This window comes from Mesorhizobium sp. M0139, from assembly GCF_040322455.1.
Taxonomy (GTDB): Bacteria; Pseudomonadota; Alphaproteobacteria; order Rhizobiales; family Rhizobiaceae; genus Mesorhizobium.
On sequence record NZ_JAMYTN010000009.1, the window covers coordinates 227,414 to 284,450 of the forward strand.

The following is a 57,037-nucleotide window of genomic DNA, read 5'->3' on the forward strand; positions in this document are numbered from 1 at the left end:
GCCTATTTCCCGCGCGGCCTGTTCGACACGCCGTTCGACTACGAAGAGTTCGCGAAGCGCGACGGACTGATCGGTCATGCCGGCATCACCGTGTTCGACGACACGGCCGACATGCTGAAGCAGGCGCGCTTTGCCATGGAGTTCTGCGCCATCGAAAGCTGCGGCAAGTGCACGCCCTGCCGCATCGGCTCGATACGCGGGGTGGAGACCATCGACCGGCTTGCCGCCGGCATCGAGCCGGAGAAGAACCTGGCACTGGTCACCGATCTCTGCAACACGATGAAGTTCGGATCGCTCTGCGCGCTGGGCGGCTTCACGCCCTATCCGGTGATGAGCTCGATCACCCATTTCCCCGAAGATTTCAAGCCCGCGCCGGCGCGCGTGGCTGCTGAATAGGTGCTGGCAGATGAATATCAAGGCCGACTTCCCGACACTCATCGAAGAACTCGATTACGGAACCCCGGAATCGAAGGCGCAAAAGCAGGTTACGCTGATCGTCGACGGCCGCAGCATCAGCGTGCCGGAGGGTACGTCGATCATGCGCGCGGCGATGGAAGGCGGGGTCGAGATCCCAAAACTCTGTGCCACGGACATGCTGGACTCGTTCGGCTCCTGCCGCGTCTGCCTGGTCGAGATCGACGGGCGCGGCGGCACGCCGGCATCCTGCACGACGCCCGTCGGCGAAGGCATGGTGGTGCGCACGCAATCCGAGCGGCTCGACGCCATCCGCCGCGGTGTCATGGAGCTTTACGTCTCCGACCACCCGACCGGCTGGAACGAGAAGGCCGGTACCGGGGCCAGCGAGTTCGACGTTGTGGCGAAGTCTGTCGGCCTGACCGAGAACCGCTTCGGCATCGAGGGCCGCAACCACGTCAAGCAGGAAAACGGCGTCGCGCCCGGCCATGGCTCGCTGGCGGTCGACTACATCGCCCGCGATGAGTCCAACCCCTATTTCACCTATGATCCGGCGCAATGTATCGTGTGCTCGCGCTGCGTGCGGGCCTGCGAAGAGGTGCAAGGCACCTTCGCGCTGACGATCGAGGGCCGCGGTTTCGAATCGCGCATGGTCGCCGGCATGCACGAGGATTTTATCGCCTCCGAATGCGTATCCTGCGGCGCCTGCGTGCAGGCCTGTCCGACCGATGCGCTGCGTGAAAAGACCGTGCTTGAGAAAGGCATGCCCGAGCGTTCCGCTGTCACCACCTGCGCCTATTGCGGCGTCGGCTGCTCGTTCAAGGCAGAAGTGAAGGACGACGAAGTCATTCGCATGATGCCCTACAAGGACGGCAAGGCGAACCACGGCCACTCCTGCGTGAAGGGCCGTTTCGCCTATGGCTATGCCACCCACAAGGACCGCATCCTGTCGCCTATGATCCGGGAAAAGGTCAGCGATCCCTGGCGCGAAGTGAGTTGGGAAGAGGCCATCGCCCATACGGCCAAGGAATTCCGCCGTATCCAGTATCAATACGGCCGCACCTCGATCGGCGGTATCACGTCCTCGCGCTGCACGAATGAAGAGACCTATCTGGTGCAGAAGCTGGTGCGCCAAGGCTTCCGCAACAACAATGTCGACACCTGCGCCCGCGTCTGCCACTCGCCGACCGGCTACGGCCTCGGCCAGACCTATGGCACCTCGGCCGGCACGCAGGATTTCGATTCCGTCGACTTCACCGATGTCGCCGTCATCATCGGCGCCAATCCGGCTTCCGCCCACCCGGTGTTCGCCTCGCGGCTGAAGAAGCGGCTGCGCCAGGGCGCCAAGCTGATCGTGCTCGATCCGCGCCGCACCGAAATGGTCAAGTCGGCGCATATCGAGGCCGACTATCACCTGCCGCTGAAGCCGGGCACCAACGTGGCGGTGCTGACGGCGCTGGCGCATGTCATCGTTACCGAAGGGCTTTTCGACGAAGCCTTCATCCGCGATCGCTGCGACTGGGCGGAGTTCCAGGATTGGGCTTCTTTCGTCGCCTTGCCGGAAAACAGCCCCGAAATCGTGGGCAAGCTGTCCGGCGTCGATCCCGAACTGATCCGAGGTGCTGCACGGCTCTATGCCAAGGGCGGCAATGGCGCGATTTATTACGGCCTCGGCGTGACCGAACACAGCCAGGGTTCGACCACGGTTATGGCTATCGCCAACCTTGCCATGGCGACCGGCAATATCGGCCGCCCGGGCGTCGGGGTGAATCCGCTGCGCGGCCAGAACAACGTGCAGGGTTCCTGCGACATGGGCTCGTTCCCGCATGAACTGCCGGGCTACCGCCACATCTCCGGCGAGGCGGTGCGCGACATCTATGAGACGTTGTGGGGGGTGAAGCTCGACGACGAACCGGGCCTGCGCATCCCAAACATGCTGGATGCCGCCGTCGACGGATCCTTCAAGGGCATCTACATCCAGGGCGAGGACATCCTGCAATCCGACCCTGATACCAAGCATGTCGCGGCCGGCCTGGCGGCGATGGAATGCGTCGTCGTGCACGACCTGTTCCTCAACGAGACAGCTAACTACGCGCATGTCTTCCTGCCGGGCTCGACCTTCCTGGAAAAGGACGGCACCTTCACCAATGCCGAGCGCCGCATCAACATGGTGCGCAAGGTGCTGGAGCCGAAGGCGCGCTATGCCGACTGGGAAGCGACACAGGAGCTTGCCCGTGCGATCGGGCTGGACTGGAACTATCAGCATCCCTCCGAGATCATGGACGAGGTTGCAAAAACGACGCCGAGCTTCGCCGGCGTGTCCTTCGAGCTGCTCGACCGTGTCGGATCCGTGCAATGGCCCTGCAACGAGAAGGCGCCGCTCGGCACACCGATCATGCATATGGATGGCTTCGTGCGTGGCAAGGGCAAGTTCATCCGCACTGAATATGTCGCGACCGACGAGCGGACCGGGCCGCGTTTCCCGTTGCTGCTGACCACCGGCCGCATTCTCAGCCAGTACAATGTCGGTGCACAGACAAGGCGCACCGAAAACGTCATGTGGCACTCGGAAGATCGGTTGGAGATCCATCCGCACGACGCCGAGAACCGCGGCCTGCGCGATGGCGACTGGGTGCGGCTGACCAGCCGTTCGGGCGAGACGACGCTGCGTGCGCTGATCACCGACCGGGTGGCGCCGGGCGTGGTCTACACCACCTTCCACCATCCGGACACGCAGGCCAACGTCATCACCACCGACTTCTCCGACTGGGCGACCAATTGTCCGGAGTACAAGGTGACCGCAGTGCAGGTCGGCGCGTCGAACGGACCTTCGGACTGGCAGCGCGACTATAACGAGCAGGCCGAGCAGAGCCGCCGCATCGCAAAGCTGGAAGCGGCGGAGTAGTCTTGCCACGTCGTTCGACAATAAGAGCTTCAATCTTGACGGTTGGTCGACCCCTACTCCGTCAGGAAGGACGCGAGCTTATGCCGCCGGGCGCCTTTCTTCTCCCTCCGGAGGGGGGAGAGGTGGCGCCGCGAAGCGGCGACGGAGTGGGGGAAGCCGGCCCCGCAACACGCAGCCGTCGAAAGTCGCGCACAACCCAAAGAGCAGGCAAACCGGCCTATCTGGCGAGCAGTCGACCCCCACTCCGTCAAGCTTCGCTTGACACCTCTCCCCCGGTCGACGGGGGAGAGGAAAGGCGCGAGCCTCCACAGCTACTGCTAAGGACGGACGCAGAGGGGCGCGCCTCGTGACCCGAAAACGCCAAGCCACCACCCAAATCTCTCGCCTTGCCCACCGCGCCAGCGGCACGACATCGGCCAACCGCATGGTGCCGGAGGAGACGCCGGTGGCGTTCTCCTTTGCCGGCACCACCCATGCGGTGATGATGGCGAGCCCGGCCGATTTCGAGGATTTCGCGCTCGGCTTCTCTCTGACCGAAGGCATCATAGCCTTGCCTGACGAAATCGATGCGATCGAGGTCGGGGACCATGGCGCCGGCATCGATATCCAGATCCGGCTGAAGGACCAGGCCAATACGCGCTTCGAGACGCGGCGCCGGCGCTTGGCCGGGCCGGTTGGCTGCGGGCTGTGCGGCATCGAATCGATCGAGGAAGCGATGCGCTCGGTCGACAAGGTTGGTGCGTCCAAGCTTACGCTTGAAGCCGACGATATCACCCGTTCGGTAAAGCTTTTGTCCAAGGTGCAGCCTCTGCATTCAGAAACCGGCGCCGTGCACGCAGCGGGCTTCTACATTCCCGGCAAAGGCATCGTCATGGCGCGCGAGGATGTCGGCCGGCACAATGCGCTGGACAAACTGGCCGGCGCGCTGGCCAAGGCCGGCATTGACGGTGCATCGGGCGCGGTGGTGGTGACATCACGCGTCTCAGTGGAGATGGTGCAGAAAACGGCGGCGATCGGCTCCGCCTTCATCATCGCCGTGTCGGCGCCGACAGCCCTTGCCATCCGCACCGCCGAAGAGGCCGGCATGACGCTGGTGGCGCTGGTGCGCGGCGACGATTTCGATGTTTTCACCCACCCGGAACGGGTGGTCTTGGGAGTTGCCCAGCATGTCACATGACGAAGAACACATCACGAGCACCGGGGAAAAGCTGGTGCGCATGGCCAACCAGATCGCCGCCTTCTTCCATTCAAGGCCCCGCGAGGAAGGTGTGGCGGGCGTGGCCGAGCACATCAACAAGTTCTGGGAGCCCAGGATGCGCCGGCAGTTCTTCGAGATGCTGGACAGCGGCGGCGAAGGTTTTGACGAACTCGTCGTCGTGGCCTCGGCCAGAATCAAGCGGCCGAAGACCGAGGAGCAGGCCGATGTGAGCATCGGCTACGTCCAACCCACGGGTGCAGAGAGCGCCGCTCCCCAGAAATAGCCTCCCCCAGAAATGGCGGGCGAACACGGCTCGCCGCGGGCTATATTCCTGTCTTCTAAAGTTTGGCTGCCGCATCCGCCGGGCGTCTGCTATGGTCGGCGATCAGAAATCGTCTGGCCGGGCGGGATAGCAACGTGAGGCCGATCGAGACGCGATATGCCCTCAGCGGCGACGTGCGGATCGCCTATCAGGTGGTCGGCCAGGGATCGTTCGACCTGGTTTTCGTGCCCGGCTTCATCTCCAATCTCGACCTGCATTGGGAAGACGAGGGCTACGCCAGGCTCTTGAAACGGCTCTCGGCGTTCTCGCGGCTGATCCTGTTCGACAAGCGCGGCACCGGCCTCTCCGACCGCGTCGACCCACGCCACCTGCCCAGCCTCGAAACCCGCATGGACGATGTGCGCGCGGTGATGGATGCCACCGGCAGCGGCCGCGCGGCCTTGCTCGGCGCTTCGGAAGGCGCGCCGATGGCAATGTTGTTTGCCGCCACCTATCCGGAACGGACACGAGCGCTGGCGCTCTATGGCGGTTATGCGCATTTCCACAAATGGGTGATGTCGCCGGAGCGCCTCGAGGCCTTCATCGCGACGGCCGGCACGGAATGGGGCACGGGCGCCACACTGCCCAACTTCGCTCCCGGCCGGGTAGATGATGCGCATTTCACCCAGTGGTGGGCACGCTTCGAACGGCTGTCGGCCAGTCCGACGGCAGCGGCCGCACTTGCCCGGATGAATGCCGGCATCGACGTGCGCGGCGTGCTTTCGGCGATCAGCGCACCGACGCTGCTCATCCATCGCCGCGACGACGCGCGCGTCGACCCCGACGCCAGCCGCTTCCTGGCGAAAAACATCTCGAATGCGCGATTGGTCGAGGTCCCCGGGCGCGACCACCCGATCTGGACCGGCGATGTCGACCGGGTGGCCGACCTGATCGAGGAATTCCTGACTGGCGAGCGTGCCGTGGCCGAAGCGGAGCGCGTGCTTGCCGCTCTTCTGGCGACACGCATCTACGACACGGCGCGGGTTGGCGACCGCATGTGGAGCGAACGTAGCGAGCGCTTCCAGGAGAGCTGGCGGCAGCTGGTCGGCCGTCATGGCGGACGCGTCGCCGGCATCCATGGCGAATTGATGATCTCGCGCTTCGACGGGCCGGCGCGGGCCATACGCTGCGCGGCGGCACTGCGCGATGCGGCGCAACATATGGGCATTGCAAGCGCCCAGGGCGCCCATGTCGGTGAGGTCGAAATGCGCGGGCCGCCGGTGGGGCTGATGGCACGGGTGACGATGCAGATCGCCGCCCATGCCGGGCGCGGCGATATTCTGGCGTCGCGGCTGGCCGCCGATCTGGCGGCGGGGTCCGGCTTGCGTTTCATCGATGCCGGGCGTGTCACGGTGGATGAGCTGGACGAGCCGCTGGCGCTGGTCCAGGCGACGTCGGAACAGCACCTGGAGCCGGCCTGCCGCCCCAAGGCGAAACCCGCCGAGCCGGCTCAACTGACGGCGCGCGAAAGCGAGGTGGTGATCCTGATCGCCGACGGCAAGAGCAATGCCGCGATCGCCGCCGAGCTGAGGCTCAGCGAGCATACGGTCAAGCGTCATGTCGCCAACATATTGCTGAAGCTCGATTTGCCGTCACGGGCGGCGGCAGCGGCATTTTCCGCCAGGCAGGCTGGCCCGGACGGGCCATAGGGACCATGGCGCTTTCGGGCGAAGCGGCCAGGTGGGGTCGAGGTGTACCAATTCTCTCCATGCAGGCCAGGCGGATGTCGCCGGGAAAGGCACTGCGGATGGAGGATGCAATGCTGAAGTCAAACAGGTCGATCAAATCGCTGGTGATAGCGGCAGGCGTTGGCGCGCTGTTCACGATCGCTCCCGCCAAGGCCGAGGATGCCTCGGCGGCCGCCGCCTACAAGGACATCGAGGCGACGCTCGGCTCGGTGCCGGACATGTTCAAGACGCTGCCGGATGTCGCGGTTGCCGGCGCCTGGGCCGAGATCAAGGGCGTGCAGCTCAACCCCAAGACCGCGCTCGACGGCAAGACCAAGGAACTGCTGGGGCTGGCCGTCGCCTCGCAGATCCCCTGCCAGTACTGCATCTATTTCCATACCGAGGCCGCCAAGCTCAATGACGCGACCGACGAGGAGATCAAGGAGGCGATCGCGATGGCGGCCATCGTGCGCCACTGGTCGACGATGCTCAACGGCAGCCAGGTCGATTTCGCGACCTTCAAACAGCAGACCGACGGCGTGTTCGCAGCCGTCAAAGCCAAGTCGCAGTGAAAGAAAATGCCCGGCGGTGCGCCGGGCAGTGCTTGTGATCATCAACCGCCCGATCGACGGGCCATGGAGGAAAAAATGCTGACCAAGGCGCAAAACGTGGACGGCGCGGCGATCAAGAAAGCGATCGAAGGACGGGACGGCAGGATGCTGGCGAGTTTTTACGCCGACGACGCGCTGGTGCGGGTGATCGACCGCAACAATCCGCCGAGCAAGCCGCGCGAGATCCGCGGCCGGGCGGCGATCAGCACGTTCTGGGACGACATCTGCAGCCGGGCAATGACCCACAAGGTCGACACCACCATCGCCGATGGCGACAATCTCGCCTTCACCCAGGCCTGCGCCTATCCGGACGGAACGAAAGTGTTCTGCGCGGCGATGCTGGAGCTGAAGAATGGGCGGATTGCACGACAGACCGTCGTGCAGGCCTGGGACGAGTAGTTCCACCGCGGAAAGATCAACCGCGGTTTGGGCCGCAAAACTGGAGGAGACAAAAATGTTCAGCGCCAGATGGCAGATCGACGCCAAGTTCGGGCACAAGCAGACCGTGCTCGACTTGTTGAAGAAATGGGAACGCGAGATCGGCTCTCAGGTCGGCATTGCCGATCTCGAGTTCCAGATCATGACCGGTTCGGTCGGAGCTCGGGAAGCGACGGTCGAATCGCATCATCAGGTCGAAAGCCTTGCCCAGCTGGAGGGATTCTTCGCCAGGATCGGCAAGATCGACGCGCACGCCAAATGGGGCAAGGAGATGGAGCCCTACGTCGTTTCAGGCACCAGCCTTTGGAACATCTACCGCATCGTGGAGTAGCGGTGGCAGGTGCAGCAGTTTTCGGCCATCAGTTGCGGCGGCCGAAACTCGTCCGCTGCCCGGAAAACCGCCCTTCCCTGGCCAATCCGGCAGCCGCGACACGTGCCGGCTGATTGGGCAATGTGGCCTGCTTGGCCAGGGCCGCCGCTATCAAGGCGTCGGCCTGGCGCGCGCGCTGGTCCGCGCCGGCATCTCCGGCAGGGTTGCCCGCCACGGCGGAGGTCGACATCCGCCGGCGGGGTTTGAAAGCAAGATAGAGAAGCAACGCGCCGAGCAGTCCAGCCCCAATGACGATCGTCAAACGCGTGCCGGTCATGCCGGTGCGTTCGATCTGGGTGGGGTTGGCGGGGTTCTGGACGACGGTGAGCTTGTCGCCGACCTGCGGTTCGCGGGCACCGTTCTTGTTCAGCTCCATCGTGGCCTCGACGGCGTCGGCGCCGGTGCCGACGCGCAAGGTGCCGGTGAATTTCTGGGTCACCTTCCACTCTTTGTCAGCATGAACCGTCTTGAACGCATCCACCAGTTCGCACGGGATCGTGGCGGTGCTGACGGTCTTGTAGACAATCTTGTGGGCGGTCGATTCCATGTCGCATTCGACATTGACCGCGAGGATTTCAGCAGGCGCCTCGGGCCAGCCGCTCTTCTTGATCATGTCCTTGCCGCCGAACACAGCGATCAGCAGACAGAAGCCGCCAATGAGTACCAGCTTGATCTTGGTCGTGTTCATGCGCAAACCCCTCGCCGCGCGGTTTCCCGGCAAGAGGCTGCTCGTTCAGGTTGAATATTCAGTAAATCGTGAACTCCCGCCGTACCGCAAAACTAACTCTCGCTTAATGTACAGAAAACGGGTTGGCGAATATTTTAGAGATATTGGCGGCCTCTACCCATGCGCCACCATCACATGACGAACGGCGGTATAATCCTCCAGCGCATAGAGAGACATGTCCTTGCCGTAGCCAGACTGCTTCAGCCCGCCATGCGGCATCTCGTTGGTCAGCATGAAATGGGTGTTGATCCAGGTGCAGCCATATTGCAGACGGGCGGCCGTCGCCATGGCGCGCGAGACGTTCTTGGTCCACACCGAGGATGCCAGGCCGTAGTCGCTGTCATTGGCCCAGTTCACGGCTTCATCGACTTCGGAGAAGCGGGTGATGGAGACGACCGGACCGAACACTTCGCGGCGCACGATCTCGTCTTCCTGCAGCGCGCCGGCAACCACCGTCGGCTGGTAATAGAAGCCGGAGCCTTCGCCCGGCTTGCCGCCGGTGGTGATCTCGATGTGCTTCAGTTCCGAAGCGCGCTCGACGAAGCTCGAGACGCGATCGCGCTGGCGGCGCGAGATCAGCGGCCCGATCTCATTTTCGGTGTCGTCGGGCTGGTTGTATTTGATGGTCGAGACGGCAGATGAGAGATCGGCGACGAGCTTGTCGTAGATCTTCTTGCCGGCATAGATGCGGCAAGCGGCTGTACAATCCTGCCCGGCATTGTAGTAGCCGAAACCGCGCAGGCCGTTGACCACGGCGCCGAGGTCGGCGTCGTCGAAAACGATGACCGGCGCCTTGCCGCCGAGTTCCAGATGCGTGCGCTTGACCGACTTGGCGGCGGCCTGCAGCACCTTCTTGCCCGTCGCGACGTCGCCGGTGATCGAAATCATGTTGACCTTGGCGTGATTAATCAGCGTGTTGCCGACGCTGTCGCCGCGGCCGAGCACGACATTGACGACGCCCTCGGGCAGCACCTCGGCCAGGATCCTGGCCAGCTTCAACGCCGTCAGCGGCGTCTGCTCCGACGGCTTGAAGACGACAGTGTTGCCGCCGGCAATGGCCGGCGCCAGCTTCCAGGCCATCATCATCAGTGGATAGTTCCACGGCGCGATGGAAGCGACAATGCCGATCGGATCGCGCCGCACCATCGAGGTGTGGCCGGGAATGTATTCGCCGGCGACCACGCCCGGCATCGAACGCACAGCGCCGGCAAAGAAACGATAGCAGTCGACGATCGCCGGGATCTCGTCATTGAGCACGGCGTTGATCGGCTTGCCGCAATTCAGCGCCTCGAGCGCCGCGAACTCCCGCGCGTTGGCCTCGATGCGGTCGGCGATCTTGAGAAGATAGCCGGAGCGCTGCGCCGGCGTTGTGCGTGACCACAAGACGAATGCTCGCCCGGCGGCAGTAACAGCCGCCTCGATCTGCGCCTGGTTTGCTTCAGGCAGGTTGAGAATGGTCGCCCCGGTCTTTGGATTCAGAATCGGCTCCTCGGTCTCGGTGCCGTTCTCGAATTTCGAGCCGATCAGCATCTGGGTGTCCATGCAGGTTCTCCTCGGTCAGGAGCGAGTAGCGAATAGCGGGTAGCGAATAGGGCTGGTCGTGCAATCTCCCCTATTCGCTATTCGCTACTCCCTATTCGCTGTTCTTCATTTGCCCGAACCGGCGATCTGGTCGCCGTCGCGGGTCAGGTAATAGGCGGCAAGGATGGGCAGCAGCGTCACCAGCACCACGACCATGGCGACGACATTGGTGACCGGACGCTGGCGTGGGCGGATCAGCTCTTCCAGCATCCAGATCGGCACGGTCTGCTGCTGGCCGGCGGTGAAGGTGGTGACGATGACCTCGTCGAAGGAGAGCGCGAAGGCGAGCATCCCCCCGGCAAGCAGAGCGGTGGCGATGTTGGGCAGCACGACGTGCCGGAAGGTCTGGAAGCCGTCGGCGCCGAGATCCATCGAGGCCTCGATCATTGAGCCGGAAGTGCGGCGGAAACGGGCGACCGCATTGTTGTAGACGACGACAACGCAGAAGGTGGCGTGGCCGAGCACGATCGTCCAGAACGAGAACGGGATGTCGGCTAGCGAGAAGGCCGAGCGCAACGCGATGCCGGTGATGATGCCGGGCAGCGCGATCGGCAGGATGACGAGCAGCGAGATCGTCTCGCGGCCGAAGAATTTCGTCCGTGACACGGCGGCGGCGCACAGCGTGCCCAGCATCAAGGCAATCGCGGTCGAGATGGCGGCGACACGGACCGAAAGCGACAGCGCCTGCCAGACATCCGGCCGGTTCCAGGTGACGGCGAACCATTGTGTGGTCAGCCCCGGCGGCGGCCAGACGAAGCTCTTCTCTTCCGTGGTGAAGGCGTAGACGAAGATCAACAAGATCGGCAGATGCAGGAACAGCAGGCCGCAGGCGGCAGCGATCTTGAGGCCGAGCGGAGCGGATTGCGAACCGTCAGAGCGCATCGAAGGCCCCCATGCGCTTGGCGCCCCAGAGATAGAAACCCATGATGACGATGGGCACGACGGTGAAGGCTGCGGCGAGCGGGATGTTGCCGGCTGTGCCTTGCTGCGAATAGACGGCCTGCCCGATGAACAGCCGCGATGTGCCGATGATCTGTGGGATGATGTAGTCGCCCAGCGTCAGCGAGAAGGTGAAGATCGAGCCGGCGACGATGCCGGGCAGCGCCAGCGGGAACAGCACGTTGCGGAAGGTCTGGCCCGGCGATGCGCCGAGATCGGAGGACGCCTCGACCAGATTGCCGGGCACGCGCTCCAATGCCGCCTGCACCGGCAGGATCATGAACGGCAGCCAGACATAGACGAAAGCGATGAAGGTGCCGGTGGCGGAGACCGACAAAGAGTTGCCGCCGACGACCGGCAGCGACAGCCAGCCATCGAGCACCCAGAGCAGATGCAATTTGGCTAGCAGCCAGGTCAAAATGCCTTCCTTGGCGAGGATCAGCTTCCAGGCGTAGATCTTGACGAGGTAACTCGACCATAGCGGCAGCATGATTCCGAGATAAAACAGCGCCTTCCACCGGCCGCGGGCATAGCGCGCCGCGTAATAGGCAATGGGGAAGGCGATGACGGCGGAGGCCAGCGTGACCAGAACCGCCATCGTCACCGTGCGCAGTATGATGTCGAGATTGGCGGGCTGGAACAGGTCGCCATAGGTCTTCAGCGTGAATTCGTGGTTGATGAGGCCGGAGAACTCGTCGATCGAAAAAAAGCTCTGCGCCAGAAGTGCGAACAACGAGCCGATATAGACAACGCCGAGCCATAGAACCGGCGGCAGCAGCATGAGGAACAGCAGCAGTTGCGGCTTGCGCCAGAAAAGGTCCGACAGTGCGCCGCGCATGCCACCGCTGCCGGGCAGGATGGCGGGGGCGGAGGTTGAGTTGAGCGCGGCGATGGTCATGGGGCGACCGCGTGCTGAAGGAACCCTGAGAAGCCGCGTTCCTTCACACCCCCCTCTGTCCTGCCGGACATCTCCCCCTCAAGGGGGGAGATCAGCAGTTTCGCTGCCTCGCCAAATCCCCAACGTTGAAGATTGGCGAAACCGGGAAGAACAGCCAATCTCCCCGCTTGAGGGGGAGATGTCCGGCAGGACAGAGGGGGGTGCTTGGCGCAAACCTCAATCATGCCGGCTCGTCCATCAAATGCAAATGCTCGCGGTTGAACATCAGCACCACCGCTTCGCCTTCCGCCGGCAGCTTTGTCCCGGCCGGCACGATGGCGTGCAGCCTCAACCCGTCGGCGTCGAGCGCCAGCTTGGTCGTAGCGCCGAGATAGTTGGTTCCGACCAGGCGCGCGGCGACGCCCTCGCCTTTGGCGGCGCGGCCGATGCGGATGGATTCGGGACGCAGGCTGCCCCAGCGGTGCTGGCCGGAATAGCGCTGGACGAAGTCCGGCGGCAGTACGTTGGAGGAGCCGACGAAATCGGCGACGAAGCGGGTCTTCGGCCGCTGGTAGATGTCTTCCGGCGTGCCGATCTGCATGATCTTGCCGTCATTGAAGACGGCAACGCGGTCGGCCATCGACAGCGCTTCGCCCTGATCATGGGTGACGAAGACGAAGGTGATGCCGAGCGCCTTCTGCAGCGACTTCAGCTCTTCCTGCATGTTCTCGCGCAGCTTGAGGTCGAGCGCGCCGAGCGGCTCGTCGAGCAAAAGCACCTTGGGCTGGTTGACCAGCGCACGGGCCAGCGCGACGCGCTGGCGTTGGCCGCCGGAGAGCTGGCCGGGACGGCGGGCGCCATAGCCCGGCAGGCGCACCAGCGACAGCGCTTCTTCCGCCGCCTTCTGTCGTTGCGGCTTGGCGATGCCCTTGACCATCAGCCCGTAGCCGACATTGTCGAGCACGTTCAAATGCGGAAACAGCGCGTAGTCCTGGAACACGGTGTTGACGTTGCGGCGATAGGGCGGCACGCCCTCGGCGCGTTCGCCGAAGATCGAGATCGAGCCCGATGTCGGCTGCTCGAAGCCGGCGATGAGGCGCAGGCAGGTCGTCTTGCCTGACCCCGACGGACCGAGCATGGCGAAGAACTCGCCGGGCACGATGTCGAGATCGACCGCATCGACGGCGCGCACGCTGCCGAAATGGCGAGAGACTTTCTGGAAGGAAACGGCCGATGTCATGGGCTGTCCGTCTGTTGCCGGTTTGTGGTTCGTCGAAATAGCTCTTGCCGCCACCAATCAGGCCAGCGGGCACGGCACTTCACCTCCCCCTCGATGGGGGAGGTCGCGGCGAAGCCGCGGGTGGGGGTGACTAGCACCGGACGTCAGCGCTGCCCCCACCCCGACGCTGCGCTCGACCCTCCCCACAAGGGGGGAGGGTTAAGGGAGCTCACCGCCCGCCGATGACGCCGATATAGTCGGACACCCAGCGGTAGTAAGGCACGCACTGGTCGTTCTGGGTGGCGCACTTCGAGACCGGCGTCTTCCAGAACTTGATCTTGTCGAAGTTCTCGTAGCCGTTGGTCTTGCAGCCTTCCTCGCCGAGCAGCTCGTTGCCCTTGCAGGCAGCGGGCACGACCGGGAGCGAGCCGAACCAGGCCGAGACGTCGCCCTGGACCTTGGGCGACAGCGAATGCTCAAGCCACATATAGGCGCAGTTGGGATGCGCGGCGTCGGCCTCCATCATGGTGGTGTCGGCCCAGCCGGTGACGCCTTCTTCCGGCACGGTCGAGGCGACCGGCTTCTTGGCGGCAACCAGCGTGTTGACCTGGTAAGGCCACGAACCGGAAGCGACGACGCCTTCGTTCTGGAAGTCGTCGACCTGGATGGCGGCGTCATGCCAGTAGCGGCCGACCAGCGTCCGCTGAACACGCAGCAGCTCGAGCGCTGCCTTGTACTGGTCTTCGTTCAGTTCGTACGGGTCCTTGATGCCGAGTTCCGGCTTGTGGAACATCAAATAGTTGGCGGCGTCGGCGATGTGGATCGGCCCGTCATAGGCCTGGACGCGGCCCTTGTTGGACTTGCCGTCCGGCAGGTTCATTTCCTCGAAGACGACGTTCCAGCTCTTGGGCGCTTCCTTGAAGACATCGGTGTTGTACATCAGGATGTTCGGGCCCCACTGATAGGGAACGCCGTAATGCACCTTGTCGACGGTGAACCAGGGCGCATCCTTCAGACGGTCGTCTACCGCCTTCCAGCTCGGGATGAGATCGGTGTTGATCGGCTGCACGCGCTTGCCGGCAACGAGGCGCAGCGATGCGTCACCCGAAGCGGTGACTAGATCGAACCCACCCTCATTCATCAGCGAGACCATCTCGTCGGAGGTGTTCGCGGTCTTGACGTTGACCTTGCAGCCGCTCTCCTTCTCGAAGGAGGTCACCCAGTCATAGCCCTTGTCGGTTTCGCCGCGCTCGATGTACCCCGGCCAGGCAACGATGCTGACCTCCCCTTCGCCCTTGCCAAGTTCCTTGACCTGGGCGACGGCCTGACCGGAAAAGGTCAGCGCGACCGTCAAGGCGGTGCACGTCTTCAGGAATGAATTCATCGTCAATCTCCCATTTTGGCGCCTGACTGCGAAGCGAGTCGCCGCCGCGGTCAGCCGCAGGCTGAAAAGCGTCAGTTCATCCGATGGCACGTTGCCGCTCTGATGGCGGCTTTCGTCCCTGACATGAAAAGTGCTCGGAAAATTCCGGTTTCGCAAATTCATTTATCAGAAACGCGATATCGGTTTTTCCGATAGATAACCACGCACCCTATCAACGCTGCTGGCGTACCATACGCTGCGACTGGGCAAGGCCGATGAAGTCGCGCGACGCCTGCGGCAGACCGGAGCCGCGGCGCCAGACCATGCCGACCTGGACGACCGGCAGGGAACCCGAAATGTCGCGCGATTCGATGCGGTCGCCTTCCAGCGACCACGGCCGGTAGACTAGGTCGGGCAGCAACGCCACGCCCGCACCTGTGGCGACGAGGCTGCGAACGGCTTCGACCGAGCGGGTGCGAAAGGCGACATGCGGCCTGGCGCCGATCGCCGCCAGAAGCTTGCCGGTGTTCTCCTCGATCTCGTCGACGGTCAGCATGATCAGCGGCTCGCCGGCAATGTCGCCTATGCCGATAATGTCGGCGCTGGCCAGCTTGTGGCCGAGCGGGACCCACAGCCGGTAGGCCGAGACCTCGAGGATTTCCGACTGCAGCGCGGTGCGGTCGCGCAAATTGGAGGTGACCATGACGGCAATGTCGAGCTTGCCGCCGATCAGCAGATGTTCGAGATAGTCGCCATTGTCCTCGATGGCCGAGACATCGACGCCGGGATAGGCGCGGCGGTAGCGCGCCAGCAGATCGGACAGCACATAGCCCGCGACCAGCGAGGTGACGCCGAGCTGCAGGCGCCCGCCGGCCACCACCTGGTCGTCGGAGAAAGCGCGGCGCGCATCGGAGACGTCGGCCAGGATCTTGGTCGCATGGCGCAGGAACTGGTGGCCTTTGTGAGTAATGTTGAGGCCACGTGGGTGGCGCTCGAACAATTCGACGCCGAGATCGCTCTCCAGCTCCTTGATCGCCTCGGTGACCGAGGATTGCGAGATGGAGAGGTTTTGTGCGGCGCCCGACACCGTGCCTTGCTCGGCGACGGCAATGAAGAACTGCAGCTGACGGATGGTGAAAGCCATGGCCGGACTAAACACCGGCGCGACGGAGAAGGAAAGCCGAAGGCGGGCCTTTTACCCGTAGGGCTTGAGGCGCCTCCTGTCAGCCGAAGCCGAGGCGCCGCCGGCAGGCAGGACCGTAGCGAAGCGCGAGCATAAAAGCCGTCTCCAGCGCCAAAACGATGACGATGATGCGAAAGCCGATGGCATAGGAATCCCGGCCGCTGCCGCGCATAAGGTAGCCGGTGACGAGGAAGCCGGTGTTCCATAGCGTGGCGCCGAGCAGCGTCGCCGCCGCGAAGGGCAAGAGTGGCAGACGGAGCGCGCCGGCCGCGATCGGCAGATAGTTGCGAACCGTCGGGATGAACTGCGCCAGCAAGGAGACCCGGACATGATGGCGGCGATAGGCCTGACCAAGCTTGCTGTAGGTCGCATAGCGCAAGCAGACATATTTGCCGAAACGCTCGACCAGCCTGTCGGCACGATCCAATCCAATCCTACGGCCCACACTATACCAGGCAAGGCAGCCTGTGATGGCGGACAGCGTCGTCACCAGGAGCAGAATCGCCAGCGCCAGGAGATCGGAGGCTGCCGTCATGCCGAGGAACAGCAGCAGCACATGCGAGGGCGGCAGCGGCAGGATCTTTTCTGTGAAGGCGAGGCAGGCGACGCCGAGCAGGCCGAAGCCCAGGATCGCCGACAGTGGATCAGTCATGCGAAGCGCCAGTCATAGGTTTTGAGGTTCTTGATCCTGGACACCTTATACACCGTCATACACCGTCGCCGGCGGAAAGTTGCGGAATGTCCGGCCAAGCCGGGTCCGCTTCCAGGTCGGAGCGCGCAAGCGTCCAGGCCATGAGGAAAGACAAGGCATCGTTTGCAGCATGGTGACCTCATTGCTGATGCGGGCAATTCGCCCGGCCCGCATTTCGACGAGGCGCTGTTTGCGGCTGCCAAGTTGCATGGACATTGCGAAGAGCCGGATGATTAAAAAACAATTTTTCACCAGAACGACATCTTATGCGGCCGGCGACGCGGACGCATGATGCACAACATCGCCTTCGTGGTATCGGGTAGCGGCATGGGCCGGGATCGCGGCGCGCCAGTCGCTGGTGTTTGGCTAGGCCGCAGCGATGCTGAGGCGCGCTCCAGCCTCGGCAAGTGCCGAGGCAATGTCGCGCGGCGGCGGCTGGTCGGTGGCGAGTTCGGAAAAACCGTCGAAGCCGCAGACCTGGACCAGACCCTGGCGACCGAACTTGGTGTGGTCGGTGATGACCAGCGAGCGCTGGCCGCGCGACAGCACCATGCGGGCGAACTCCGCCTCTTCCAGATCGTAGTCGGCAAGGCCTGCGGCGGCATCGACGGCGCCGATCGAAATCACCGCATGGCTGACCGAGAAGCGGCTGACGAAATCGATCGCCGAGGCGCCGAAGGCGGCTCCGGAATCGCTGCGCAATTCGCCGCCGGCCATATAGACCTTGTTGCCGTTGACGGTGGCCAGCGTGCGGGCGATGTCGGATGAATTGGTGACCACGGTCAGCCGCCGGTGGCCGAGCAGTTCGCGGGCCAGGAACGAGGTCGTGGTGCCGGTGTCCAGCATGACCGATTCACCGTCGCGAATGGTGGCAGCGACCATGCGGGCGATCAGCCGCTTGGCCTCCGCATTGTCGCGCATGCGCCGCTCGAAGGGCGCTTCGCCGGCCATCGACGGCAGGCCGATGGCGCCATGCATCTTGAGCACCGAGCCATTGCCGGTCAGTGGCTTGACATCCCGGCGCACCGTTTCAAGCGAAACCCCCAGCCGGTCGGCGAGGCTGGCAATGGTGACGGTGCCCTCTTCCTTGAGGAGGCGGAGGATTTCGCCATGCCGTTTCGAATGGATCATCTGGCTTCCTCAATTTGCGGCCTGCCCGGTTTTAGGGCAATGCCGCCGTTTTTAAAGGAATTGCTCGTGGTTTCGGGCAAAACACCCAAAAAAAGTCACAACATTTCATTGACAGCTAGGCAGCACTGGCGTGACATTGACGGCGTGACAGCTTCGGAACTGCCACGGGAGGGTGATGGCAGAGCCGCAATTCACGGACCGGACCGTTTGGCCAGACCGTCTGGGTTTGAACTGGCACAAAAGTTTCTCAAATCCGCGGGGGCGGAGACCGGGTATCAAAACCTGGCCAGAGGGGCTCGTCGGTGCGGCGCGGGATAGGAGTTCCTGCGTCCCGCACCGACGAGATTTTTTGCGTTTCCCAACGCTCGTTGCGCGGCGCATGGCGCCCAAGAAAGCTCCGCAAAAGTCAGGGATGGCCCCGTGACTGCTGAAGACCGCATCCGGGCCTTGCCTTGCTGGAATGGCAGCATCGACATTGCGCCGCTGCCGGGCGGCCTCAGCAACGCCAACTATCTGGTCAAGGACGCGGCCGGGCGGCATGTCGTGCGCTTCGGCCAGGACTATCCGTTCCACCATGTCTTTCGCGACCGTGAAGTGATGACGGCCCGCGCGGCGCACGCCGCTGGCTTCGCGCCGGCGGTCCACCATTCCGAACCCGGCATCATGGTCACGGAATTTCTCGGCGCGAAAACCTATGTTGCCGAGGACGTGCGCGCCAATATTGGTCGCGTCGCAGCCCTTATGCGCGGATTCCATCGCGAGATGCCCAATCACATCTCCGGCGCCGGCTTCATGTTCTGGGTCTTCCACGTCATCCGCGACTATGCGCGAACGCTGAGCGAAGGCGGCAGCCGCAAGCGCGACGACCTGCCCAGGCTGCTGGCGCTGGCCGACGAACTGGAGCGGGCGCAGAAGCTGCTGCCGATCGTATTCGGCCACAACGATCTTCTGCCGGCAAATATCCTCGACGATGGCGACAGGTTGTGGCTCATCGATTTCGAATATGCAGGTTTCAACACCGCGATGTTCGATCTTGCCGGCGTTGCCTCCAACGCCGAGATGAGCGACGCGGAGTCCTTCACTTTCCTCACGGCGTATTTCATGCGCGAGCCGGATGAGGCGATCCGCCGCTCGCACGCCGCCATGCAATGCGCCTCGCTGCTGCGCGAGGCGATGTGGAGCATGGTTTCCGAACTTTACCTCGACGCGCCCGGCATCGACTACGTCGCCTACACCGCGGAGAACCTGACGCGGCTTGACGCGGCGCTGGACAATTACCGCACGAAATACGGGACACAGTCATGAGCTTGCCCACGCATGCCGATATCGTCGTCATCGGCGGCGGCATTATCGGCTGTTCGACGGCCTACCACCTGGCGCGCGACCACAAGGCCGATGTCGTGCTGCTGGAACAGGGCAAGCTGACCTCGGGCTCGACCTGGCATGCGGCCGGGCTGGTCGGCCAGTTGCGCTCGTCGGCCTCGATCACCCGCGTGCTCAAATATTCGGTCGAGCTCTACAAGGGACTGGAGACTGAGACCGGGCTCGCTACCGGCTGGAAGATGACCGGGTGCCTCAGGCTTGCGACCAATGCCGACCGCTGGACCGAATATAAACGGCTGGCGACGACGGCCAGGAGCTTCGGCATGGACATGCAGTTGCTGTCGCCGGGGGAGGTCAAAAAGATGTGGCCGCTGCTGGAGACCAGCGACCTCGTCGGCGCCTCCTGGCTGCCGACCGATGGGCAGGCCAGCCCCTCCGACATCACGCAGTCGCTGGCCAAGGGCGCGCGCATGCATGGCGCCAAGCTGTTCGAGGACGTCCGCGTTACCGGCTTTGACATGACGGACGGGCACATCACCGCGGTGAAGACCAACAAGGGCGACATTGCTTGCGACAAGGTGGTGAACTGCGCCGGGCAATGGGCACGCCAGGTCGGCGCGATGGCCGGCATTTGCGTGCCGCTGCAACCGGTCAAGCACCAGTACATCATCACCGAGAAGATCGACGGGCTGGCGACCGACGCGCCGACAATCCGCGATCCCGACCGCCGCACCTATTTCAAGGAAGAGGTCGGCGGGCTGGTGATGGGCGGCTATGAGCCGAACCCGCAGGCCTGGGCGACCGGCCTGCCCGGCGGCGATGTCCCCGATGACTGGGAGTTCCGCCTGTTCGACGACGACTACGATCATTTCGAACAGCATATGAGCCAGGCGATCGCGCGCGTGCCGGCGCTGGAGACGGTCGGCGTCAAGCAGATGATCAACGGGCCGGAGAGTTTTACGCCGGACGGCAATTTCATCCTCGGTGTCGCGCCCGAATGCGCCAACATGTTCGTCGGCGCCGGCTTCAACGCCTTCGGCATCGCCTCCGGCGGCGGCGCCGGCTGGGTGCTGGCGCAATGGGTTGTCGACGGCGAGGCGCCGCTCGACCTTTGGGTGGTCGACATCAGGCGCTTTTCCGGCCTGCACCGCGACCGGCAATGGGTCAGCGACCGCACGCAGGAGGCCTATGGCAAGCATTACACGATCGGCTTTCCGCATGAGGAGTATTTGTCGGGCCGGCCGCGCATCGTCTCGCCGCTCTACGAGCGGCTGAAAGCGCACCGCGCGGTGTTCGGCTCCAAGCTCGGCTGGGAACGGCCGAACTGGTTCGCGCCGCAGGGCGCCACATCCGAAGACATTTATTCCATGGGCCGGCAGAACTGGTTTGGCCCGGTCGGCGAGGAGCATCGCCATGTGCGCGAGAAAGTCGGCATCTTCGACCAGTCGTCCTTCGCCAAATACGAAATGACGGGTTCGGATGCGGCCAAGGCGCTGGACTGGATCTGCGCCAACGATGTCGCCAAGCCGGTGGGACGGCTGACGTACACGCAGCTGCTCAACACGCGCGGCGGCATCGAGGCCGACCTGACTGTGGGCAGGCTCGCCGAGGAGAAATTCTACATCGTCACCGGCACCGGCTTCCGCTCGCATGATCTCTCCTGGATCGGCGACCATGTCGGCAAGGGCCTCGACGTGACGTTGAAAGATGTCACCGAGGATTTCGGCACGCTGTCGCTGATGGGGCCGCGCGCCCGCGATGTGCTTTCGGCCGTCACCGACGCGGATGTCTCGAATGCCGCCTTCCCGTTCGGCCATGTCAGCGAGATCGCCATTGCCGGTCATACGGTTCGGGCGCTGCGCGTCACCTATGTCGGCGAGCTCGGCTGGGAATTGCATGTGCCGATCGCCGCCACCGGCGAAATCTTCGACGCATTGATGGCCGCCGGCAAGCCGCACGGCATCCGGCCGATAGGCTATCGGGCGCTGGAATCACTTCGGCTGGAGAAAGGCTACCGCGCCTGGGGCTCCGACATCACCCCCAACGACACGCCTCAGGAGGCCGGCCTCGGCTGGGCGGTGAAGCTGAGGAAGAACACCGATTTCGTCGGCCGGCGGGCGCTCGAAAAGATCAGCGGCGCCGATCTGAAGAAACGCTTTGCCGGCTTCACGGTCGACGATTCCGATATCGTGCTGGTCGGGCGCGAGACGATTTTGCGCAATGGCGAACCGGTCGGCTATCTCACCAGCGGCGGCTATGGCTACACGCTGGCCAAGAACATCGGTTACGGTTATGTCCGCAATGCCGATGGCGTCGGCGACGATTTCCTCGGCTTTGGCGACTATGAGCTGGTGGTCGCCATGGAGCGGACGCCGGCCAAAATCCATCTCGAACCGATGTATGATCCTACAATGAGCAGGATCAAGGCGTAGACGAAACCTGGATTAGCTCACACGGAGCACAAGGCCGCGGCTGGGCACGGTGTCAGCCTCGCCCGGCATCGAAACATAAGGCGCAGTCTCCTCGGCGCGGACAACCCTGCCCTCAGCTTCGAGTACAGCGATGCGTTCGGCGAAGCCGGCGTTCCACAGCGTGTTCTTGATGGTCAGCACGATGACGCCACCGGGACGGCAGACGCGGATCAGTTCGTCCAGCCCCTCGGCGCCGACATGGCCGGAGGTGAAAACGCCGGCCGAGACGATGCCGGCATAGGCATTGTCGGCAAAGGGCAGTGGCCCGCCGAGCGCCAGGCAATGCAGCGCCGAATAGACGCCCTTTGCCGCCGCTTTAGACAGCATGCCTTGCGAAATATCGAGCGCTTCGACCTGGGGATAGCCGGTGATGGCCAGCCACTCGCCGATCAGCCCGGTGCCGGCGCCGGCGTCGAGAAGCGGTGCGGCGCCGCGCGGCAGATGGCGGGCCAGCAGGGCCAGGCAGATCGTCGGATGGCGGTAGCCGGCGGCCGACATGTCGGCATCGTAGGTTTCCGACCAACTGTCATAGATCGCGGCGACGTCCTCGGGCCGTTGCGCCGCATAGGCGGCGCCAAGCCCGCCATGATCCTTGTTGCCCGCCATGGCTGTTTCTCCGCCAGCTCGCTGCTCACCCTCGATCGGATGATAGCCAAACGGCGAAAACTGTGGAACCGTTGTCGCAAGAAATACACGGCCAAGGGCAACAGGCATGGGGACGGACGAGGCACGCGCAACACTTGCGGCAATTCCGGCATTTGCGGGCTATGACGGACCGCTTGAGCGGCTGGGCGGGATGACCAATCTCGTCTTTCGGGCCGGCGATATCTGCCTGCGTATCCCCGGCAAAGGCACCGAGGAGTATATCAACCGCGCCAATGAAGCGGTGGCGGCGCGTGAGGCGGCCAAAGCGGGCGTCAGCCCCGAAGTGCTGCATGTCGACCCCGCGACAGGCGTGCTGGCGAGCCGCTTCGTTGCCGGCGCCGTGACGATGTCGCCGGAAAAGTTCAAGCTGCGCGCCGGCAGCCCGGCCCGCGCCGGCGAAGCCTTCCGCAAGCTGCACACGTCCGGTGCGGTATTTCCGTTCCGCTTCGAGCTGTTTGCGATGATCGACGACTATCTCAAGGTCTTATCGACCAAGGAAGTCGCCTTGCCGCCGGGCTACCATGACGTGGTGCGCGAATCCGACACCGTGCGTGCGTCCCTTGCCGCGCATAGGCTGCCGATTGCCGCCTGCCATTGCGATCCACTGTGCGAGAATTTTCTCGATACGGGCGAGCGGATGTGGATCGTCGACTGGGAATATTCGGGGATGAACGACCCGCTCTGGGACCTCGGCGACCTCTCGGTCGAAGGCCGGTTCGACACCGCGCAGGAGGAAGAGATGATGCGCGCCTATTTCGGCGGCGAGGCAAAACCGGCCGAGCGCGGCCGCGTCGTCACCTACAAGGCGATGTGCGACCTGTTGTGGACGCTCTGGGGCCTTATCCAGCTTGCCAACAACAACCCGGTCGAGGATTTCCGCGCCTATGCCGACGGCCGCTTCGCCCGTTGCAAGGCGCTGATGGAAACGCCTGAGTTTTCACGGCATCTGGCGGCGGTGCGCCAAGGTTAGGTCAATTCACGCCTTTCGGCACGTTCTCCGGCGGCACGACTATTTCGACCACCTTCTGGCGGTGGAAGATGAACAGGCCGGCGAGCACGACGATGGCCGCGCCGATCAGGATGCGCGGTCCCGGCACGTCGCCGAAGAAGGCCAGGCCGAAGATCACCGCCCATAGAAGCAGGCTGTAGTGCAGCGGCGCCAGCGTCGAGGCAGGGGCCAGTTTCAGCGCCCTGGTAATCATCAGATGCGCGCTGCAGGAGACGATGCCGAGCAGGAGCATGGCGCCGAAATCGAGTGCCGAGGGCGTCTGCCAGGCGCCGATGGTCATCACGCCGCCGACCAGCAGCGTGCCGATAGTCTGCCAGGTGACCAGCGTTGTGTCGCTGGTGCCGCGCAGGCGGCGGCTGAGGATGATGGCGAAGGCGAAGGCAATGCTGCCGACCAGTGCGAACAGCGAGGACTGCGAGAACGCCGCCGAAGACGGCTTCAAGATGATCAGCACGCCGCAGAAGCCGACCATGATGGCGGCCCAGCGGCGCCAGCCGACCTTTTCACCGAGCAGGAAATGCGACAGCGCCGCCACATAGATCGGCCCGGCCATGTAGAAGCTCATCACATCGGCCAGCGGCAGATAGACGACGGCCGCGTAAAACAAGGCTGTATCCACCGTGGTCGCCAGCACGCGCAGAATCTGGAGGACCGGCCGCTCCATCTGGAACAGTCTGCCGGCGCCCTGGTTGGCGATCATCGGGCCGAGCACGATGAAGGCCCCGATCGATCGGATCAGCACCACCTGCCCCACCGAGAAGCTGGCGACCAGCCATTTGCCCATCGCGTCGTTCAGCGCGAACATGAAGTCGCCGGCCAGCATCAAAAGGATGCCGGCCAAAAGCACGTTCCTGATGGTAAAGGTGCGGACGAGCGACTGGGCCATGCGGCTCCCTAGCTGCAAGCGGCCGCTTTGACGAGGCAAATCGGTAAGACCAGCGGCGGAAATCGGCTGTTTCTACGCAGTTTTGTGCCGCCGGTTCACCTGTCCGGGACGGCCGGCGATCGACAGCCGTGTCTCCTGCTTCGTGCGCTCGGCCACCACCTTGCCCCTGGCGACGACGCACAGCCGTTCGGCACGTAACCTCAAGGCCTCGATCGGGTTGCCGGCATCGAGGATAACGAAGCTGGCGCGCTTGCCCACGGCAAGGCCGAGATGATCGAGGCCCATGATGGCGGCGTTGACATTGGTGACCATGTCGAAGCAGCGCGCCATGTCGGCAGGGCTCGACATCTGAGCGACGTGGAGGCCCATGAAGGCGACGTCGAGCATGTCGGCGGTGCCGAGCGAATACCAGGGGTCGAGAACGCAATCCTGGCCCCAGCCGACGCGGATGCCGAGCGCCTGCATCTCCTTCACCCGGGTCATGCCGCGGCGTTTGGGAAACGTGTCATGGCGGCCCTGCAGCATGATGTTGATCAACGGATTGGGGATCGCCGACACACCGGCCTCGGCAATCAGCGGCAGGAGCTTGGAGACGTAATAATTGTCCATCGAGTGCATGGAAGTCAGGTGCGAGCCGGCCACCTTGCCCTGAAGGCCAAGGCGGTGGGTCTCATAGGCAAGCTGCTCGATGTGGCGCGACAGCGGATCGTCGGTCTCGTCGCAATGCAGGTCGACCATCAGCCCGCGCTTCGACGCGATTTCGCACAATTCGGTCACCGAGCGCGTGCCGTCGGCCATGGTGCGTTCGAAATGCGGGATGCCGCCGACGATGTCGACGCCCATGTCGAGCGCGCGGATGGTGTTGTGGCGCGCCGTCGGCGAGCGATAAAACCCGTCCTGCGGGAAGGCGACCAATTGCAGGTCGATATAGGGCGCGACAATCTTCTTGACGTCGAGCAGCGCCTCGACCGCGAGCAACCTGTCATCGCAGACATCGACATGGGTACGGATGGCGAGCAGGCCCATCGAGACCGCCCAGTCGCAATAGGCGAGCGCCCGCTCGCGAACCGCGTCATGCGTCAGGAGCGGCTTCAGCTCGCCCCATAGCGAAATGCCCTCCAGCAGCGTACCCGAAGCGTTGATGCGTGGAATGCCGTAGGACAGCGTGGCATCCATATGGAAATGCGGATCGACGAAGGGCGGCGAGATCAGATTGCCACGGGCGTCGATCGACGTGCCGGCGCTGACATGCAGTTCGGGCTCGATGGCGACGATCGTCTCGCCGATGATGCCGAGGTCGGCGACGGTGCCGTCGGGCAGCGTTCCGCCGCGCACAACAAGGTCGAAATCCATCTGTCGTCATCTCCCCGCAGATCAATCGCCGCAATCGTGGCGCAAAAGACACCGTGCCGCAGCCGATTGTCTCCGCGACAGCGAAAGGTTCCATCCGGCCACAACTCGCTCTATAAGCCGCCTTTCGCCCTGGTGGCGAATCCGAAATTCGTCAGTCAGGCATGGGATCGGCCATTTGTTTCGCTTCTTCCGTTCGACGGAAAACCAGCGCCTTATCGCAAGGCTTTTGCGGGAATCCTTTCACGCGCATAGATTTGGCTACGCTGCGGCCATTCTGTCGATGCTGGTGGTGGCGGCAACGACAGCAGCCAGCGCCTATATGCTGCGCGAAATCACCAATGAATTCGTGGTTTACAAGCGGATTGGGCAGGTCAATCTGATCGCGGCGGCGACCGGAGCGATTTTCATTCTCAAGGGCTTCGCAAACTTCATCCAGGCCTACTTCATGAGCAGGGTCGGCAATGCCATCATCGCCGACCGGCAGCGCAAGATCTATGACAGCATTCTTGCGCAAGGCATCGAATTCTATCATTCGACCTCTTCGTCCGAACTGATTTCGCGCATGACGAACAATGCCCAGGCCGCGCGCAGCGTGCTCGACCAAATCGTCACGTCCTATGTTCGCGACCTGGTGACGCTGGCTGCGCTGGTGGGTGTGATGGTCTGGCAGCAGCCGGCGCTGTCCCTGATCTGTCTGGTGATCGGGCCGATCGCCATTTACGGCGTCAATCGTATCCTGAAGCGCGTCCGAAAAATTGCCTCGCAAGAATTCCGTTCGCTCGGCCAGATCGTGCAGGTGATGCAGGAAACGGCGATCGGCGTGCGCGTCGTCAAATCCTTCGGCCTCGAAGGCGCCATGCGCAAGCGCATGTACAAGGCCGTGTCGGACGTGGAGAGCCGCGCCAACAACATCGCCACGCTGGAGGCCGCCACCAGCCCGGTGATGGAAACACTTGCGGGGCTGGCCATCGCTGGCGCCGTTTTTGTCAGCGGCTTCCTGGTTCTGGGCGGCGGCGGTCAGATGCCGGGCAACATCATGGCGTTCATCGCGGCGCTGCTGTTGGCCTATGAGCCGGCCAAGCGCCTGGCCCGCGTACGCATCTCGCTTGAAACCGGCATTGTCGGCGTGCGCATGATGTTCCAGCTCGCCGACCGGCCGCTGACGCTGGCCGAAAAGCCGGATGCAAAGCCGCTGCGGGCCGGGCCGGGCGAGATCCATTTCGACAATGTCAGCTTCGCCTACCCCGAAAGCGCGCCGGTGTTCGAGGGACTGGACCTGACGCTTGCCGCAGGCAAGATGACGGCGCTGGTCGGACCCTCGGGCAGCGGCAAGTCGACCATCCTCAACCTGATCATGCGCATGTACGACCCGCAGGTCGGCAGGGTGATGTTCGACGGGCAGGACATTTCTTGTGCCACGCTCACCTCGGTCAGGGAAAAGATCGCCTATGTCAGCCAGGACACGTTCCTGTTTGCCGGCACGATCATGCACAACATCAGGCTCGGGCGCGAGGGCGCCACGGACGAGGAAGTAATGGCCGCCGCAAGGGCCGCCAATGCACATGACTTCATCAGCGCCCAGGCGAAAGGGTACGACACGGATGTCGGCGAGAATGGCGCGCTGCTGTCAGGCGGCCAGCGCCAGCGCATCTCGATCGCGCGCGCCATGCTGCGCAATGCCGAAATCCTGCTGCTCGACGAGGCGACCAGCGCGCTCGACGCCGAATCCGAGGCGCTTTTCCGCGACGCGCTGCAGCAGCTGACGGTCGGGCGCACCACCATCGTCATTGCCCACCGCCTGTCGACCGTGCACCAGGCCGACACGATCGTGGTGCTGGAGGCCGGCAAGGTGGTGGAAAGCGGCGCGCATCGCACGCTGCTCAACCAGGGCGGGCTGTATCAGAAGCTTTACGAATATCAGCTGATGCCGTGAGCTTTACCCTCCCCCTTGTGGGGAGGGTCGCTGCGCAGCAGCGGGGTGGGGGTCGGCGCCGCACCCCTCACTCCGGTACGTGCCGCACCGCGCCCTTGTCGGCGCTGGTGGCGAAGGCGGCGTAAGCGCGCAGCGCGGTCGTCACCTTGCGCTTGCGCTTTTCCTCGGGCTTCCAGGCCATGGCGCCCTTCGCCTCCATGGCCGCGCGGCGCGCGTCGAGTTCAGCGTCGCTGACAGCAAGCCGGATCGTGCGGTTGGGGATGTCGATCTCGATCGTATCGCCTTCCTGCACCAGTCCGATCGTGCCGCCTTCCGCTGCTTCGGGCGAGGCATGGCCGATCGACAGGCCTGATGTGCCGCCGGAGAAGCGGCCGTCGGTGACCAGCGCGCAGGCCTTGCCGAGGCCTTTCGACTTTAGATAGCTCGTGGGGTAGAGCATTTCCTGCATGCCGGGACCGCCGCGCGGTCCTTCATAGCGGATGACGACGACATCGCCGGCCTTGATTTCGTTGGACAGGATCGCCTTCACGGAAGCGTCCTGGCTTTCGAACACGCGGGCCGGGCCGGTGAACTTCAGGATCGACTCGTCAACGCCGGCCGTCTTCACGATGCAGCCGTCGAGCGCCAGATTGCCTTTCAGCACGGCAAGGCCGCCGTCTTTCGAGAACGGCGTCTCGGCTGAGCGGATGACGCCCTTCTCGCGGTCGAGGTCGAGCTCGTCCCAGCGGCGGTCCTGGCTGAAGGCGACCTGTGTCGGCACGCCACCCGGAGCGGCGAGAAAGAAGTCGCGGACGCTCTGGCTCGAGGTGCGGGAGATGTCCCAATGGTCAAGCGCTTCGCCCAGGCTTGCCGTATGCACCGTGGGCAGGTTGCGGTTGAGCAGCCCGGCATTGTCGAGCTGGCCGAGGATCGCCATGATGCCGCCGGCGCGGTGGACGTCTTCCATATGCACGTCGGACTTGGCCGGTGCGACCTTGCACAGCACCGGAACGCGGCGTGACAGCCGGTCGATGTCTTCCATGGTGAAATCGACCTCGCCCTCATGGGCGGCGGCCAGGATATGCAGCACGGTGTTGGTCGAGCCGCCCATGGCGATATCGAGCGTCATGGCGTTCTCGAAGGCGCCTTTGGAGGCGATGCTGCGCGGCAGTGCCGACTCATCATCCTGCTCGTAGTAGCGCTGGGCGAGATCGACGATGAGATGGCCGGCCTCGACGAACAGCCGCTTGCGGTCGGCGTGGGTTGCGAGGGTCGAGCCATTGCCGGGTAGCGACAGGCCGAGCGCCTCGGTCAGGCAATTCATCGAATTGGCGGTGAACATGCCGGAGCACGAGCCGCAGGTCGGGCAGGCCGAGCGTTCGATGACCTTGACGTCCTCGTCGGAGATCTTGTCGTCGGCGGCGGCAACCATGGCGTCGACCAGGTCGAGCGCTTGTGTCTTGCCGGCGAGCACCACCTTGCCGGCTTCCATCGGCCCCCCGGAGACGAAGACGCTTGGGATATTGAGGCGCAAGGAGGCCATCAGCATGCCGGGCGTGATCTTGTCGCAATTGGAGATGCAGACCATGGCATCGGCGCAATGCGCGTTGACCATATATTCGACCGAGTCCGCGATCAGCTCGCGCGACGGCAGCGAATAGAGCATGCCGTCATGGCCCATGGCGATGCCGTCATCGACGGCGATGGTGTTGAATTCCTTGGCGACGCCGCCGGCCTTCTCGATCTCGCGCGCCACCAGCTGGCCAAGGTCTTTCAGATGGACATGACCCGGCACGAACTGGGTGAAGGAATTGACCACCGCGATGATCGGCTTGCCGAAATCCGAATCCTTCATGCCGGTGGCGCGCCACAGGCCACGGGCGCCGGCCATGTTGCGGCCGTGGGTGGTGGTGCGGGAGCGATAGGCAGGCATGAATTTTCCTTGGCTGGCTGGCTGCGCCCGGTGCGGAGCGTGGCGGCGCGGAACTTGGATCGCAGGGTTTATAGACCGGCAAGTATGGTCTGGCCACTTTTTTGCAATGCGCCAGAGTCTCGCTGAAAATCAGGGTTTCGAAAAAGATTGCCGGCCAGTGTCGGATCGCTAGCCCGGCATCCGTCCTTGGACGACGGCAAGGGAATGGCACCATTTCTATAAGTCAGCAGCTTCACCTGTAACCGCAACCAAACACCCGAGGAGCATGACATGCAAAAGATCACCACCTGCCTGTGGTTCGATGGCCAGGCCGAAGAGGCGATGAATTTCTACGTCTCCATCTTCAAGAATTCGAAGGTGCTGAGCGTGCTGCGTTGGCCCGAAGGCCATGCCGATGCCGGCAAGGCGCTGGTGACCACGTTCGAACTCGACGGCGTGCAGTTCCAGGCACTCAACGGCGGACCGCAATTCAAGTTCAACGAGGCGATGTCACAGTCGATCGACTGCAAGACCCAGGAAGAGGTCGATTATTTCTGGGACAAGCTCATCGAAGGCGGCGGCGAACCGTCGCAATGCAGCTGGCTGAAGGACAAGTTCGGCGTCTCCTGGCAAGTCGTGCCGGAGCAGCTGCCGCGCCTGCTTCTGGATCCGGACCGGGCCAAGGCCGGGCGGGTGATGTCGGCGATGATGCAGATGAGCAAGATCGATATTGCCAAGATCGAGGAAGCTGCGGAGGGGTGAGAAGCGGCCGCGTAGCGGACGAAAAGCCAATTGCTTTGCTTTTCGAGCTTCGAACGCCCTGAGCCATGCGAACGGCCGGCGCGCGTTGGAGCCAATTGACCCTTCAACGTCGGCGCTGCCCCTCATCCGCCCTTCGGGCACCTTCTCCGCGTAAACGGGCAGAAGGAAAAGGGGCGCCTTACGCCGCCTTGTCGCGGACCTGGTAGTCTTTGACGGTTGCGAAGCGGATCGCCTTCCAGCGTTCGGCTTCGTAGTTCAGCGAGAAGGCGTGCTGGGCCAGAAACACAGGGTCGTTGTCGAGATCGCGGGCGATGTCGCCGCGATGCGCCTCAATGAAGCGAAGCGTTTCGGCCTTGTCGTCGGCCGAAATCCAGCGGCAGACCGAGAAGCGCGACATTTCGAATTCGACCGGCAGCGTGTATTCGAAATTCAGCCTTTCCTTCAAGACGTCGAGCTGCAGCGCGCCGACAACGCCGACGATGGCCGGCGAGCCGTCTTCCGGCGAAAACAGCTGCACGACGCCTTCCTCGGCCATCTGGTGCAGCGCTTCCTTGAGTTTTTTCGCCTTCATCGCGTCGCCGAGGCGCACACGGCGCAGGATTTCCGGCGCGAAGTTGGGTACGCCGCGGAACAGTATCTCCTCGCCTTCGGTCAGCGTATCGCCGATACGCAGCGTGCCGTGGTTGGGAATGCCGACGACATCGCCGGCAAACGCTTCGTCGGCGGTGACGCGGGTGCGGGCAAAGAAGAACTGCGGCGCCGACAGGCTCATCGGCTTGCCGGTGCGCACCAGCTTGGCCTTCATGCCGCGCTCGAGCTTGCCCGAACAGACGCGCACGAAGGCGATGCGGTCGCGATGGTTGGGGTCCATATTGGCCTGGATCTTGAACACGAAGGACGTCATCTTCTCCTCCGTCGCCTCGACCTTGCGGGTGTCTGCGTCCTGCGCACGCGGCGGCGGGCCGAAGGCGCCGAGCGCCTCGATCAGGTCGCGCACGCCGTAATTGCGCAGCGCCGAGCCGAAATAGACCGGTGTCAGATGACCTTCGCGGAAGGCGTCGATGTCGAGCGGGCGGCAAGCTTCGCGCGCGAGCTCCAGCTCCTCGATGAAGGCCTCGCGCTCGTTTTCCGGCAACAGGCCGGCGACGCGGTTGGAATCGGGGCCATTGACCGGCGTGCGGTCTTTCTCTGCATCGCCCTTGCGCACCGCATTCAGCGCCAGGTGATAGGTGCCGGCAAAAGTCTTGCCGCGGCCGATCGGCCAGGTGACGGGGGCGGTGTCCAGCGCCAACTTCTGCTCGATCTCGTCGAGAATTTCGAACGGGTCGCGGCTTTCGCGGTCCATCTTGTTGATGAAGGTGATGATCGGGATGTCGCGCAGCCGGCAGACTTCGAACAGTTTCAGCGTGCGCGGCTCGATGCCCTTGGCGGCGTCGATGACCATGACGGCCGAGTCGACCGCCGAGAGCGTACGATAGGTGTCGTCGGCGAAATCCTCGTGACCTGGCGTGTCGAGCAGGTTGAAGACATTGTCCTCATATTCGAAGGTCATCACCGAGGTGACGACCGAAATGCCGCGCTCGCGCTCGATCTTCATCCAGTCGGACCGCGTCTGGATGCGGTCCTTCTTGGCCTTGACCTCGCCCGCAAGCTGGATGGCGCCGCCGAACAGCAGCAGCTTTTCGGTGAGCGTCGTCTTGCCGGCGTCTGGGTGGGCGATGATCGCGAAAGTGCGGCGGCGCGATACCGCCTGTTCGATGTCTTCAGCCAATTTCTGGAATCCTGTCTGTGGCGCGGGCTTCTAGCAGCGCATTGCCAGCCTGTCGACCGTTTCGGGCCGGCAGGCCTCGACCGCCCTTGAGCTTAACCCGCTGCGGTGGCATCAGAGGAGCCCAATTTGAGAGGTCCGGTATGAGCAGCGCTAAAGAAGTCATCGTCATCGGCGCCGGCATTATCGGGGCGTCCATCGCCTGGCACCTGACCAAGGCCGGGGCGCGGGTGACTGTGATTTCCGATAGTGGTGCCGGCGGCGTCGCCACGCCAAACTCCTTTGCCTGGATCAACGCCAGCTGGGGCAATCCCGAAATCTATTTCCGGCTGCGCATCCGTGCGATGGCCGAATGGAAGCGGCTGGCAAACGAGCTGCCCGGCCTGCCGCTCGCCTGGTGCGGCGGGCTGTGCTGGGATCTGCCGGCAGGCAGGCTCGAAGCCTACGCGGCTGAGCACGCTTCCTGGGGTTACGGCATCGAACGCGTCGACGCCGGGCGGGCAGCGCAAATCGAGCCCAGTCTCGTCGAGCCACCGGAATTGGCTGTCTATGTCGCGGAAGAAGGCGTGGCCGAACCGGTCGCAGCGGCCAAGGCGCTGCTGGCCGACGCAGAACGGCAAGGTGCGCGCGTTCTCTCCAGTTCTGTAACCGCACTTGTCCAGACCTATGGCAGGATTACCGGTGTCGATACATCGCATGGGCTGATGGCAGCCGAAGAGGTGGTGATCGCAGCCGGCGTCGGGGCGCCCGATATTGCCGCTACCGCCGGCATCAAGCTACCTATCGAGACCCCGCCCGGCCTGATCGTCCACTCGCGGCCATACAAGAAGCTGCTCAACGGGCTGGTGCATGCCGAAAAGCTGCATATGCGCCAGACGGCGGAGGGCCGCATCATTGCCGGCTCGGATTTCGCCGGCGGCGATCCAGGTGAGAACCCCGACGCCACGGCGCGCGATTTGTTCGCAGCAATGAAGGCGGCCTTGCGCGGCGCCGACGAACTGGAATTCGATTTCCACACGGTTGGCTACCGGCCGACGCCGATCGACGGCTTTCCGATCATCGGCCGCGCCGAGGGCGCCGACGGCCTCTATGTCGCCGTCATGCATTCCGGCATCACGCTGGCGCCGGCGGTCGGGCTGTTCGCCACGCGCGAAATTCTCGACGGCGAGCGTGATCCGCTGCTGACGCCTTATGGGTTGGGTCGGTTTGCTCAGTAGCCCGGCGGACGCTTGAAGCCGCCGGTCAGCGCTTCGATCGCCTTGGCGATGCCGAGCAGCCGCGATTCCGACCAGCGCTTGCCGACCAGTTGCAGGCCGATAGGCAGGCCGTCGCGGTCTTGCCCGCAGGGCAGCGAGAGTGCCGGATGGCCGGAATAATTGAAGACCGCGCCATAGGCCGGTAGCATCCAATAGCTTTGCTCCTTGCCGTCGACTTCGATCGGCGTGCCGGGCTCACAATGCGCGAAGGCCGTGGTCATGGCGACCGGGCACAGCAAGGCATCGCAGGTTTCGAAGAACCTGTCCCAGGCCAGGATCGAGCGGTCGCGGCGAGCGAGCGCCTCGAACCAATTGGTGATCGGCGTTGGCTGCTCCGGCGGTTCGGGCTGCGCTGCCTCCAGCATCATGCCGATCAGATCGCCGCCCTGCTCCAGATCGTCATGCAGATCGATCTCAGGCAAGTTCGCTTCTTCCACAATCACCCCTGCTGATTGCAAGCGCTTGGCCAGGCTTTCGACCGCGGCAGCGATTTTACCAGCCACCGGAAAGCCGGGGAAGGACGGCGCGACGGTGATGCGCAATGTCTTGAGGTCGAGCCTGGGCATGGCCTCTACGGGCACCGGCGCGAGGTCGGTGTCTGCTCCGTCCGGGCCGGCGATGATTTTGTAGATCAGCGCAAGATCATCCACGCTGCGCGCCAGCGGGCCGAGGCAGGACATCAACCGCACGCTTCGCGCCGCGCCGTTCGGATCGGGGAAGGCGCCGGCCAGCGACACGCGATGCTCGGTCGGTTTCAACCCGTAGACACCGCAAAAAGCCGACGGCAGGCGGATCGAATCCTGCATGTCGGTTCCCACATCGAACGGCGTCATGCCGGTCGCCACCGCTGCCGCGGCGCCACCGCTGGACCCGCCTGACGTGCGCGAGCGGTTCCACGGATTGCTGGTGCGACCGAACAGCGGATTGTCCGACTGCCAGTCGCCCAGCATCGTCGCGACATTGGTCTTTCCAATCAGGATGCCGCCTGCGGCTTTCAATCGGGCGACGACCGGACTGTCTGCCTTTGCCACATAGTCGGCGAATGGTGCGAAACCAACCGTGGTCTTCATATCAGCGGTTTGGTGCATGTCCTTCAACGTGAAAGGCACGCCATGCAGCGGTCCGAGCGCATCGCCGCGCGCCTGCACCGCGTCGGCTTGTTTCGCGCGCTCGCGGGCGCCTTCCCGATCGAGATTGACGACCGCGTTGACCGCCTCGTTATGCAGGTCAATCTGCGCCAGTTGCGCGTCTAGCGCCTCAACGGCGGAGATTTTTCGCGCCGCAATCGTGGCGGCGAGGTCGACGGTCGAGGAGAAGACTAGGTCCATGGCGAATGCTCCGGCAGTCGGCGCCTTCGCCAAATGGCAGGCGCGGCTTGAAGTGAGTTCAGCATTTCTAGGACAGGGAACGCTTGATCGTAATTGCGCTGACCGGTTCGGTTGAGGGGGGCGCGAAGGAATGCGGCCTACCCTGTTTCCTTCGATCAGCCCACCAGCGGGAGCTTCGCAGTTGCCGGCACGAACGGCCGAATAACCATCCCATCGCCGCTGATCGTGACAAAGCTCGCCGGCGGAATGGCCTGCCAGTCGCTGCCTTCGCGGTCGAAGGGTTCGGAAACGATGCAGCGACCGCCATTGCGGAGCGAGGTGTAGAGCGTTGGCGCGTGGGCGTCGCTGGCGTAGCGCACGGCATAGAGCGCCTGCCCATCCGAGAACGCTGCGGTCAGTTTCAAGGCTGGCTCCAGACCGGCGCGGCGCGATGCCTCGATGACGCGAGCGGTGGCGCGCGATACTGCCCCTTGCGGGTCGCCAGCAAGACCCTCGTCGATCATCAGCAGGAAAAACAATTCGGAATCGGTGGTGCCCTCGCGCTGGTCGAAGGCGGCGTCAGAGAGCGAGTTCTCCAGCGCGCGGCGGATCTTTTCGACGCCGCCGATCTGGCCGTTGTGCATGAACGACCAGCTGCCGGAGATGAAGGGATGGCAGTTCATGCGGCTGGTGGCGCCGCCGGTCGACGCTCTGACATGGGCGAGGAACAGGCCGGATTTGATCTGCCGGCACAGGCTTTTCAGATTGGGATCCGACCAGGCCGGCAGGATGTCGCGGTAGAGGCCGGGCTCGGGCCGGTCGCCATACCAGGCAAGGCCGAAACCGTCGCCATTGGTCGGCGACTTGGCTTCCTGGGCGCAATGGCTCTGGGCAATCAGCGAGTGGCAAGGCGCGGTGACGACGTCTTCGAGGAAGACCGCTTCACCCAGATAGGCCGCCCATCGGCACATCGCTTCTAACCAATCCTAGGCGCGATCCAAGAGAGCCTGGGGCTCCTTCACCGCGTGCGAGCCTCTGTTGTGCGTCCGCTCGTAGAGTTCGCGAACGATTCGGCTTGCCGTAGTTTCGAAGAGAAACGGCAAGAAAGCGTGAACGAGTGCCGCACCAGCGGCCATCAGGAGGCGCGAGCAGAACCAGGCGGCAAAGGCCATATGGCTGAAATAGGTCTCGCCCACCTTGGCCGGGTGAGAGGTGAACAGCTTCGAAAACAGCGTCGTCATGGTGATCCCTCCTGCCGGGATAAGCCCCGATGTGGGTATCCTGCCACGGGGTAAAGGTTCATCGGTCTCAATTTGTCCTTGTCTAACGCCGTGGTTCGGGACATTCATCCCAACATGGCGCTTGAATTTGATGAAATCGACCGAAGATTGCTGGCCGAGCTGCAACGCGACGGCACACTGTCGGTCGATCAGCTCTCCGAAAAAGTGTCGCTGTCGCGCAACGCCTGCTGGCGCCGGGTCAAGCGGCTGGAAGAGGACGGCGTCATCACCGGACGGGTGGCGCTGGTCGATGCCGACAAGCTCGGGCTCGGACTTTCGGTGTTCATCCTGATCCGCACCTCCAATCATGACCCGGACTGGCTGCAGAAGTTCCGTGCGGCGGTGACTGGTTTTCCCGAGATCACCGGGGTCTATCGCATGTCCGGCGATCTCGACTACGTGCTGCGCGCCCGCGTCGCTGACATGAAGGCCTATGACCGGCTCTATCAGCGGCTGATCGCCAAGGTGGCGCTGTCGGACGTTTCGGCCTCCTTCGTCATGGAGGAGATCAAGGAGACGACCGTCGTTCCGGTGGAATTGCGCTAGGTCACACTGACGCCTGAAAGAAAGCCGTTGATAGGCCTGCGGACGAGTTGACCGAATCGCCGTTCGCGCCGATAGGATCGATTTTATGCGCGCAGCCTTCCAAAATTCCTCCGTCATTGGTCCCACTATCGGCTTCGTCAGGTTGCCGCATGGCGATGGACTTCCCCTTCCCGCTTACGAAAGCACCGGCGCCGCCGGCATGGATCTGCGCGCCGCGGTGCCGGAAGACCGGCCGCTGCTGATCCTGCCTGGCAAGCGCGCCTTGGTGCCGACCGGTCTGATCCTGGAAATTCCCGAAGGAATGGAAGGCCAGGTGCGGCCGCGCTCCGGCCTTGCCTTCAAGCATGGGCTGACCGTCCTCAATTCACCAGGCACGGTCGACAGCGACTATCGCGGCGAGGTTAAGGTGCTGCTGGTCAACCTCGGCGACGAGGATTTCGCGGTGACGCGCGGCATGCGCATTGCCCAGATCGTCTTTGCCGCGGTGACGCAGGTGACGGTTGAGGAGCGCTCGCTGGCCGGCGCCACGACGCGCGGCGCGGGCGGGTTCGGATCGACCGGCACCGCCTGAATGAGCATACCGAAACTGGTCATCTTCGACTGCGACGGAATCCTGGTCGACACCGAGAACCTTGCCAACCGGCGGCTTGCCGAGTGGTTTGTTGCCGCCGGTTATCCCACCACATTCGAATATTGCCGCAAATATTTTTCCGGCCGCAGCATGGCTTCGGTGCAGAAGGAAATCGAAGAGACGACCACGGTGCGGCTCGGCGCCGATTTCGTCGATCGCTGGAATGCCGGCCTGCCCGATCTGTTTGCGCATGGCGTCGAGGCGATCCCCTATGTGCGCGACTTCATCGAGGCGGTTCGCGCGGCCGGCATTCCCTATTGCGTCGCCACTTCTGCGCGTATCTCGAAGATGCACATCACGCTCGGCCAGACCGGGCTGCTGCCGCTGTTCGAGCATGCCATGTTCTCTTCGACCATGGTCAGCCGCGGCAAGCCGTTCCCGGACCTGTTCCTGCATGCGGCAAAGACCATGGGTTTTGCGCCGGCCGACTGCATCGTCATCGAGGACAGCGTTGCCGGCACGCAGGCCGGCATTGCCGCGGGCATGCGTGTCTATTCCTATCATGGGGATCCCTATTCCGACCGCGATGGCCTAGCCGGCGCTGGCGGCGTCCTGTTCGACGACATGCGCGAACTTGCCGGGCTGGTGCCGATCCACTGAAGCTGTGTTAGGTTCCGCGCGGCCAGCCTGAGGCACCCATGCCAACGAACCTGCTTCGCTCCATCCTAAAGCGTTTCACCGTTTCATGGAAACGGCGAACCGCTCTATCTTTTTGTTTTGTCGCAATTTCCGGCCGGAAAACCGCACACACTTTTCCTGAAATTGCTCTAGCGCTTGTGCTGCTGCCGTGGCTTTGGACCGCAGCCAGCGCGCAAGCGGTCAGCTTCCCGGAATTCGGCAGCGCCATCCCCGGTCACATGGATGTGACCTATCTGGACCTCGCAAGGATGGTCATTCCCGGCCTCGCAGGTGACAGCAACGGTTTCTACCGGGGTGGATTGCCGATCGAGATGCGCCACATCGAGGGACCGGATGGCGGCGGTTCGCCGCCTGAGACATCGGGCCTCTCCAACGCCGGCGTGCTCGCCATCAAGGCCGGGGGCAAGGACCGGCTGGCGATGCTCTACGACCTCGGCGACTCTCCCGACAGCGCCGAAGGCTATGCCGTGCTGGCGCTCTACGACATCACAGACAAGCCGAAGCTGCTCGACGCCGTCAATGTCGCGCTCGACCGCGGCACCTATTTCCGTGAACCGGGCAAGCTTTCCGTTGGGCCGAACGACGACATCGTGATCACCATGAGCGCGCATTTCAATTCAAGCCAAAACTACGCGATCACGCCGCTGATCATGGTGCGCGACGACAAATTCCAATTGATCGACATGATCTTCACCTTCGATGAGAACCTGTGCGCCTACAGCCGCAAGCAGGACGTTGCTTTCCAGACGATCGCTGACGGGCAGCCTTATGCCGCGGTCAAAGTGACGGTGACCGACGCCACGGTGCTCAACGGCGAGAGCTGCGACGGCCAGCCGCCCAAGCCTGAAGCCCACGCAATTTCCGTTGCCGATCATTGGGACAAGAAGACGTTGCACTACGTCAAGGATACCGACGCGCTGGACAGATTGGCAGGAGAGAACGCCAAACGCTTCTGAGCCAACCGCATTCGTTTGCCCGGTGCATTTCTGCACGATAGAATCTGCCGATATTCCGCATCTGAAGGGAGCACTCATGGACAAGGGCAAGATCTTTCGCGACCTGCACGCCTCGACCTTCGTCATGCCCAACCCCTGGGATGTCGGCACGACCAAGCTCCTGGCCTCCTTCGGCTTCAAGGCGCTGGCGACGACCAGCGCCGGTTTTGCCTTCTCGCGCGGCCTGCCCGATGGCGCAGTGACCTTCGAGGCGATGATCCACCATTGCCGCGAGCTGACGGCGGCGACCAGCCTGCCGGTGTCGGCCGATCTCGAGAAAGGCAAGGGCGACAGCGCGACGAGTGCCGCCGAGACGGTTTTTGCGGCCGAAGCGGCAGGTCTCGCCGGCTGCTCGATCGAGGACCATACCGGCGATCCCGACAAGCCCATCTATGAGTTTTCACACGCCGTCGAGCGCGTTGCAGCTGCTGCTGAGGCCGCACGGGCGCTCAAGCATGATTTTGTCTTCACCGCACGGGCCGAGAATTTCCTTTGGGGCAAACCGGATCTCGACGACACGATCAAGCGGCTGCAGGCCTTCGAAAAGGCCGGCGCCGATGTGCTCTATGCGCCCGGCCTCAAAGATGTCGAGACCATCCGGAACATCTGCTCGGCGGTGAGCAGGCCGGTCAATGTCATGGCACTCCCGGCCTTCACCATCGCCGACCTTGCCATGGCCGGGGTCAAGCGCATCTCGCTCGGTCCGTGGCTGACCAATTTCGCCTTCGGCATGCTGGAAACCGCGGCGCGCGAGATCCAGCAGGACGGCACGTTCGGCTTCACCCGGGCCGCCATCCCGTTCGGCAAATTGCAGGCGCTGTTTTCCAAATCCTCAGGCTAGGGGGTCCCGGCGCATGACGCTCACCGTCGTCGACATGCACACCGGCGGCGAGCCGCTCAGGATCGTCACCGGCGGCTATCCAGACATTCCCAAAGGCACGATCCTGGAAAAGCGCGCCTATGTGCGCGACCACCTCGACCATTTGCGCAAGCTGCTGATCTTCGAGCCGCGCGGCCACTACGACATGTATGGCGCGCTGCTGGTGGAGCCCGACCTGCCCGGCGCCGAGCTGGCCGTGCTGTTCATGCACAACGAGGGCTATTCGACGATGTGCGGCCACGCCATCATTGCGCTTGGCCGCTACGCCGTCGACGAAGGCCTGGTGGCGAAACAGGAGCCAATCACCATGGTCAACATCGAGGCGCCGTGCGGCTTGGTCGTCGCTTCGGTGGAGGTCAAGGACGGCAAAGCGGGATCGGTGTCGTTCGAAAGCGTGCCGGCCTTTCTGTTTGCCCATGACCAACAAATCGATTTGGGGGGATACGGCAAGATTGCGTTCGACATCGCCTATGGCGGCGCCTTCTACGCGCTGGCCGACTGCCATCAATTCGGCCTGGAGTTCGGCCGCAGCCGGGTGCGCGATTTCGTCGACGCGGCAACCGCGCTGACCGAGCGGCTGAAGGCGGCGTTCCCTCTATCGCATCCCGACCATGCCGATCTCGCTTTCCTCTACGGCACCATCCTCACCGATGGACACGATGCGTTCTCCGGCGAGGCAACAAAAAACATCTGCGTCTTTGCCGATGCCGAGGTCGACCGCTCGCCGACCGGCTCCGGCGTCACCGCGCGGCTGGCGGCAATGCATGCCAAGGGTGAGATCAACCCTGGTCAGGAGCGGTCCTTCGAAAGCATCGCCGGCTCGCGCTTTTCCGGAGCGGTGGCGCGCACGACCATGGCCGGCCCGCATGATGCGATCATCGCCCGCGTCGGCGGCCGCGCCTACTATTCGGGCCGGGCGGAATTCACCGTCGAGCCGGATGACGAATTGGGACGCGGTTTTCTTCTGCGTTGATAGGCCTATCGCCCGGCGCTCTCCCGCGCGCCGACCGCCTTGTGCAGATGCACCATCATGGCGGCGGCAAAGAGCGGCGTCAGCAGGTTGAGCAGGGGCACGGCGAGGAAGGCAGCGATGAGCAGCCCGGCCAGAAAGACGGTGCCGGCATATTTCCGGCGCAACGCCCTCGCCTCATCTTCCGGGCGGAAGCGCATGGCGGCGAATTCGAAGAATTCACGTCCGAGCAGATAGCCGTTGACGATGAAGAAGGCGGCGATGTTGACGCCTGGAACCAACAGAAGGAGCAAGGCGACGATGTTGCCCAGGATGACGACGCCGAAGAATTTCACCGACAACACGAGCGAGCGCAGCGCCGGCATGGCGCGTCCGACGGGATCGGCCGGATAGTCGGTGCGCTCGACCACTTCGGCGATGTCGTCGAGAAACAGGCCCGCCACGATTGCCGTCACCGGCGCGATCAGCAGCGCCATCCCGAAGGCAAGAGCGATGGCCGCGATAATGCCGCCCAGCCATCCGGCCCAGGACGGCAGGCCGGGCAACAAGGAGTGAACCCATGGCAGCGCCAGCCAATCGACAAGCCCGGTCAAGACGAACCACAAGGCGACCAGCGCCAGGACGGTCAAGCCCAGCGTCTTCAGGAAAACCGCGCGGAATTCGGGAGAAAACAGCCGGCTGAAGGCGGCGCGGGCAGCGTTGGAGATCACGGCGTTTCCACCCCCAGGAACAAACGGACATCTCCGACATAGGCGGAGACCCTATCAGCCGCAAGCCTGCTGGAGCGGGCGCAATTCCGGACGGGAACTAACTAGAGCATGATCCCAAAAAATGGGGACCGGTTTTTGGAAAAGATCATACTCCAACAAAGGGTTAGATCATGATGAGATTTCAACCAAATCTGATAATGATCTAGCGCGCCAGCGCCCGGGAGCGGGCTGGGATGGTCATTGCCGCAACGCCGGCGACGACGCAGCCCATGCCCCAGAGCGCCGTCGGCCCGATGCTTTCGCCGAGAAACACGACGCCGATGCCGACGCCGATCGGCACGCGCAGATAGGCCTGCGACGTCGTGCCGACCGAACCCAGAGTGTGGATGAGGCGGAAAAAGATGCAGAAGGCCAGCGCCGTGGAGAACACCGACAATGCCAACAAGGCCAGTATCGACGCCATTGAAGGCGACAGGGTCCACGGGCGGTCGAAGGCCAGGCTCAAGGGGACGAGGATGACTGCGCCGCACAGCATCGAGCCGGCGGCCGGCAGCATCGGGTCGAGTCCCCTAAAGCCGCGGCCGAAAATGGCGGCGCCGGCATAGCAGACCGTGGCGGCAATGACGGCAAGCTGCGCCCACAATTGATGGCCGAGCCCGCCAAGCGCCTGGGTGCCGACGATCAGGCAAATACCGGCGATGCCGGCACCGACGCCGAACAGCTTGCGCGCGGTTACGGTTTCGTGGCGGGTGATGAGCGCGGTCAGCAGGAAGGTGAAGATCGGCGAGGTCGCGTTGAGAATGGTGGCGAGGCCGGCGTCGATGGAGCGCTCGGCGGCGGCGATCAGCGTGAATGGCACGACGCTGTTGAGGCAGGCCTGGACCATGAACCGCCACAAGGTCGCGCTGTCCTTGGGCATGGCGAGGCCGCGCCAGCGGATCAGCGCGAGCAGGATGGCGCCGGCAATCAAGGTGCGGGCAGCGATGAAGGATATCGGCGGGATCGTCTCGACACCGATCTTGATGAAGGTATAGGACGCGCCCCACAGGGCGGCCAGCACGCCAAGCAGCGCCAGTTCGGTGGTCATGTCGGTCTTTGCTTGCATGCGGGTGCTTCCAGCGCTTGATTTGAGGCCAAGCTTGTAGGCGACCCGGCGGTCAGATGCTTCGGCCACGGTCGAACTGTGATGGAGCCTCGTCCCAGGCGCGCGCGCCGGCTTGGGCCGGCAAAGGATGGAAATCGGTTGCCATTTTTCGGGGTGATGCTGTAGACCCGCCCGGGCGCGGCAGAAAGCCGGCAGGTTCCGAGGCGGAGACATTGATGCCGGATTTTGACGTGCTTTGCATCGGCAATGCCATTGTCGACATCATCGCCCAGTGCGACGACGCTTTTCTCGAGACCAACGGCATCATCAAGGGTGCGATGAACCTCATCGACACCAAGCGCGCCGAGCTGCTCTACAGCCGCATGGGGCCGGCGATCGAGGCCTCGGGCGGCAGCGCCGGCAACACGGCGGCGGGCGTCGCCAGCTTCGGCGGCCGCGCCGCCTTCTTCGGCAAGGTGTCGAACGATCCGCTCGGCGAAATCTACGCCCATGACATCCATGCCCAGGGCGTTGCCTTCGACACCAGGCCGCTTGAGGGACAGCCGCCGACGGCGCGCTCGATGATATTCGTCACCCCCGATGGCGAGCGTTCGATGAATACCTATCTCGGCGCCTGCGTCGAACTCGGCCCGGAAGACGTCGAGGCCGACAAGGCATCCGGCGCCAAGGTTACCTATTTCGAGGGCTATCTGTGGGATCCGCCGCGCGCCAAGGAGGCGATCCGGCAGACGGCGAAGCTCGCACACGAGGCCGGGCGCGAAGTGTCGATGACGTTGTCGGATTCGTTCTGCGTCGACCGCTACCGGGACGAGTTCCTCGAGCTGATGCGCTCGGGCACTGTCGACATCGTCTTTGCCAACAGCCACGAGATCAAGTCGCTCTACCAGACAAAATCCTTCGACGAGGCGCTGGCGGCTATCCGCAAGGACTGCAAGATTGCCGCCGTCACCCGCTCCGAAAAAGGCTCGGTGATCGTGCGCGGCGACGAGACCGTCACCATCCAGGCGACGACGATCCGCGAACTGGTCGACACCACTGGCGCCGGCGACCTCTACGCCGCCGGTTTCCTCTATGGCTATACGAGCGGGCGCAGCCTGAAGGATTGCGGCGATCTCGGCTCGCTAGCCGCCGGGCTGGTGATCCAGCAGCTTGGGCCAAGGCCGCGGCAGAATTTGCGCAGCGCGGCCCAACTGGCGGGGTTGCTGTAGGGCCATCTTTCGGCGCGCAGCGCCCAGCCAGATGAGGGTGCCCGCCGGTTCAGGCTGTCCGGCGCTCCGCTCAGGCGGTGCGGCGAAGGCCGTCGGACGTAGGCCCGGGTTCCAAAGCCCCGGCGGTGACCAGCCGGTTGCGGCCGCTCTTTTTGCCGATGTACATCAGTCGGTCGGCGAGCGTTATCAGCGCCTCCGAATCGGACGCTTCCGCCGGGTAGATGGCGACGCCAACGGTGCAACCAACATGGATGGCACCATTCGGCGTCGGCACCTTGATCCGCAGCTTTTCCAGGATACGTTCGGCGACGCCCACGGCCTTCTGTCGGGCCCGGCTAGCCTCTCCTGAAAACAGGAATGCGAACTCGTCTCCACCGAGCCGCGCCACGAAATCAGCGCTGCGCAGGATGGTGCGAAGCTGACCCGCCACCTCCTGCAGCAGCGCGTCGCCGGCCTCGTGGCCGAGCGTGTCGTTGACCTTCTTGAACCTATCGAGGTCGATGAACAGCAGGCCGGCCGCCTGGCCGGTGCTGTCGCAGCGGTCGATCACCGACCTCAGCTCGTTGTGAAAGGCGCGCCGGTTGGGCAGGCCGGTCAATGCATCGTGGTTGGCCGAGTGGTCGCTGTGCTGCTTGGCCAGCTCGATCTCGCGCTTTTGTACGGAGAGTTCCTCATTGGCGGCCTTGAGTTCGAGCAGCAGCTCGGCGTTGAGATCCTCGACGACCTTGCGGTCGCTGATGTCGACGACGAAACCTTCCAGGAATTCCAGTTCGCCGGCCTCGTCCCAGACGCCGCCGCCGATCTCGCGGACCCAGAGCGGCTCGCCGACCTGCGGCACGATGCGGTAGTCGACGTTCCAGTTGCAGCGCGCCTCGAGCGCGGTATCGACGGCGGCATAGACGGCAGCGAGATCATCCGGGTGGATGGCCGAGACATAGTCGCGCACGGCATTTTGAATGAAGTCGCTCGGCCGATAACCGCTGACGGTGAAAATGCCGTCGCTGATGTAGAGCATGGTGTAGGACGCATCGTTGCGGCAACGGTAGAGATAACCGTCCATGCGGCCGGTGATGCTGAGCAGCGCGTCCAGCCGCTCGTCGTGGTAGACCCCGTGGCCGACCACAGATGCCGTGTCATGCTTCATGGCCGCACCCCCGTTTTGGCGGTCTGAGCGCGCCGCCAATGCCATAAGGCCATAGGGGGCGAGAACGTTCCCTATAGCAGCCGAATATTATCAATCTCTTATGGGTTGGCGATTTTGCCGCGAATCAGGCTCCCGCGCTATAGGCCGCGATCGCAGCCATGTTGACGATGTCCGAATCCTTGGCGTTGAGCGAGACGATCTGGACCGGCTTGTTGAGGCCGACCAGCAGCGGGCCGATGACGGTGGAGCCGCCGAGTTCCTGCAGCATCTTGGTCGAGATCGAGGCCGAGTGGAACGCCGGCATGATCAGCACATTGGCAGGGCCGGTCAGCCGGATGAACGGGTACTGGGCCATGGCGCGGGCGTTGAGCGCCACGTCGGCGGCCATCTCGCCGTCATATTCGAAATCGACGCGGCGCTTGTCGAGGATGCGCACCGCTTCCTGCACGCGCTCGGAACGTTCGCCCTGCGGGTGGCCGAAGGTCGAATAGGCAAGCATGGCGAGCCTCGGCTCGTAGCCCATGCGGCGGGCGAAGCCCGCGGCCTCCTCGGCGATATCGGCGATCTGCTCGGCATTGGGCATGTCGTGCACGGCGGTGTCGGCGACGAGGACTGTCTTGCCCCGCGCGAGCACGATGGAGACGCCGATGACGCGGTGGCCGGGCTTGGCGTCGATGACGCGGCGGATATCGTCGAGCGCCGTGGAATAGTTGCGGGTGACGCCGGTGACGATGCCGTCGGCATCGCCCAGCGCCACCATGCAGGCGGCGAAATGGTTGCGGTCGTTGTTGATCAGCCGCTGGCAGTCGCGGAACAGGAAGCCTTTGCGCTGCATGCGCTCGTAGAGATAATCGGTATAGATGCCGTTGCGGCGCGACAGCCTGGCATTGATGATCTCGATGCCTTGCTTGTTGAGGTCGATGCCGGCGTGCCTGGCGTTTTCCTTGATGACATCGTCGCGGCCGAGCAGGATCGCGGTGCCGAGCTTCTGGTTCACATAGGAGACGGCGGCGCGCATCACCTGTTCTTCCTCGCCCTCGGCAAAGACGATGCGCTTGGGCTGGCGGCGGACGCGGTCGTAGATGCGCTGCAAGGTCGAGGCGATCGGGTCGCGGCGGGCCGACAGTTCCTGCGCGTAGCGGTCGAGGTCGAGGATCGGCTTGCGGGCGACGCCTGACTCCATCGCCGCCTTGGCCACAGCGAGCGGGATGGCCGAGATCAGGCGCGGATCGAACGGCACCGGGATGATGTAGTTGGGGCCGAATTTCGGCCGGTTGCCCTGATAGGCGGCGGCGACATCATCGGGCACGTCCTTGCGCGCCAGGTCGGCCAGCGCTCTCGCTGCGGCGATCTTCATGTCGTCATTGATGGTGGTGGCCCTGACATCCAGCGCACCGCGGAAGATGTAGGGGAAGCCCAGCACATTGTTGACCTGGTTGGGGTAGTCCGAACGCCCGGTGGCCATGATGGCGTCGGTGCGGATTTCGGCCACTTCCTCCGGCGTGATCTCCGGGTCGGGATTGGCCATGGCGAAGATGATCGGGTTCTTGGCCATCGACTGCACCATCTTGGTGGTCAATGCGCCCTTGGCCGACAGGCCGAGGAAGACGTCGGCGCCGTCCAGCGCCTCGGCCAGGCTGCGCGTGTCGGTCTTGACCGCATGCGCCGACTTCCACTGGTTCATGCCTTCGGTGCGGCCCTGGTAGACGACGCCCTTGGTGTCGCACAGGATGATGTTCTCGGGGGCAAAGCCCATCGCCTTCATCAGTTCGATGCAGGCGATGCCGGCGGCGCCGGCGCCGTTGCAGACCATTTTCGTGGTCTTCATGTCGCGGCCGGTGATCTCCAGCGCGTTGATCAGCCCGGCGGCCGAGATGATGGCGGTGCCGTGCTGGTCGTCATGGAAGACCGGGATGTCCATCAATTCACGCAGGCGCTGCTCGATGATGAAGCATTCCGGCGCCTTGATGTCTTCCAGGTTGATGCCGCCGAAGGACGGGCCGAGAAAGCGCACGCAATTGATGAATTCGTCGGCATCCTCGGTGTCGACCTCGAGATCGATGGAATCGACATCGGCGAAGCGCTTGAACAGCACCGCCTTGCCTTCCATCACCGGCTTGGAGGCCAACGCGCCGAGATTGCCGAGGCCGAGAATGGCGGTGCCGTTGGAGATGACGGCGACCATGTTGCCGCGCGTCGTGTAGTCGAAGGCGCGGCTGGGGTCTTCGGCGATGGCCAGCACAGGAACCGCGACACCCGGCGAATAGGCGAGGCTCAGATCGCGCTGCGTCGCCATCGGCTTGGTGGCGACGATCTCCAGCTTGCCGGGGCGGCCCATGGCGTGGAATTCCAGCGCCTCCTCGGCGCTGACGGAGGGGCCGCTATTTTCGGTTTTCTTGGCCATGATGCTTTTGAATTCCTCGCCGGTGTCGCCCCCTTGAGACGGGTGCGTGTTTTTGAAACTTCTGGATCAAGGCTACACGCCACCGCTGTAAATCGCCAAGCGATCTTCACGCCCGCAGCGAAATCTCCCGAGGTCGAACGGCGTCACGTCGGCTCTGGCTCGCTGACGAAGGCAGCGATTTCGCGCACCGTTCCCCGTCGCATCATGCCGTCTGTGCCGGGGAAAGGCCACGTCTCGATGGGTGGCGCACGGCTTCCCTTGCGCCGCAGCAATGCAGTCAGGAACGCCATGAGTTCGATGCGCTGGGCGTGAACCTTCTCCAGCGTGCGGCGGCGGATGTGCTGACGCGGTATGGCACGATCTCGCAGCGTCTCGACGGCGCGGCGAATGGCAGCCGGTTCCGGATCGGCGACGATGCAATAATCCGGATCGAAATAGACGTCGCGACCGCCAAGGCTCGGCGTACTGACGATCGGCAGGCCGGCCATCAGATATTCCATCGAGGAGTACATCGCTCCTTCCACGGCCGACAGGCACAGCCCGACGGCGGCCTGGTTGTAGACGTGGTTGACCTGTTGCGCCGTCAGCTTGCCCGGCCAGCCGTCGACGAGCGGATTGGCGATCTGGTGGAGCGGCGAACGCGCCTGCAGTCGCCGAACAAAGGCGCGGGCGGCAACCGGCGGCAATTCGCCGATCGAATAGGTGATGTGGGCCAGCCGCTCTATGTCGAAGGCCAGGTGATGGCGTTTGATCGGCGAGATGCGGCCATTGTAGACCGCGTCGAATTCGACCGGCACGTCCGGCAGCGGCCGGAATATATCCTCCGACACCATCAGATTGTGGTTGGAGAAGATGGCATTGCCGCCCGCAGCCGCGACGAGACGGCGCTCTTCCTCGGTGTTGCACAGGAAGATGATTTCGTGCAGCGGAAACCGGCCGGCATACCAGGCGAGATCGCGGCCCATCCGGGCGATGACAGCCGGCCGCTCCATGGTCCAGGTCTGCATCGTCAGGAAGGTGACGCGCCGTCCCGCCAGGCGCCGGCCAAGGGCCGCCAGCGGATAGAGCGGACGGGCTCCGCCAATCGGGACATAGAGCACCAGCGGGTCGCGGCTGAGCACATGCAGCGACATCTCGATGCCGCTATCGAGATCGGACAGCGGTCCCCGTGTCGGCAGGAGGAAGGGGACGCGCTTGCGCACTGTCCCCCTAAGCTTGCTTTTGGTGCGGTGGACGCGCCGCGCCGCCAACAGCAGCAGGCGCTCAAGCGCCGATCCAGCCGGACCGACCAGCTCTTCGAACGCCTCCTGTTTGTCCTGATCCATGCCGCTTATCCCCGCCATGGCGATCATAGGGTCTGGTTGGCGCCCGAAGCAACCAACGGCTTCACCCGGCGTAGAGGGAGCACAAGCCGCCGTCGAGGCCGGTCGTCCCCTGCTTTTCGGGCCGCCGGCATTAAACCCCGCACCCACATCTGCTAGCGTGCGGGCATGAACATGCACACTTCAGCAGAAACCGACGCCCCCGAGGTGACACCGCCTGCGCCCGTCGGCAGCGTCACGCCGATGATGGAGCAATATATCGAGATCAAGGCGGCGAACCCAGACTCGCTGCTGTTCTACCGCATGGGCGATTTTTACGAGCTGTTCTTCGACGATGCCGAGAAGGCGAGCCGCGCGCTGGGCATCGTCCTGACCAAGCGCGGCAAGCACCAGGGCCATGACATTCCGATGTGCGGCGTGCCGGTGCATGCGGCCGACGACTATCTGCAGAAGCTGATCGGCCAGGGTTTCCGCGTCGCCGTCTGCGAGCAGGTCGAGGACCCGGCGGAAGCCAGGAAGCGCGGCGGCAAATCGGTCGTACGCCGTGACGTGGTGCGGCTGGTGACGCCCGGCACCATCACCGAGGACAAATTGCTGGCGCCGTCGGAATCGAGCTTCCTGATGGCGCTAGGGCGGGTGAAGGGCGGCAACAGCGGTGACGCCTTCGCCCTGGCCTGGATCGAGATCTCGACAGGCGTCTTCCGCGTCGCCGAAACCACGGCCGACCGCCTGCTGGCCGATGTCTTCCGCGTCGACCCGCGCGAGCTGATCGTCGCCGAGCCGGTGTTTTACGATCCCGAGCTGAAGCCGGTGTTCGACGTCATCGGCCGCGTCGCCAGCCCGCAGCCGCCGTCGCTTTTCGATTCGGCTTCGGCAGCGGGGCGGATCGCGCGCTTCTTCGAAGTGGCGACGCCTGACAGTTTCGGTGCCTTCTCGCGCGCCGAATTGTCGGCGATCTCGGGCGCCATCGCCTATGTCGAAAAGACGCAGAAGGCCGAGCGGCCGCCTTTGTCGCGTCCCGAACGCGAGGAGCAGGGCTCGACGCTGTTCATCGATCCTGCGACACGCGGCAATCTGGAACTGTTGCGCACGCTGTCGGGCAGCCGCGACGGCTCGCTGTTCAAGGCTATAGACCGCACGGTCACCGGCGGCGGCGCCAGGCTGCTCGCCGACCGGCTGATGGCGCCGCTGACCGATCCGGCGGCGATTGCTGCCCGGCTTGATTCGGTATCGTTCTTCCGCGCCGAGACGCGGCTCTGCCAGGCGGTGCGGTCAAGCCTGAAGAGCGTCGCCGACATGCCGCGAGCGCTGTCGCGGTTGGCGCTCAACCGCGGCGGCCCGCGCGACCTCGGCGCGCTGCGTGCCGGCTTTGAAGCGGCGGGCGCCATTGCCGAAATCTTCGCCGCAACAGCGCTGCCCCATGAATTGACGGAAGCACTTGCCGCGATAAAGGCGCTGCCGCGTGCGCTGGCCAAGCATCTGGCCCAGGCTCTTGGCGAGGAACTGCCGCTGCTGAGGCGCGACGGCGGCTTCGTGCGTGGCGGCTACCATGCCGAACTCGACGAAATGCGGGCGCTGCGCGACGAATCGCGCAAGGTGATCGCCGGACTGGAGCGCTCGCTGATCGAGGAGACCGGCATCCGCTCGCTGAAAATCCGGCACAACAATGTGCTGGGTTACTACATCGAGGTGACCGCCAACCACCATTCGATCATGACCGGAAGCGACGGCGCCAAGGCGCGCTTCATCCACCGCCAGACCATGGCCAATGCCATGCGTTTCACCACGACCGAACTTGCCGAACTCGAGACCAAGATCGCCAATGCCGCCGACCGGGCGCTGAGCATCGAGCTTGCCGCTTTCGATACGCTGACGGTTGAGGCGGTCGGCGAGGCGCAGAAGATCCGCGCCGGCGCCGATGCGCTCGCCGTGCTCGACGTGTCGGCGGCGCTCGCGCTGTTGTCGGAGAGCGAAGCCTGGTGCCGGCCGCTGGTCGATTCCAGCCTTGCCTTCGACATTTCGGGCGGGCGCCATCCTGTGGTGGAACAGGCGCTGCGGCGTTCGGGCGAAGGGCCGTTCGTCGCCAATGATTGCGATCTGTCGCCGCAAGACGGGGCCAAGGCCGGCGCGATCTGGCTGCTCACCGGTCCGAATATGGGCGGTAAGTCGACCTTCCTGCGGCAAAACGCACTGATCGCCATCCTCGCCCAAACCGGTTCCTTCGTGCCGGCGACGTCGGCCCATATCGGCGTTGTCGACCGGCTGTTCTCGCGGGTCGGCGCCTCGGACGATCTGGCGCGCGGCCGTTCGACCTTCATGGTCGAGATGGTAGAGACGGCGGCGATCCTCAACCAGGCCGGCGAACGGGCGCTGGTGATCCTGGACGAGATCGGTCGCGGCACCGCCACGTTCGATGGCCTGTCGATCGCCTGGGCGGCAGTCGAGTATCTGCACGAGAAGAACCGCTGCCGGGCGATCTTCGCCACTCATTTCCACGAAATGACGGCACTCTCCGGCAAGCTGCCGCGACTGCACAATGTCACGATGCGGGTCAAGGAGTGGGAAGGCGACGTGGTCTTCCTGCACGAGGTCGGCAAGGGTGCCGCCGATCGCTCCTATGGCGTTCAGGTCGCTCGCCTTGCCGGTCTGCCCGAAGCGGTGGTCGGCCGCGCCAAAGAGGTGCTGCATCAACTCGAGGAAGGCGATGTCTCCGGCAAGGCCAACCGACTGGTCGACGATCTGCCGCTGTTTTCGGTGGCAATGAAGCGGGAAGCGGCAAAGCCTGCGAAGAGCGACGCATTGGGCGCAGCGCTGGGTGAGATCAATCCAGACGAGATGACGCCGCGCGAGGCGCTGGAAGCGCTCTACCGGCTGAAGGGGCTGGCGGGGAAAACCTAGTCCGATTTCAGCCTTGACCAATTGTACCGTTTGGTACAATGCTCGCCATCGCCTTTGCCGATGGGAGAATGACATGAGCCGTCCGCCGCTGCCGCCCTTCACCGCCGAGACCGCCGCGCAGAAGGCGCGCATGGCCGAAGACGCCTGGAACAGCCGCGATCCCGAACGGGTTTCGCTCGCCTATACGCAAGACAGCACCTGGCGCAACCGCGCCGAGTTCGTCTCGGGCAGAAATGAGATCGTCTCCTTCCTCACGCGCAAATGGGCGCGCGAGCTGGACTACCGGCTGATCAAGGAGGTCTGGACCTGGAACGACAACCGCATCGCGGTGCGCTTTGCCTATGAATGGCGCGACGACAGTGGCCACTGGTTCCGCTCCTACGGCAATGAGAATTGGGAATTTGACGCGGATGGACTGATGCGTAGGCGCGTCGCCAGCATCAACGACCTGCCGATCGCTGAGGGTGAGCGCAAATATCACTGGCCGCTCGGCCGCCGGCCGGACGACCATCCCGGCCTGACCGAACTCGGACTTTAGAGTGTGATCCCTAGAACTGTGTCGCGGTTTTCGGCAAAGATCATGCTCAAGCGGAAAAACTAGCGCATGCGTAGGATCGCGCCCGATCGCGCCGATTTGCTCTCCATCATCGGCGAGGTTTTCCGCGAACACGGCTATGAAGGGGCGAGCCTGGCGCGGATCGGTGCGGCGACCGGCCTAGGCAAAGGCAGCCTTTACCACTTCTTCCCCGGCGGCAAGGAAGAGATGGCGGCGGCTGTCATTGCCCATATAGATGGCTGGTTCGAGGAGAATGTCTTCGTGCCGTTGCAGGACAGGGCCTACCCTCGCACGGGCATCGATCGGATGTTCGAAGCGACCGACAGCTATTTCCGCTCGGGACGCCGAGTGTGCCTGATCGGCGCCTTCGCGCTGGACGAATCCCGCGACCTCTTCGCCATTGCGATCAAAAGCTATTTCGGCCGCTGGGTGGCGCATCTTGCCGAAGCGCTGACCCGAAGCGGGCACAGCGCTGCCAGGGCGGACGAACTCGCCGAAGAAACGGTCGGCGCCATCCAGGGCGCGCTCACGCTGGCGCGCGCCTTCGACGACACCGCAGTGTTTTCGCGCGCGTTGCGACGGGCGCGGGCGGCGCTCGGCTAGAGTGCTACAAGGGCTCGAAGCGGAAAGCCGTCTCGGTTCGAAAAACCCGGCCGACGCCGGGCGAATCAAGATGCGCGCCGGCAACGTAGCAGTCGTTGTTGGCCGCAAGCGCCAGCATTTGCAACCGGCTTGCCCTCGCCTGCTGCTGGTCTGCGTCGAATTCCCACGTGATCTCGGGTCGATCGAATTGAAGCGACGGCACATGTACGATGTCGCCCCAGATCAACAGTGTTTCGCCTGCGCTCACAACGCGAAAGCAAGTGTGGCCGGCTTCATGGCCAGCGGAGCCGATCGTATCGATGTCAGAGCTGACGCGCTGTCCAGCATCGAGAGGCTGGGCGCGATCGTGGAAGCGTTCCAGCCTCGCCACGTCGCGAAACATGCCAAGCTCAGCGCGCGGGACAAGCAGGCGAGAGAGCTGCGGGAAGCCGTCGCCACCATCGGCAAGGATGAGCCCGTGTATATGGTCGAGATGGGTGTGGGTGAAAGCAACAGTCCGAATCCGGTCGGTGGCGATCTTCGCCTCGCGCAGCGCCTCGGGCAGGTGCCCCATTGTCGGGTGCCAGGCGTTCGAAGCCCCTGTGTCGATCAGCGTGATGTCGTCGCCGTCATCGATGGCGAAGGCGTTGACCGACAGCCTGAGCGCACCGTCGACGAGCGGTACATGCGAGGGCAGGTTGTCACCGAATGTCCGGTCTCCGGGCTGGCGCAGCCGCCTGATTGGCATGTCGACGTAACCGTCGCGCAGCGACGTGACCGTCATGGCTCCGACTCTATACGCCGTATGATGATACCCGGTCGAAACCCGTTCCAATCTAGATCATCTCCAGCCCGCGCTTGCGCGTCGGCGGTGGAAAGGCGCGGTCGAGTTCGGCGAGGTCTTCGGCCGTCAGCTCGATGTCGAGCGCGGCAAAATTCTGGCGGACATGCTCCTGGCTACTCGCCTTCGGGATGGCGATGACACCGGGCTGCGCCATCACCCAGGCAAGCGCGATCTGTGCTGCCGTGGCGTTGTGGCGGGCGGCGATGGTTTCCAGCCTGGAATTGCGCGCCAGCGCGCCCTGCTCGACCGGCGAATAGGCCATCAGCGGGATGCCGCGCTGCCGGCTCCACGGTACGAGATCGAATTCGGGGCCGCGCCGCGACAGATTGTAGAGTACCTGGTTGGTCTGGACATGATCGCCAGACGACAGACCGGTCAGTTCCTCCATTTCGTCGGTGTCGAAATTGCTGACGCCCCAGTGACGGATCTTGCCGGCCTTCTTCAACGCCTCGAAAGCGTCGACCGTTTCGCCTAGAGGCACACTGCCCGGCCAATGCAGGAGATAGAGATCGATGCGGTCGGTGCGCAGGCGCTTCAAGCTGTTTTCGCAGGCCCGCGCCACGCCGGTGCGCGAGGCATTGGACGGCAATACCTTGGAGACAAGAAAGAGTTCGTCGCGGCGCCCGGCAATGGCTTCCGCCACCACCTCCTCGGCGCCGCCGCTGGCATACATTTCAGCGGTGTCGATCAACGTCATGCCGAGGTCCAGCCCGAGCTTCAGGGCATTGACCTCCCCGGCGCGGCGGCGGGAATCTTCGCCCATCTTCCATGTGCCCTGTCCCAGCACCTGGACGGCCTCGCCCGAAGGCAGCGTGGTGGCTCTTATCGTCGATGGCATGTGGGCTCCTGGCGCCGTGTAATCGATGTGAATGGCATCACAACCACGGAGAGAAATCCAGAATGGATCTCTCCGGCATGGCCGTTGCTGCCTTACTTCGCCGGATGGGCGGCGAGCCAGGCCTGCATCTTGGCGATCTCGGCTTCCTGCGCGGCGATGACATCTTCGGCCAGCTTGCGGATTTCGGGATCCTTGCCATTGGCGAGTTCCACCTTGGCCATGTCGATCGCGCCCCGATGATGCGGGATCATGCCGCGCACGAAATCGACATCGGCATTGCCGGAATATTCGATCATCATGTCGGTGTGCATCTTGTCCATCGCCGCCTTGTAGCCGTCGGTCGAAGGACCTTGCGCCCCCATCGCGCCCATGTCGTGTTTCATCTCTTCGGATTGCGCCGGGACGCTTTCGAGGAAAACGGCAAGCAGCATTCCCGCCGCCATCATCAAAAGCACGATTTTCTTAGCCAAGGTCATCCATGATCTCCTGTTGATTGAAATTCGTATCTGGGGGCTTTGCTCAGAGTTTCAACGTCCGCAGCCGCAATGCGTTGGCGATGACCGAAACCGAAGACAGGCTCATGGCCGCCGCCGCCAGCATCGGCGACAAAAGCGTGCCGGTGAGCGGATAGAGCACGCCGGCAGCAACCGGCACGCCAAGCACATTGTAGAGGAAGGCGAAAAACAGATTCTGGCGGATGTTGCGGATAGTCCCCTGGGCGAGCGTTCGCGCCCTGACGATGCCGTTGAGATCGCCCTTGACCAGCGTAATGCCGGCGCTCTCGACAGCGACATCGGCGCCGGTGCCCATGGCGATGCCGACATCGGCGCTGGCCAAGGCCGGCGCATCGTTGACGCCGTCGCCGGCCATGGCGACGCCCGCACCTTTCGCACGCAACTCCTCGACAAGGGCGGCCTTTTGTTCCGGCAGCAGGCCGGCGCGCACCTCGTCAATGCCAAGGCTTTTGGCGATGGCGCGCGCCGTGCGTTCATTGTCGCCGGTCGCCATGATGATCCGCAACCCTCTGTCGTGCAGCGCCCTGATCGCCTCGGCTGTCGTTGCCTTGACCGGATCGGCGACCGCGACAATGCCGGCCAGTCTTTTGTCCACCGCAACGAACATCGCCGTCTTGCCTTCTGCCTGCAGCGCCTCGGCCCTGGCCGACAGGGAAGCGGTGTCGATGCCGACGTCGGCCATCATGGCGGCGTTGCCGAGCGAAACCTTCCTGCCAGACACCGTGCCGGATACGCCCTTGCCGGTGACGGCGTCGAAGCCGCCGGCCTCGACGAGCGTCAGCCCGCGTTCGCCGGCGCCGCCGACAATGGCCTCGGCCAGCGGATGCTCCGAGCCTTTTTCCAGGCCGGCGGCGAGCGCCAGCAATTCATTCTCGGACAGGCCTTCGGCAGCGACGACATCGGTCAAGCGAGGCTTGCCTTCGGTCAAGGTGCCGGTCTTGTCGACGATCAACGTGTCGACCGAAGCGAAGCGCTCAAGCGCGGCCGCGTCCTTGATCAGCACGCCCGCGTGCGCCCCGCGCCCGGTGGCGGTCATGATCGACATCGGCGTCGCCAGGCCGAGCGCGCAGGGGCAGGCGATGATCAGCACCGAGACCGCCGAGACGATGGCAAAGATCAAGCTGGGTTCGGGACCGAAGATCGCCCAGGCGGCAAAGGCCGCGAGCGCAACCAGCACGACGGCCGGCACGAAGTAGAAGGAGACGCGGTCGGCTAAACCTTGAATCGGCGCGCGCGAACGCTGCGCCTTTGCGACCAGCTCGACGATGCGCGAAAGCGTCGTTTCGGAGCCGACCTTTTCGGCGCGCATGATCAGCGAACCGTTCTTGTTGAGCGTGCCGCCGGTCAAGGCATCGCCTTTCGTTTTTTCGACCGGCAGCGGCTCGCCCGAGATCATCGATTCGTCGATGGAGGAACGGCCTTCCGTTACGATGCCGTCGACCGGCACGGCGTCGCCCGGACGGAGGCGCAGGTGGTCGCCGGTCTTGACCGCATCCAGCGGCACGTCGGTGTCGGAGCCGTCCTCCCCGATCAGCCGTGCCGTCTTCGGCGCCAGGTCGAGCAGCGCACGGATGGCCGAGCCGGTCTTTTCGCGCGCCCGCAATTCGAGCACCTGACCGAGGAATACCAGCGCGACGATGACGGAAGCTGCCTCGAAATAGACCGGGACGGTGCCGCCATGGCCACGGAACTGATGCGGAAAGATGTCCGGAAACAGTGCGGCGACGACGCTGTAGAGGTAGGCCGCACCCACACCCAGCGAAATCAGCGTCCACATGTTGGGGCTGCGGTTGACCAGCGAATCCCAGCCGCGGTGGAAGAAGGGGAAGGCCGCCCACAGCACCACCGGGCTGGCCAGCGCGAATTCCAGCCAGACCATCGTGCGCTCGTCGACAAACGCCTGGAACGTCAGGCCGAGCATCGGCGCCATGGCAACGATCAGCAGCGGCACGGACAGCATCGCACTGACCCAGAACCGTCTGGTGAAGTCTACCAGTTCGGGGTTCGGCCCCTCATCGCCAGTGGGAACGCCCATCGGCTCAAGCGCCATGCCGCAGATCGGGCAGGAGCCGGGCTTGTCTCTTATCACTTCGGGATGCATCGGGCAGGTGTATTGCGTGCCTTTCGGCACCGGCGACGCCGCCGGCCTGTCGCCGAGATAGTTTTGTGGCTCGGCCTCGAACTTCGCCTGGCAGCCGGCCGAGCAGAAATAGAAACCCTGGCCTTCGTGGCGGAAAAAATGCCTGGCGGTAGCGCGGTCGACACTCATGCCACAGACGGGGTCGGTGGCGGTCAGGTATTTTTCGGGCCCGGCGACGAATTTCGTACGGCAACCCTCGCTGCAGAAGTGAAAGAGACGGCCGCCATGCTCGGCCGTCGGCTTGCCCGCGGCCGGATCGACGCTCATGCCGCAGACCGGATCGCGCACCACGGCTTCGGCGGCCGGCTCAGCAGCCTTTGCCGCACAGCAGCTGCCATCGGCCGCGTGGTGGTGATGCTCGGAATGCGCCATCGAAAAATGCCTTATATCTGTCTGGGTGAGGGGGTAGTGCTTCCAGTAACTGGAAGGTCAAGGGGCGATTTCCACTTTTCGATCATGGCCCTCATCGCACACATCGAGGGAAAATCGCTTACGCAACTTTGTTCCCATGCTATGGACGCGCGTCCCACTGCATCGATCCCACCCAAATGAAATGCCTGATTATCAATCTCGATCGGTCCCGCGATCGC

Annotated in this window: 51 protein-coding genes (2 of these 51 cut by a window edge); 25 read left to right on the plus strand and 26 right to left on the minus strand. The window is 63.8% G+C overall.

The window, feature by feature from the left end; genetic code table 11:
* From NKJ58_RS17660 to NKJ58_RS17695, 8 genes are all read left to right on the plus strand, one after another.
* Positions 1-396, plus strand: partial view of a formate dehydrogenase beta subunit gene (locus tag NKJ58_RS17660; protein ID WP_352518550.1) — the final stretch only. 1,161 nt of this gene lie to the left of the window's left edge; 396 of the gene's 1,557 nt are visible here — the last part of the coding sequence; its start codon lies off the left edge, out of view; the stop codon is at positions 394-396.
* A 10-nt stretch (positions 397-406) separates the two neighbouring features.
* Positions 407-3,319: a formate dehydrogenase subunit alpha gene (fdhF, locus tag NKJ58_RS17665; protein WP_352518551.1), complete on the plus strand. Its 2,913-nt coding sequence runs from the start codon at positions 407-409 to the stop codon at positions 3,317-3,319.
* A 346-nt stretch (positions 3,320-3,665) separates the two neighbouring features.
* Entirely contained in the window at positions 3,666-4,496 is an 831-nt protein-coding gene (gene fdhD, locus NKJ58_RS17670) for a formate dehydrogenase accessory sulfurtransferase FdhD (protein WP_023715596.1), read from the plus strand.
* The gene (locus NKJ58_RS17675; protein ID WP_023688796.1) at positions 4,486-4,800 is read left to right on the plus strand and encodes a formate dehydrogenase subunit delta; all 315 of its coding nucleotides are present in this window, start codon (positions 4,486-4,488) and stop codon (positions 4,798-4,800) included. The genes fdhD and NKJ58_RS17675 overlap by 11 nt, the downstream gene beginning before the upstream one ends.
* Before the next feature lie 134 nt (positions 4,801-4,934).
* Positions 4,935-6,488, plus strand: coding sequence for an alpha/beta fold hydrolase (locus NKJ58_RS17680; protein ID WP_023715595.1), 1,554 nt, complete (start codon positions 4,935-4,937; stop codon positions 6,486-6,488).
* 110 nt (positions 6,489-6,598) lie between these two features.
* Complete coding sequence (locus tag NKJ58_RS17685) at positions 6,599-7,078, plus strand: carboxymuconolactone decarboxylase family protein (protein ID WP_023715594.1); 480 nt, start codon at positions 6,599-6,601, stop codon at positions 7,076-7,078.
* A gap of 75 nt (positions 7,079-7,153) precedes the next feature.
* Positions 7,154-7,516 carry a nuclear transport factor 2 family protein gene (locus NKJ58_RS17690; protein ID WP_023715593.1) on the plus strand — a complete coding sequence of 121 codons (363 nt, stop codon included), beginning with the start codon at positions 7,154-7,156 and terminating at the stop codon, positions 7,514-7,516.
* A 55-nt stretch (positions 7,517-7,571) separates the two neighbouring features.
* Positions 7,572-7,886, plus strand: a complete 315-nt coding sequence (locus tag NKJ58_RS17695) for a hypothetical protein (RefSeq protein WP_023738143.1) — start codon at positions 7,572-7,574, stop codon at positions 7,884-7,886.
* 28 nt (positions 7,887-7,914) lie between these two features.
* Here NKJ58_RS17695 and NKJ58_RS17700 read toward each other — a convergent pair whose 3' ends face one another.
* The 9 genes from NKJ58_RS17700 to NKJ58_RS17740 form a co-directional block, all read right to left on the minus strand.
* Positions 7,915-8,613, minus strand: coding sequence for a DUF3592 domain-containing protein (locus NKJ58_RS17700; RefSeq protein ID WP_023819543.1), 699 nt, complete (start codon positions 8,611-8,613; stop codon positions 7,915-7,917).
* A 153-nt stretch (positions 8,614-8,766) separates the two neighbouring features.
* Complete coding sequence (locus NKJ58_RS17705; protein WP_023819542.1) at positions 8,767-10,194, minus strand: gamma-aminobutyraldehyde dehydrogenase; 1,428 nt, start codon at positions 10,192-10,194, stop codon at positions 8,767-8,769.
* A gap of 105 nt (positions 10,195-10,299) precedes the next feature.
* Entirely contained in the window at positions 10,300-11,115 is an 816-nt protein-coding gene (locus NKJ58_RS17710) for an ABC transporter permease (RefSeq protein ID WP_023819541.1), read from the minus strand.
* Positions 11,105-12,070, minus strand: a complete 966-nt coding sequence (locus NKJ58_RS17715) for an ABC transporter permease (protein WP_023685099.1) — start codon at positions 12,068-12,070, stop codon at positions 11,105-11,107. The genes NKJ58_RS17710 and NKJ58_RS17715 overlap by 11 nt, the downstream gene beginning before the upstream one ends.
* Before the next feature lie 220 nt (positions 12,071-12,290).
* Entirely contained in the window at positions 12,291-13,289 is a 999-nt protein-coding gene (locus tag NKJ58_RS17720) for an ABC transporter ATP-binding protein (RefSeq protein WP_023685100.1), read from the minus strand.
* A 208-nt stretch (positions 13,290-13,497) separates the two neighbouring features.
* Positions 13,498-14,652 carry an ABC transporter substrate-binding protein gene (locus tag NKJ58_RS17725; RefSeq protein WP_023692632.1) on the minus strand — a complete coding sequence of 385 codons (1,155 nt, stop codon included), beginning with the start codon at positions 14,650-14,652 and terminating at the stop codon, positions 13,498-13,500.
* Between the two features lie 211 nt (positions 14,653-14,863).
* Complete coding sequence (locus NKJ58_RS17730; protein ID WP_023673412.1) at positions 14,864-15,775, minus strand: LysR family transcriptional regulator; 912 nt, start codon at positions 15,773-15,775, stop codon at positions 14,864-14,866.
* 79 nt (positions 15,776-15,854) lie between these two features.
* Positions 15,855-16,466, minus strand: coding sequence for a DedA family protein (locus NKJ58_RS17735; RefSeq protein ID WP_352518554.1), 612 nt, complete (start codon positions 16,464-16,466; stop codon positions 15,855-15,857).
* A gap of 405 nt (positions 16,467-16,871) precedes the next feature.
* Positions 16,872-17,636 (minus strand): DeoR/GlpR family DNA-binding transcription regulator, encoded by a 765-nt coding sequence (locus NKJ58_RS17740; protein ID WP_023685103.1) that lies wholly within the window; start codon positions 17,634-17,636, stop codon positions 16,872-16,874.
* 420 nt (positions 17,637-18,056) lie between these two features.
* On the opposite strand from NKJ58_RS17740, the gene NKJ58_RS17745 reads away from it, so the two are divergent.
* Both NKJ58_RS17745 and NKJ58_RS17750 read left to right on the plus strand, forming a co-directional pair.
* Positions 18,057-18,941 carry a phosphotransferase family protein gene (locus NKJ58_RS17745; RefSeq protein ID WP_031204313.1) on the plus strand — a complete coding sequence of 295 codons (885 nt, stop codon included), beginning with the start codon at positions 18,057-18,059 and terminating at the stop codon, positions 18,939-18,941.
* Positions 18,938-21,391, plus strand: a complete 2,454-nt coding sequence (locus NKJ58_RS17750; RefSeq protein ID WP_023685105.1) for a GcvT family protein — start codon at positions 18,938-18,940, stop codon at positions 21,389-21,391. The genes NKJ58_RS17745 and NKJ58_RS17750 overlap by 4 nt, the downstream gene beginning before the upstream one ends.
* A gap of 12 nt (positions 21,392-21,403) precedes the next feature.
* Here NKJ58_RS17750 and NKJ58_RS17755 read toward each other — a convergent pair whose 3' ends face one another.
* Positions 21,404-22,036, minus strand: a complete 633-nt coding sequence (locus tag NKJ58_RS17755; protein WP_031204315.1) for a class I SAM-dependent DNA methyltransferase — start codon at positions 22,034-22,036, stop codon at positions 21,404-21,406.
* Between the two features lie 106 nt (positions 22,037-22,142).
* Here NKJ58_RS17755 and NKJ58_RS17760 point away from each other — a divergent pair, with 106 nt between their 5' ends.
* On the plus strand, positions 22,143-23,045 hold the full coding sequence (locus tag NKJ58_RS17760; RefSeq protein WP_023685107.1) for a phosphotransferase family protein: 903 nt from the start codon (positions 22,143-22,145) through the stop codon (positions 23,043-23,045).
* A gap of 1 nt (position 23,046) precedes the next feature.
* On the opposite strand, the gene NKJ58_RS17765 is transcribed toward NKJ58_RS17760, so the two are convergent.
* Together NKJ58_RS17765 and NKJ58_RS17770 are read right to left on the minus strand one after the other, a co-directional pair.
* Complete coding sequence (locus NKJ58_RS17765; protein ID WP_023725821.1) at positions 23,047-23,970, minus strand: DMT family transporter; 924 nt, start codon at positions 23,968-23,970, stop codon at positions 23,047-23,049.
* A gap of 72 nt (positions 23,971-24,042) precedes the next feature.
* On the minus strand, positions 24,043-25,323 hold the full coding sequence (locus tag NKJ58_RS17770) for an amidohydrolase family protein (protein ID WP_023698914.1): 1,281 nt from the start codon (positions 25,321-25,323) through the stop codon (positions 24,043-24,045).
* 175 nt (positions 25,324-25,498) lie between these two features.
* Here NKJ58_RS17770 and NKJ58_RS17775 point away from each other — a divergent pair, with 175 nt between their 5' ends.
* A complete protein-coding gene (locus NKJ58_RS17775; protein ID WP_023698913.1) occupies positions 25,499-27,256 on the plus strand; it encodes an ABC transporter ATP-binding protein in 1,758 nt (585 codons plus the stop codon).
* Between the two features lie 67 nt (positions 27,257-27,323).
* Here the strand turns inward: NKJ58_RS17775 and ilvD are convergent, their stop codons facing one another.
* Complete coding sequence (gene ilvD / locus NKJ58_RS17780) at positions 27,324-29,168, minus strand: dihydroxy-acid dehydratase (RefSeq protein ID WP_023692643.1); 1,845 nt, start codon at positions 29,166-29,168, stop codon at positions 27,324-27,326.
* A 270-nt stretch (positions 29,169-29,438) separates the two neighbouring features.
* Here ilvD and NKJ58_RS17785 point away from each other — a divergent pair, with 270 nt between their 5' ends.
* Positions 29,439-29,909 (plus strand): VOC family protein, encoded by a 471-nt coding sequence (locus NKJ58_RS17785; RefSeq protein WP_023672886.1) that lies wholly within the window; start codon positions 29,439-29,441, stop codon positions 29,907-29,909.
* Between the two features lie 178 nt (positions 29,910-30,087).
* Here the strand turns inward: NKJ58_RS17785 and NKJ58_RS17790 are convergent, their stop codons facing one another.
* Positions 30,088-31,680: a peptide chain release factor 3 gene (locus NKJ58_RS17790; RefSeq protein ID WP_023743206.1), complete on the minus strand. Its 1,593-nt coding sequence runs from the start codon at positions 31,678-31,680 to the stop codon at positions 30,088-30,090.
* Positions 31,681-31,820: 140 nt separating this feature from the next.
* Between NKJ58_RS17790 and NKJ58_RS17795 the strand changes: the two genes are divergently transcribed.
* Positions 31,821-32,894, plus strand: coding sequence for an NAD(P)/FAD-dependent oxidoreductase (locus NKJ58_RS17795; protein WP_352853545.1), 1,074 nt, complete (start codon positions 31,821-31,823; stop codon positions 32,892-32,894).
* Here NKJ58_RS17795 and NKJ58_RS17800 read toward each other — a convergent pair.
* The 3 genes from NKJ58_RS17800 to NKJ58_RS17810 form a co-directional block, all read right to left on the minus strand.
* Positions 32,888-34,261, minus strand: coding sequence for an amidase (locus NKJ58_RS17800; RefSeq protein WP_023743204.1), 1,374 nt, complete (start codon positions 34,259-34,261; stop codon positions 32,888-32,890). The genes NKJ58_RS17795 and NKJ58_RS17800 overlap by 7 nt on opposite strands.
* Positions 34,262-34,416: 155 nt before the next feature.
* The gene (locus NKJ58_RS17805; protein ID WP_023743203.1) at positions 34,417-35,211 is read right to left on the minus strand and encodes a class II glutamine amidotransferase; all 795 of its coding nucleotides are present in this window, start codon (positions 35,209-35,211) and stop codon (positions 34,417-34,419) included.
* Between the two features lie 15 nt (positions 35,212-35,226).
* Complete coding sequence (locus tag NKJ58_RS17810; RefSeq protein ID WP_023685117.1) at positions 35,227-35,481, minus strand: DUF6356 family protein; 255 nt, start codon at positions 35,479-35,481, stop codon at positions 35,227-35,229.
* A gap of 114 nt (positions 35,482-35,595) precedes the next feature.
* Between NKJ58_RS17810 and NKJ58_RS17815 the strand changes: the two genes are divergently transcribed.
* The 6 genes from NKJ58_RS17815 (at position 35,596) to NKJ58_RS17840 (ending at position 40,184) form a co-directional block, all read left to right on the plus strand.
* Positions 35,596-36,066, plus strand: a complete 471-nt coding sequence (locus tag NKJ58_RS17815) for an Lrp/AsnC family transcriptional regulator (RefSeq protein WP_023690042.1) — start codon at positions 35,596-35,598, stop codon at positions 36,064-36,066.
* An 85-nt stretch (positions 36,067-36,151) separates the two neighbouring features.
* On the plus strand, positions 36,152-36,637 hold the full coding sequence (dut, locus tag NKJ58_RS17820; protein WP_023743202.1) for a dUTP diphosphatase: 486 nt from the start codon (positions 36,152-36,154) through the stop codon (positions 36,635-36,637).
* Positions 36,638-37,297 carry an HAD family hydrolase gene (locus NKJ58_RS17825; RefSeq protein ID WP_023725825.1) on the plus strand — a complete coding sequence of 220 codons (660 nt, stop codon included), beginning with the start codon at positions 36,638-36,640 and terminating at the stop codon, positions 37,295-37,297.
* A 257-nt stretch (positions 37,298-37,554) separates the two neighbouring features.
* Complete coding sequence (locus NKJ58_RS17830; protein ID WP_245271019.1) at positions 37,555-38,292, plus strand: hypothetical protein; 738 nt, start codon at positions 37,555-37,557, stop codon at positions 38,290-38,292.
* Positions 38,293-38,368: 76 nt separating this feature from the next.
* Positions 38,369-39,172, plus strand: a complete 804-nt coding sequence (locus NKJ58_RS17835) for an isocitrate lyase/PEP mutase family protein (RefSeq protein ID WP_023732504.1) — start codon at positions 38,369-38,371, stop codon at positions 39,170-39,172.
* A 13-nt stretch (positions 39,173-39,185) separates the two neighbouring features.
* The gene (locus tag NKJ58_RS17840) at positions 39,186-40,184 is read left to right on the plus strand and encodes a proline racemase family protein (RefSeq protein ID WP_352853548.1); all 999 of its coding nucleotides are present in this window, start codon (positions 39,186-39,188) and stop codon (positions 40,182-40,184) included.
* A gap of 5 nt (positions 40,185-40,189) precedes the next feature.
* On the opposite strand, the gene NKJ58_RS17845 is transcribed toward NKJ58_RS17840, so the two are convergent.
* Together NKJ58_RS17845 and NKJ58_RS17850 are read right to left on the minus strand one after the other, a co-directional pair.
* On the minus strand, positions 40,190-40,891 hold the full coding sequence (locus NKJ58_RS17845) for a sulfate transporter family protein (protein WP_023692652.1): 702 nt from the start codon (positions 40,889-40,891) through the stop codon (positions 40,190-40,192).
* Between the two features lie 202 nt (positions 40,892-41,093).
* Positions 41,094-41,996, minus strand: a complete 903-nt coding sequence (locus NKJ58_RS17850; RefSeq protein WP_023819532.1) for a DMT family transporter — start codon at positions 41,994-41,996, stop codon at positions 41,094-41,096.
* 215 nt (positions 41,997-42,211) lie between these two features.
* Between NKJ58_RS17850 and NKJ58_RS17855 the strand changes: the two genes are divergently transcribed.
* Positions 42,212-43,204 (plus strand): adenosine kinase, encoded by a 993-nt coding sequence (locus NKJ58_RS17855; RefSeq protein ID WP_023692653.1) that lies wholly within the window; start codon positions 42,212-42,214, stop codon positions 43,202-43,204.
* A gap of 70 nt (positions 43,205-43,274) precedes the next feature.
* Here the strand turns inward: NKJ58_RS17855 and NKJ58_RS17860 are convergent, their stop codons facing one another.
* The 3 genes from NKJ58_RS17860 to NKJ58_RS17870 all read right to left on the minus strand — a co-directional run bounded on the left by NKJ58_RS17860 (position 43,275) and on the right by NKJ58_RS17870 (position 48,077).
* Positions 43,275-44,348 carry a sensor domain-containing diguanylate cyclase gene (locus NKJ58_RS17860; protein ID WP_023712860.1) on the minus strand — a complete coding sequence of 358 codons (1,074 nt, stop codon included), beginning with the start codon at positions 44,346-44,348 and terminating at the stop codon, positions 43,275-43,277.
* Between the two features lie 124 nt (positions 44,349-44,472).
* Positions 44,473-46,752: an NADP-dependent malic enzyme gene (locus tag NKJ58_RS17865; protein ID WP_023685127.1), complete on the minus strand. Its 2,280-nt coding sequence runs from the start codon at positions 46,750-46,752 to the stop codon at positions 44,473-44,475.
* Positions 46,753-46,895: 143 nt separating this feature from the next.
* On the minus strand, positions 46,896-48,077 hold the full coding sequence (locus NKJ58_RS17870; protein WP_031200463.1) for a glycosyltransferase family protein: 1,182 nt from the start codon (positions 48,075-48,077) through the stop codon (positions 46,896-46,898).
* 165 nt (positions 48,078-48,242) lie between these two features.
* Between NKJ58_RS17870 and mutS the strand changes: the two genes are divergently transcribed.
* From mutS to NKJ58_RS17885, 3 genes are all read left to right on the plus strand, one after another.
* Positions 48,243-50,972, plus strand: a complete 2,730-nt coding sequence (gene mutS, locus NKJ58_RS17875; protein ID WP_023712861.1) for a DNA mismatch repair protein MutS — start codon at positions 48,243-48,245, stop codon at positions 50,970-50,972.
* A gap of 73 nt (positions 50,973-51,045) precedes the next feature.
* Entirely contained in the window at positions 51,046-51,510 is a 465-nt protein-coding gene (locus NKJ58_RS17880; RefSeq protein WP_023715575.1) for a nuclear transport factor 2 family protein, read from the plus strand.
* A gap of 66 nt (positions 51,511-51,576) precedes the next feature.
* Positions 51,577-52,131, plus strand: coding sequence for a TetR/AcrR family transcriptional regulator (locus tag NKJ58_RS17885; protein ID WP_023685131.1), 555 nt, complete (start codon positions 51,577-51,579; stop codon positions 52,129-52,131).
* Positions 52,132-52,135: 4 nt separating this feature from the next.
* Here NKJ58_RS17885 and NKJ58_RS17890 read toward each other — a convergent pair whose 3' ends face one another.
* From NKJ58_RS17890 to NKJ58_RS17905, 4 genes are all read right to left on the minus strand, one after another.
* On the minus strand, positions 52,136-52,894 hold the full coding sequence (locus NKJ58_RS17890) for an MBL fold metallo-hydrolase (RefSeq protein ID WP_245260384.1): 759 nt from the start codon (positions 52,892-52,894) through the stop codon (positions 52,136-52,138).
* 52 nt (positions 52,895-52,946) lie between these two features.
* Positions 52,947-53,792 carry an aldo/keto reductase gene (locus tag NKJ58_RS17895; RefSeq protein ID WP_023738122.1) on the minus strand — a complete coding sequence of 282 codons (846 nt, stop codon included), beginning with the start codon at positions 53,790-53,792 and terminating at the stop codon, positions 52,947-52,949.
* 92 nt (positions 53,793-53,884) lie between these two features.
* Positions 53,885-54,268 carry a CopM family metallochaperone gene (gene copM, locus NKJ58_RS17900; protein WP_023685134.1) on the minus strand — a complete coding sequence of 128 codons (384 nt, stop codon included), beginning with the start codon at positions 54,266-54,268 and terminating at the stop codon, positions 53,885-53,887.
* Positions 54,269-54,311: 43 nt separating this feature from the next.
* The gene (locus NKJ58_RS17905) at positions 54,312-56,819 is read right to left on the minus strand and encodes a heavy metal translocating P-type ATPase (protein WP_352518563.1); all 2,508 of its coding nucleotides are present in this window, start codon (positions 56,817-56,819) and stop codon (positions 54,312-54,314) included.
* Positions 56,820-56,995: 176 nt separating this feature from the next.
* Here NKJ58_RS17905 and NKJ58_RS17910 point away from each other — a divergent pair, with 176 nt between their 5' ends.
* Positions 56,996-57,037: the 5' end (the start) of a glycosyltransferase family 25 protein gene (locus tag NKJ58_RS17910; RefSeq protein WP_023685136.1), read on the plus strand. The gene runs 801 nt beyond the window's last position; only the first 42 of its 843 coding nucleotides appear in the window; it begins with the start codon at positions 56,996-56,998; its stop codon lies beyond the right edge, outside the window.

What these genes read in the sequence shown, in the direction of transcription:
- NKJ58_RS17690 (WP_023715593.1), top strand. Translation starts at nt 7,154, where the DNA reads ATGCTGACCAAGGCGCAAAACGTGGACGGCGCGGCGATCAAGAAAGCG.
- NKJ58_RS17865 (WP_023685127.1), bottom strand. Translation starts at nt 46,752, where the DNA reads ATGGCCAAGAAAACCGAAAATAGCGGCCCCTCCGTCAGCGCCGAGGAG.
- NKJ58_RS17830 (WP_245271019.1), top strand. Translation starts at nt 37,555, where the DNA reads ATGGATGTGACCTATCTGGACCTCGCAAGGATGGTCATTCCCGGCCTC.
- NKJ58_RS17750 (WP_023685105.1), top strand. Translation starts at nt 18,938, where the DNA reads ATGAGCTTGCCCACGCATGCCGATATCGTCGTCATCGGCGGCGGCATT.
- NKJ58_RS17715 (WP_023685099.1), bottom strand. Translation starts at nt 12,070, where the DNA reads ATGACCATCGCCGCGCTCAACTCAACCTCCGCCCCCGCCATCCTGCCC.
- NKJ58_RS17685 (WP_023715594.1), top strand. Translation starts at nt 6,599, where the DNA reads ATGCTGAAGTCAAACAGGTCGATCAAATCGCTGGTGATAGCGGCAGGC.
- NKJ58_RS17695 (WP_023738143.1), top strand. Translation starts at nt 7,572, where the DNA reads ATGTTCAGCGCCAGATGGCAGATCGACGCCAAGTTCGGGCACAAGCAG.
- NKJ58_RS17720 (WP_023685100.1), bottom strand. Translation starts at nt 13,289, where the DNA reads ATGACATCGGCCGTTTCCTTCCAGAAAGTCTCTCGCCATTTCGGCAGC.
- NKJ58_RS17785 (WP_023672886.1), top strand. Translation starts at nt 29,439, where the DNA reads ATGCAAAAGATCACCACCTGCCTGTGGTTCGATGGCCAGGCCGAAGAG.
- NKJ58_RS17905 (WP_352518563.1), bottom strand. Translation starts at nt 56,819, where the DNA reads ATGGCGCATTCCGAGCATCACCACCACGCGGCCGATGGCAGCTGCTGT.
- NKJ58_RS17855 (WP_023692653.1), top strand. Translation starts at nt 42,212, where the DNA reads ATGCCGGATTTTGACGTGCTTTGCATCGGCAATGCCATTGTCGACATC.
- NKJ58_RS17815 (WP_023690042.1), top strand. Translation starts at nt 35,596, where the DNA reads ATGGCGCTTGAATTTGATGAAATCGACCGAAGATTGCTGGCCGAGCTG.
- NKJ58_RS17675 (WP_023688796.1), top strand. Translation starts at nt 4,486, where the DNA reads ATGTCACATGACGAAGAACACATCACGAGCACCGGGGAAAAGCTGGTG.
- NKJ58_RS17800 (WP_023743204.1), bottom strand. Translation starts at nt 34,261, where the DNA reads ATGGACCTAGTCTTCTCCTCGACCGTCGACCTCGCCGCCACGATTGCG.
- NKJ58_RS17885 (WP_023685131.1), top strand. Translation starts at nt 51,577, where the DNA reads ATGCGTAGGATCGCGCCCGATCGCGCCGATTTGCTCTCCATCATCGGC.
- NKJ58_RS17770 (WP_023698914.1), bottom strand. Translation starts at nt 25,323, where the DNA reads ATGGATTTCGACCTTGTTGTGCGCGGCGGAACGCTGCCCGACGGCACC.
- NKJ58_RS17730 (WP_023673412.1), bottom strand. Translation starts at nt 15,775, where the DNA reads ATGGCTTTCACCATCCGTCAGCTGCAGTTCTTCATTGCCGTCGCCGAG.
- dut (WP_023743202.1), top strand. Translation starts at nt 36,152, where the DNA reads ATGCGCGCAGCCTTCCAAAATTCCTCCGTCATTGGTCCCACTATCGGC.
- NKJ58_RS17805 (WP_023743203.1), bottom strand. Translation starts at nt 35,211, where the DNA reads ATGTGCCGATGGGCGGCCTATCTGGGTGAAGCGGTCTTCCTCGAAGAC.
- NKJ58_RS17810 (WP_023685117.1), bottom strand. Translation starts at nt 35,481, where the DNA reads ATGACGACGCTGTTTTCGAAGCTGTTCACCTCTCACCCGGCCAAGGTG.
- NKJ58_RS17700 (WP_023819543.1), bottom strand. Translation starts at nt 8,613, where the DNA reads ATGAACACGACCAAGATCAAGCTGGTACTCATTGGCGGCTTCTGTCTG.
- fdhF (WP_352518551.1), top strand. Translation starts at nt 407, where the DNA reads ATGAATATCAAGGCCGACTTCCCGACACTCATCGAAGAACTCGATTAC.
- NKJ58_RS17890 (WP_245260384.1), bottom strand. Translation starts at nt 52,894, where the DNA reads ATGACGGTCACGTCGCTGCGCGACGGTTACGTCGACATGCCAATCAGG.
- mutS (WP_023712861.1), top strand. Translation starts at nt 48,243, where the DNA reads ATGAACATGCACACTTCAGCAGAAACCGACGCCCCCGAGGTGACACCG.
- ilvD (WP_023692643.1), bottom strand. Translation starts at nt 29,168, where the DNA reads ATGCCTGCCTATCGCTCCCGCACCACCACCCACGGCCGCAACATGGCC.
- NKJ58_RS17825 (WP_023725825.1), top strand. Translation starts at nt 36,638, where the DNA reads ATGAGCATACCGAAACTGGTCATCTTCGACTGCGACGGAATCCTGGTC.
- NKJ58_RS17835 (WP_023732504.1), top strand. Translation starts at nt 38,369, where the DNA reads ATGGACAAGGGCAAGATCTTTCGCGACCTGCACGCCTCGACCTTCGTC.
- NKJ58_RS17880 (WP_023715575.1), top strand. Translation starts at nt 51,046, where the DNA reads ATGAGCCGTCCGCCGCTGCCGCCCTTCACCGCCGAGACCGCCGCGCAG.
- NKJ58_RS17870 (WP_031200463.1), bottom strand. Translation starts at nt 48,077, where the DNA reads ATGGATCAGGACAAACAGGAGGCGTTCGAAGAGCTGGTCGGTCCGGCT.
- NKJ58_RS17795 (WP_352853545.1), top strand. Translation starts at nt 31,821, where the DNA reads ATGAGCAGCGCTAAAGAAGTCATCGTCATCGGCGCCGGCATTATCGGG.
- NKJ58_RS17840 (WP_352853548.1), top strand. Translation starts at nt 39,186, where the DNA reads ATGACGCTCACCGTCGTCGACATGCACACCGGCGGCGAGCCGCTCAGG.
- NKJ58_RS17765 (WP_023725821.1), bottom strand. Translation starts at nt 23,970, where the DNA reads ATGGCCCAGTCGCTCGTCCGCACCTTTACCATCAGGAACGTGCTTTTG.
- NKJ58_RS17850 (WP_023819532.1), bottom strand. Translation starts at nt 41,996, where the DNA reads ATGCAAGCAAAGACCGACATGACCACCGAACTGGCGCTGCTTGGCGTG.
- NKJ58_RS17710 (WP_023819541.1), bottom strand. Translation starts at nt 11,115, where the DNA reads ATGCGCTCTGACGGTTCGCAATCCGCTCCGCTCGGCCTCAAGATCGCT.
- NKJ58_RS17705 (WP_023819542.1), bottom strand. Translation starts at nt 10,194, where the DNA reads ATGGACACCCAGATGCTGATCGGCTCGAAATTCGAGAACGGCACCGAG.
- NKJ58_RS17895 (WP_023738122.1), bottom strand. Translation starts at nt 53,792, where the DNA reads ATGCCATCGACGATAAGAGCCACCACGCTGCCTTCGGGCGAGGCCGTC.
- NKJ58_RS17735 (WP_352518554.1), bottom strand. Translation starts at nt 16,466, where the DNA reads ATGACTGATCCACTGTCGGCGATCCTGGGCTTCGGCCTGCTCGGCGTC.
- NKJ58_RS17760 (WP_023685107.1), top strand. Translation starts at nt 22,143, where the DNA reads ATGGGGACGGACGAGGCACGCGCAACACTTGCGGCAATTCCGGCATTT.
- NKJ58_RS17755 (WP_031204315.1), bottom strand. Translation starts at nt 22,036, where the DNA reads ATGGCGGGCAACAAGGATCATGGCGGGCTTGGCGCCGCCTATGCGGCG.
- NKJ58_RS17860 (WP_023712860.1), bottom strand. Translation starts at nt 44,348, where the DNA reads ATGAAGCATGACACGGCATCTGTGGTCGGCCACGGGGTCTACCACGAC.
- NKJ58_RS17740 (WP_023685103.1), bottom strand. Translation starts at nt 17,636, where the DNA reads ATGATCCATTCGAAACGGCATGGCGAAATCCTCCGCCTCCTCAAGGAA.
- NKJ58_RS17725 (WP_023692632.1), bottom strand. Translation starts at nt 14,652, where the DNA reads ATGAATTCATTCCTGAAGACGTGCACCGCCTTGACGGTCGCGCTGACC.
- copM (WP_023685134.1), bottom strand. Translation starts at nt 54,268, where the DNA reads ATGACCTTGGCTAAGAAAATCGTGCTTTTGATGATGGCGGCGGGAATG.